Origin of the sequence: Thermogutta sp. (genome assembly GCF_039793925.1) — a bacterium.
In the GTDB taxonomy this organism is placed as follows: Bacteria; Planctomycetota; Planctomycetia; order Pirellulales; family Thermoguttaceae; genus Thermogutta.
In genome coordinates, this window is record NZ_JBAMME010000003.1 from 17846 (window position 1) to 70681 (window position 52836).

Annotated in this window: 33 protein-coding genes and 1 tRNA gene; 25 read left to right on the plus strand and 9 right to left on the minus strand. The window is 56.6% G+C overall.

All coding sequences use genetic code 11. From position 1 onward, the window contains the following. The 4 genes from ABJK56_RS00100 to ABJK56_RS00115 all read left to right on the plus strand — a co-directional run. Positions 1-2085: hypothetical protein (locus ABJK56_RS00100; RefSeq protein WP_347242628.1), on the plus strand; the 2085-nt coding region annotated here is incomplete at its 5' end. Between the two features lie 70 nt (positions 2086-2155). Next, on the plus strand, positions 2156-2710 hold the full coding sequence (aroH, locus tag ABJK56_RS00105) for a chorismate mutase (protein ID WP_347242629.1): 555 nt from the start codon (positions 2156-2158) through the stop codon (positions 2708-2710). A gap of 250 nt (positions 2711-2960) precedes the next feature. Further along, complete coding sequence (locus ABJK56_RS00110) at positions 2961-3452, plus strand: Minf_1886 family protein (protein WP_347242630.1); 492 nt, start codon at positions 2961-2963, stop codon at positions 3450-3452. Next, positions 3449-3652, plus strand: a complete 204-nt coding sequence (locus tag ABJK56_RS00115) for a hypothetical protein (protein ID WP_347242631.1) — start codon at positions 3449-3451, stop codon at positions 3650-3652. The genes ABJK56_RS00110 and ABJK56_RS00115 overlap by 4 nt, the downstream gene beginning before the upstream one ends. A 19-nt stretch (positions 3653-3671) precedes the next feature. On the opposite strand, the gene ABJK56_RS00120 is transcribed toward ABJK56_RS00115, so the two are convergent. Both ABJK56_RS00120 and ABJK56_RS00125 read right to left on the minus strand, forming a co-directional pair. Further along, on the minus strand, positions 3672-4829 hold the full coding sequence (locus ABJK56_RS00120; RefSeq protein ID WP_347242632.1) for a peptidylprolyl isomerase: 1158 nt from the start codon (positions 4827-4829) through the stop codon (positions 3672-3674). A 306-nt stretch (positions 4830-5135) separates the two neighbouring features. Next, entirely contained in the window at positions 5136-7466 is a 2331-nt protein-coding gene (locus tag ABJK56_RS00125; protein WP_347242633.1) for a S1C family serine protease, read from the minus strand. Positions 7467-7898: 432 nt separating this feature from the next. Here ABJK56_RS00125 and ABJK56_RS00130 point away from each other — a divergent pair, with 432 nt between their 5' ends. The 4 genes from ABJK56_RS00130 (at position 7899) to ABJK56_RS00145 (ending at position 14309) form a co-directional block, all read left to right on the plus strand. Beyond that, positions 7899-8537 carry a PH domain-containing protein gene (locus tag ABJK56_RS00130; RefSeq protein WP_347242634.1) on the plus strand — a complete coding sequence of 213 codons (639 nt, stop codon included), beginning with the start codon at positions 7899-7901 and terminating at the stop codon, positions 8535-8537. A 138-nt stretch (positions 8538-8675) separates the two neighbouring features. After that, a complete protein-coding gene (locus ABJK56_RS00135) occupies positions 8676-9569 on the plus strand; it encodes a ThuA domain-containing protein (RefSeq protein WP_347242635.1) in 894 nt (297 codons plus the stop codon). Between the two features lie 833 nt (positions 9570-10402). Continuing rightward, positions 10403-13027: a hypothetical protein gene (locus ABJK56_RS00140; protein WP_347242636.1), complete on the plus strand. Its 2625-nt coding sequence runs from the start codon at positions 10403-10405 to the stop codon at positions 13025-13027. Positions 13028-13646: 619 nt separating this feature from the next. Then, positions 13647-14309: a tetratricopeptide repeat protein gene (locus ABJK56_RS00145; RefSeq protein WP_347242637.1), complete on the plus strand. Its 663-nt coding sequence runs from the start codon at positions 13647-13649 to the stop codon at positions 14307-14309. Positions 14310-14321: 12 nt separating this feature from the next. Here the strand turns inward: ABJK56_RS00145 and ABJK56_RS00150 are convergent, their stop codons facing one another. Next, positions 14322-14858 carry a hypothetical protein gene (locus ABJK56_RS00150; RefSeq protein WP_347242638.1) on the minus strand — a complete coding sequence of 179 codons (537 nt, stop codon included), beginning with the start codon at positions 14856-14858 and terminating at the stop codon, positions 14322-14324. Between the two features lie 498 nt (positions 14859-15356). On the opposite strand from ABJK56_RS00150, the gene ABJK56_RS00155 reads away from it, so the two are divergent. Then, positions 15357-17951 (plus strand): hypothetical protein, encoded by a 2595-nt coding sequence (locus tag ABJK56_RS00155; protein ID WP_347242639.1) that lies wholly within the window; start codon positions 15357-15359, stop codon positions 17949-17951. Between the two features lie 47 nt (positions 17952-17998). Here ABJK56_RS00155 and ABJK56_RS00160 read toward each other — a convergent pair whose 3' ends face one another. Both ABJK56_RS00160 and ABJK56_RS00165 read right to left on the minus strand, forming a co-directional pair. Further along, a complete protein-coding gene (locus ABJK56_RS00160) occupies positions 17999-19192 on the minus strand; it encodes an MraY family glycosyltransferase (protein ID WP_347242640.1) in 1194 nt (397 codons plus the stop codon). Continuing rightward, the gene (locus ABJK56_RS00165; RefSeq protein ID WP_347242641.1) at positions 19171-19737 is read right to left on the minus strand and encodes a DUF4416 family protein; all 567 of its coding nucleotides are present in this window, start codon (positions 19735-19737) and stop codon (positions 19171-19173) included. Before ABJK56_RS00165 ends, ABJK56_RS00160 begins: the two co-directional genes overlap by 22 nt. Positions 19738-19912: 175 nt before the next feature. Here ABJK56_RS00165 and ABJK56_RS00170 point away from each other — a divergent pair, with 175 nt between their 5' ends. From ABJK56_RS00170 to ABJK56_RS00185, 4 genes are all read left to right on the plus strand, one after another. Further along, the gene (locus ABJK56_RS00170) at positions 19913-21097 is read left to right on the plus strand and encodes a DUF4185 domain-containing protein (protein WP_347242642.1); all 1185 of its coding nucleotides are present in this window, start codon (positions 19913-19915) and stop codon (positions 21095-21097) included. A gap of 315 nt (positions 21098-21412) precedes the next feature. After that, positions 21413-22939, plus strand: coding sequence for a lysine--tRNA ligase (gene lysS / locus ABJK56_RS00175; RefSeq protein WP_347242643.1), 1527 nt, complete (start codon positions 21413-21415; stop codon positions 22937-22939). Between the two features lie 33 nt (positions 22940-22972). Next, positions 22973-24499, plus strand: a complete 1527-nt coding sequence (locus ABJK56_RS00180) for an ABC transporter permease (RefSeq protein ID WP_347242644.1) — start codon at positions 22973-22975, stop codon at positions 24497-24499. After that, the gene (locus ABJK56_RS00185; RefSeq protein ID WP_347242645.1) at positions 24492-25382 is read left to right on the plus strand and encodes an ABC transporter ATP-binding protein; all 891 of its coding nucleotides are present in this window, start codon (positions 24492-24494) and stop codon (positions 25380-25382) included. Before ABJK56_RS00180 ends, ABJK56_RS00185 begins: the two co-directional genes overlap by 8 nt. Before the next feature lie 267 nt (positions 25383-25649). Here ABJK56_RS00185 and ABJK56_RS00190 read toward each other — a convergent pair whose 3' ends face one another. From ABJK56_RS00190 to ABJK56_RS00200, 3 genes are all read right to left on the minus strand, one after another. Beyond that, on the minus strand, positions 25650-26189 hold the full coding sequence (locus ABJK56_RS00190) for a 3-hydroxyacyl-ACP dehydratase FabZ family protein (RefSeq protein ID WP_347242646.1): 540 nt from the start codon (positions 26187-26189) through the stop codon (positions 25650-25652). Positions 26190-26681: 492 nt separating this feature from the next. After that, complete coding sequence (locus ABJK56_RS00195; protein ID WP_347242647.1) at positions 26682-28070, minus strand: O-antigen ligase family protein; 1389 nt, start codon at positions 28068-28070, stop codon at positions 26682-26684. Continuing rightward, positions 28060-30018 (minus strand): hypothetical protein, encoded by a 1959-nt coding sequence (locus tag ABJK56_RS00200; protein ID WP_347242648.1) that lies wholly within the window; start codon positions 30016-30018, stop codon positions 28060-28062. Before ABJK56_RS00200 ends, ABJK56_RS00195 begins: the two co-directional genes overlap by 11 nt. Positions 30019-30080: 62 nt before the next feature. Between ABJK56_RS00200 and ABJK56_RS00205 the strand changes: the two genes are divergently transcribed. The 9 genes from ABJK56_RS00205 (at position 30081) to ABJK56_RS00245 (ending at position 46283) form a co-directional block, all read left to right on the plus strand. After that, positions 30081-31343, plus strand: coding sequence for a GNAT family N-acetyltransferase (locus ABJK56_RS00205; RefSeq protein ID WP_347242649.1), 1263 nt, complete (start codon positions 30081-30083; stop codon positions 31341-31343). Positions 31344-31408: 65 nt separating this feature from the next. Continuing rightward, a complete protein-coding gene (locus ABJK56_RS00210; RefSeq protein WP_347242650.1) occupies positions 31409-32440 on the plus strand; it encodes a polysaccharide deacetylase family protein in 1032 nt (343 codons plus the stop codon). A gap of 92 nt (positions 32441-32532) precedes the next feature. Continuing rightward, positions 32533-35466: a glycosyltransferase gene (locus ABJK56_RS00215; RefSeq protein WP_347242651.1), complete on the plus strand. Its 2934-nt coding sequence runs from the start codon at positions 32533-32535 to the stop codon at positions 35464-35466. A gap of 238 nt (positions 35467-35704) precedes the next feature. Further along, positions 35705-37681: a thioredoxin domain-containing protein gene (locus ABJK56_RS00220; RefSeq protein WP_347242652.1), complete on the plus strand. Its 1977-nt coding sequence runs from the start codon at positions 35705-35707 to the stop codon at positions 37679-37681. Between the two features lie 434 nt (positions 37682-38115). After that, positions 38116-38186 (plus strand) — tRNA-Gln (locus ABJK56_RS00225). Positions 38187-39068: 882 nt separating this feature from the next. Then, positions 39069-41048 (plus strand): hypothetical protein, encoded by a 1980-nt coding sequence (locus ABJK56_RS00230; protein WP_347242654.1) that lies wholly within the window; start codon positions 39069-39071, stop codon positions 41046-41048. Further along, positions 41032-42123 carry a hypothetical protein gene (locus ABJK56_RS00235; RefSeq protein WP_347242655.1) on the plus strand — a complete coding sequence of 364 codons (1092 nt, stop codon included), beginning with the start codon at positions 41032-41034 and terminating at the stop codon, positions 42121-42123. The genes ABJK56_RS00230 and ABJK56_RS00235 overlap by 17 nt, the downstream gene beginning before the upstream one ends. 531 nt (positions 42124-42654) lie before the next feature. Next, entirely contained in the window at positions 42655-44802 is a 2148-nt protein-coding gene (locus ABJK56_RS00240) for a hypothetical protein (protein ID WP_347242657.1), read from the plus strand. After that, complete coding sequence (locus ABJK56_RS00245; RefSeq protein ID WP_347242658.1) at positions 44790-46283, plus strand: hypothetical protein; 1494 nt, start codon at positions 44790-44792, stop codon at positions 46281-46283. The genes ABJK56_RS00240 and ABJK56_RS00245 overlap by 13 nt, the downstream gene beginning before the upstream one ends. A 23-nt stretch (positions 46284-46306) precedes the next feature. On the opposite strand, the gene cmr1 is transcribed toward ABJK56_RS00245, so the two are convergent. Further along, entirely contained in the window at positions 46307-46960 is a 654-nt protein-coding gene (gene cmr1 / locus ABJK56_RS00250) for a type III-B CRISPR module RAMP protein Cmr1 (protein ID WP_347242659.1), read from the minus strand. Positions 46961-47580: 620 nt separating this feature from the next. Here cmr1 and ABJK56_RS00255 point away from each other — a divergent pair. The 3 genes from ABJK56_RS00255 (at position 47581) to ABJK56_RS00265 (ending at position 52704) form a co-directional block, all read left to right on the plus strand. After that, the gene (locus tag ABJK56_RS00255; protein WP_347242660.1) at positions 47581-49257 is read left to right on the plus strand and encodes an L-lactate permease; all 1677 of its coding nucleotides are present in this window, start codon (positions 47581-47583) and stop codon (positions 49255-49257) included. 1199 nt (positions 49258-50456) lie between these two features. Further along, positions 50457-52445, plus strand: a complete 1989-nt coding sequence (locus ABJK56_RS00260; RefSeq protein WP_347242661.1) for a hypothetical protein — start codon at positions 50457-50459, stop codon at positions 52443-52445. After that, positions 52438-52704, plus strand: a complete 267-nt coding sequence (locus ABJK56_RS00265) for a hypothetical protein (protein WP_347242662.1) — start codon at positions 52438-52440, stop codon at positions 52702-52704. Before ABJK56_RS00260 ends, ABJK56_RS00265 begins: the two co-directional genes overlap by 8 nt. Positions 52705-52836: the final 132 nt, after the last annotated feature.

Consider the following 52836-nt stretch of genomic DNA (forward strand, 5'->3'; position numbering starts at 1 on the left):
ATCGCTGCAGATCAGAGCCGGGCAGCACGCCAGCAGGTGACCACTTGGCTGGAGCGCGATTCCAATCGGGCATGCCTGTGGGCATACAAGTGCCTTTTGGATAGGGCAGCGGGCTCCATCGAAGAGCATGCAAAATCGGCCGCCGAGTTTGCCCGACTGTTCCCCAACAGCCCGGTAGCCCTGGCAGAGCTGGCCATCGCGCAGGTTTTGGAGAACCGTTTTGAGGAGGCCACCGAAAGCCTTGCGCGCTGTACGGAGCAGTGTGAAGCCCAGGGGTATTTCTATTACCGCACAGTGGCCGCCATGACAACGGTCGGAGAGTGGCTTGCAGAACAAGGACATATCCCAGCAGCCATCGCCTATCTCTGGATTACTTCTACTCGTTATGATTCCCAAAAACAAACCGACACTCATGATCTACTGCGAGAGATCTGTAGTCGCGGCGATGTCCCTCTTGAACTCCGCGTGTTACCCGCAACGGCCCTAACCAAGGACAAAGTCAAAGAGCTCAATTCCAGCGTCTCCCAACATATCTGGCGGTTTCGGTTTTCAGCCGCGGAGCAGGCAGTGGAGCGCTACCTGGAGACCGATCCCGAAGAACCGCAAGCCTGGTACTGCCTGGGGAACTTGCGGCTCTGGCAGATCAATTACCCGGGAGCAGCCGAGGCCTATCTGCGGTGCGCCCAACTGGACCAGTTGGGGCCTTTAGGCGTGCTGGCCCTGCTGCGCGCGACCAAGCTCAAAAAGAGCGGTTGTGGCGATATAGAAGATCTCTACCTGCTCAGGTACGAAGTTCCCGACCCCCAACGGACGAAAGAGGCACTCCTTTCCGATCGTCACCTGAGTCAAGCGTCTCTTAATAATCAGCAACTGGAAGATTTACGAGGTATCCATGGGGAGGTGGCACCAGAGGCCCAATTCTTTCTCTTCCGATACCCCAAGCCGGATGGTTTTCAACAATTTCTCGCCGATTTGGAACTCGTGCGTCCCCTGGTGCCAGGTTTCGTCCTCTACTATGGAAGGCAAACCGATGGGCCAGCGCAAATCGTCGTGACAGGTGTGCTGGAATCGGACCGGCCGTGGGTCGAATCGCGCGTTCGGGAATGGCTCGGCGGCGAGGAACCCAAACTGGTTGAGGCATCGGTTGTCTCCGCCTATTCACGAATCATCAAGATGCTTCGCGATTTGCACCTCATCACTTCCCCCTCGCCGGATGGACAATGGTCTGAAATTGAATCGCGACTTGTGGAAAGCATTCCCAAGTGGCGATTGCCGCCCCTGGAGCCATTGACCCTGGAAGAAGCAGCACGCGATCCACAGAAGAAACAATGGGTGCGAATGTTCCTTTTGGACATCATGCTGCGAGAACCCGAGCCACACGTGACGAGACCAGTGTACGAAGTATGGAAGAAGCTCGAACTGGACTTTTCTTCGGACGAACTGGTTGCGGTCGTCGATGAAATGCGAGACCCGAGTCTCGCCCCTTTACTCGATCCTGCCCGGCTTTCTGACCAGAAACTTCTGGATATGTGCTTTATTCTGGCTTATCACGGCCAGCGGTATCTCCTCGATCGGTTTGTGCCTGAGGTGCTGGATCGCCGGGATCGCCTGAATCCCCAAGTCGTGGGAATGATCTATCAACAACACGCGGCAATTCTTTTGGAAACCAAGTGGCCAGAATGGCTCTCGGTACGTCCCGAAGTCCAGGACATGATCGCTTATTGCGAACAACATGGTTTACCGCACGGCAAACTGCATGAGATGGATCTCCTCGGCCTTCTTGCACTTCTCAACTCCGAGAGTGCGTCGCCAGAAGTCAAGGATCAAGCCCTCTCTTTTTTGCGAGAACTCAGCAAGCATTTGTTCAGTCACCACCTGGATGATGCTGAAATCGGTCCTACCGTTAAACGGTACTGGGAGGGCCTGGCAGAAATCACGCGGGAGCTCAAAGTATCGTCAGCGGCAGGCCAGGATGTCCGTCGGCCTTCTGAACCAAAAATTTGGACGCCGGACGTTGAATCTGCATCGGAACCCCGCCTAGCCCAACCGGAAGCCAAGAAACTCTGGGTGCCCGGCATGGACTAGAATTGATTTGGCAGATATCTCGTGCGGAAATCGCGTGAGAGAAACTGATAATGGAGGAGTGTTTCCCGGCATGGTGTACTGTCGCGGTGTGCGTGGCGCAACAACTGCCGATGCCAATACTCCCGAAGCCATTCTGGAAGCAACTCGGCAGTTGTTAGCCCTAATGATCCGCCAAAATGGGATCAACCCGGATGATATCGCCAGCGCGATTTTCACGACCACGCCCGATTTGAACGCGGAGTTCCCTGCACTGGCTGCGCGTCAGTTGGGATGGATGAATGTGGCCATGCTCTGTGGCCACGAACTGGATGTCCCCGGCGCCTTGCCCCGGTGTATTCGCGTCCTCATCCACTGGAACACAACAAAGAAATCTGACGAAATTATCCATGTTTACATCAAGGGGGCTGAGAAACTCCGGCCGGACCTATCCTCCCTCCCTCCGGTGGACTGGGAAGAGCTCGAGCGATGGATCCAGGCCCATTTGAATCGAGAAGCAAAACCGAGCGGTCGGGCAAATCCGACCTCCACGGCCCCCACCGGGAAGCTGTCCCTGGCAGCGGGAGAGCAACCCGACAGCCTGTCCCCGCGTGCGAGCTCCCCATTTTCCAAGCTTCCCGGGAGGTGAGGTCTCATTCCATTCTGGGCCTCTGTCACATCGTTCCCGAATGCGGTCCATTGACAGGCATGAGCCGAACTTTGCATTGCCCTAAATACCTTTCACCGTGGTAGGCCAGGATTTCACCCGGCTTGCCTTTGCGCCATAATGAGGCGCGAAAGCGAACCCGCTGGGGCGGTCTAAAGTATAGCAAACAAGAGAGCTGAGTTTATCGAGTTATCAGAAAACCCTTGACTTTTAGCATAAAAGTGTGACCACCATGGCGGAACCGGCATATCCCCTTCCTCAGGCCCTGTTGCGCCTTTTGAAAGAGGATCCACGTTACAAACTGGACGCCTATCTGTTTGTCTTTCAGGCGCTGGACTATGCCCGCAAACTGGGCATGGGACGTGAAGCTCCCAGCGAGCCGCTCCCCGAGGATGTGCGTCAGGAGGTGCAACCACTGGGACTGGAAACTTCACTCGAGGAAGAAGAGGAGGCGCGTCACGTCTCCGGCCAGGAACTCTGCGAGGCCGCCCGGCTCTACGCCACAGAGCAGTACGGGTACCTTGCCAAAACGGTGCTCAACAGTTGGGGAATCTACTCTACGAGCGACTTCGGAGAAATCGTGTACAACCTCATTCGCATCGGCCTCATGCGAAAGACACGCGAGGACCGACGTGAGGACTTTGATAACGTTTATGATTTTGAGGAAGTATTCTGCCGGAATTATCAGTTTGCCCGACCTAATAGGACACGGCCGGCTGAATGAACCGCTCAGGTAAAACGCCACATAAGGGCACGGGATCCCAGCTTTCCACCCAAGCACCGGGAAAAGCCGAGCGAGAAGCCCCAAATGACCCACCGCGTCGGCAGCCGGACCACTGGGAAAGGATTCGTCTTGGCCTGATGAGCGTCGTCCTATTCCTCTGGATCGCAGCGCTCGTCGCGCTTGCCGTCCTCACGCCCTAGGAAAGACGCCAAGATGGCTTCAGGAGCCAAGCTTCTGAACGACGTACGGATGGGGACGCTTGCGAACGATAGTGGCAGAAATGATCTTGTCCGGCTCCGGGGGATTCGGTGCCTGAGGATCGCGCGGCTGAAGCTTTTCCACCACATCCATCCCGGAAATCACACGGCCGAAGACCGTGTGCTTGCCATTGAGATGGCTCGTCGGCATATAGGTGATGAAAAACTGTGAGCCGTTGGTGTTGGGTCCCTCATTGGCCATGCTCACACTTCCGCGGAAATGCAATCGCGCGTTGGGGGCATTGCACTCATCGGCGATCTTGTAGCCAGGACCGCCGGTTCCATCACCCTTGGGGCAACCGGCCTGGGCCATAAACCCAGGGATGACGCGATGGAACGTCAATCCATTGTAGAACCCCTGCTCCACCAGGGTGATGAAGTTAGCCACTGTATTCGGTGCTTCATTTTCAAAAAGCTCCAAGAGGATGTCCCCTTTGGTGGTTTTCAGTAGAACTCGCGGCAGGTCGTCGGCCTTGGCCTCGGCTTGGCGCTTCTGCTCCTCGATTGGCTTCTGCTTGGCGTAAAACTCAGCCGCTTCCCGCAAAGCCGTTACCTGATCGTCCTTAATCCCCCGCTCTTCGATCTTCTTGAAGTAGTTCGTCGCCTTTTCGAAATCCTCCAGAGCAAATGCCGCCTTCCCGGCCGCCAGGTACGCCACGGGAGACTCCACGTTGTTCTTCAGGAGTTTTTCGGAAAGGGCCAGGGCCTCCTGGAATTTACCGGAATCACCATCGTCGAGCGCCACTTCCAGGAGGAGATCCACCAGATCCCCCTCGGTTTGCGGATTCTCATCATACGCGGCTTCCGCCGCCGCAATGAGCCCCGGCAACTTCTTTTGCGCCTCATCCACCAGTTTTTCGTACTGCTGGCGAAGCTGAGACATTTCTGCCGGGTTTGCGTTGGGATACTTCATCCGGATTTCCCGAATTTGCGTCAAAAGGTTCACCCATTCCGCGAGAGCCTTACGAAAGGCCTCCGCTTTCGGGCCGGATGGCGCGGACACGCTGGGCGGCGGCGAGGCGGGTTCGGCCAGAGCGGTGAGAGCCTTCAGTCGATAGCCGACCGCGATCACCCCCACGGCCAGCAAAATCGCGACTACAGCAAATCCCAAACGGTTCATAAATACATTCCTTTCTTTCGCCACTAGACGGCAGGAAACTGACACATCTGCCGTCAACCTATCATAGGTTATCTCATTTGAACAGCCCACCCTTTCGAACCGGCAGAATCCTTCCGGCAACCACGTCCCAAAAGATCGAGACTTCCGACAGCTAGGCAACGAGAGAAATCGGCCGAAAAGTGGGCAGAGCATCCCTTCTCAGGGTTCGAAGAGCGCAGAACATCCGTTGCACCGGCGTCATCAAACCAGGATGCTCACGATGCCGCGGGAACGCACGGCTCCGTCCCAGCCGGTCACTTTGGCTGGTCAGGGACGGGGAGGGCCGATTTCCGATTTCAAGCGGGCATTGGCTTCAGCCCGGACAGCGGCACCTGCCACCTCGCGTGCTGCATGTCGAGCGACGATCCGCGCTCGTGCATCCACTGCAAAATCGGCCGCTCGACCTCGCTTGATCGCCCGATCGAACTCGCGAAACACTTCCACCACTTCGGCTCTAATCGCCTTTTCTAACTCCTCGATTTTGCCCAGTTCGTCGACCACGAGGGCAGCGTACTGTCGTACGCGGGCATGCTCCTCTGCCTCGGTCACGGCTGCAACAAGTCTCACGGTAGGTTTTTCTCCATTCCAGGTCACGTAACAGCTCTCCACCATGTTATTGGCCCTCCACGTCTCCACATATCGAGGCCAATAAGGTGGATCGGAATCAAATACGCACACCACGCCCTGCCTGCGCCCGCGGACAAATTCCACAAAAAAGCTGGGGTTGACTTGCTCGTCGAGCACGACAAACGGTCCTTCTCGGGAACCCTGGCGGTAGTTCGCGATCACATAGGGGTCTCCGCCGTGGAACAGCACGAGTGGGCCTTCCAGCAGTCCCTGGTAGAATCCCGCCGCAAATTGCATCCGGTCGTTGTCGTCGTAACACACGTAAAAACCAATTCGGCTTTCAACCTTCAGGTTGATGTTGAAATCCCCTTTCCTGTAAATGATGACGGCCGCATCCTGGATGATCTTCCGCCAGTTGGCCGGCGGCCGAATCTTCCCCGCCTGGAACACGGCCCCCGAAGGAAGCACCACGTCAGGACAGGAATAGCTCTCAAAAGGGTAAAGATCAAACAGGTTCCGATTCCCACCTGGTTGCATGGGCCCAAAGTCCGCGGGCAACCCCGGCCGTGCCGGTGCGAAACCGGCCGGTCCGCCCAAAAGGCGTTGGGGGTCGTTCCTGCCCGCAGGTGGAAAAACGGACAGCATGGCAAGGACGGGCTTGACGAGACGGCTTTTGATCTCAGGGGACGCCAGAGCAAAATTCAGATTCTGGGCCAAACGAGCACTGAATCCCGCGGTGTTCATGCCCACCACGCGCCCTTGCTCGTCGACCAGGGGGCCACCACTGTTCCCCGGCGAAACCGGGGCCGTCGTCTGAATCCACCTGGCTTCCGCCTTTCGCACCAATTTATCAAAGCTTCCATCTGCCACCACCTGCCGAATCTCCTCCGTGGTCCGCACCGCGCTTACGATTCCCTCGGTCAAACTGTTCTGAAGCCCTCGCGGAGCACCGTAGGCAAAAACGCGTTCCCCAACCTCAGGCAGGTCCTCACGAAGCTCCAGTGCATCGGGTAAATTGACACCCCGTATGTCCAGAATGGCTAGGTCGTACTCAGGCAAAAGTTGTCCCATCGTCACGCGAATTTGCTCCCCCGTTGATAATTTCACGCGGATGTCCCCGTTATCCAGGATCACATGGGCATTTGTGACGACGTATTTTTTCCCACGCGGTGTTTGAACGAAAAAGCCACTTCCGAGACCGAATTCTCCCTCCACGAGGACTGTCGCGGCATGGACCTTCTTCAACCATGGAAGTTTGCCAGCTTGGGCAGGAACTAACTGTTCGTCCCCGTCGGGTTTTGCCGGAATGGCATTGTCAACACCCTGCTGGTCCCGCCGATCAAAGGGGGCTTGCTGCTGCACTCCCGGTTCTTGCCGACCAATTCTCTGCGGCACGGGAATCCGCTTGCGGTCCACCTGACCTTCTGCTCCCTGTCGCGGCTTCGCCGGCTCCTGAGGAGCTGCGTGATCCTTCTGTTCCTCCGGGGCGTGCGCCGCTGCCTGGTGTGGCAGTCGCGACCGCTGGGCGAGCGGGCCTTGTTCCTTTCGAGGAGTGAGGGCCATCCAAATGATGAGCCCCACCGCGCACACGAGAGCCACCCCTAGCCCCATCAAAACCGCCAGCGACTGCTGGGACAACTGTTTTTTCTTTCGGAAGGATCGGTAAAATGAGTGTCCCAGTGGCAAGGAAACCGGTTCGTTCGCTGGAAACCCCGCACCGCTGCTCCCGGCCGACATCGGCCCAAATTGTTGTGGCAGGGCCGCATCATAGGCCTGTTTGCGCACCGGATCGAGGAGCGTCAACCGTGCTTGAACGATCTGGTTGATAAGCTGTTCAGCATAGCTTGCATGGGGCCCGGTCGTTTTCGTCCTCAGAAAAGCCAGCCGTTGATCCACAGCCGCTTCGATGACCTGCGGATCGCTTTCAAATGGCTGCAGACCCAGCAACCGGTAATAGCTGATGGGACGCTCGTGAGGAGCAATTCCCAGCCATGCGTGATAGGGATCGAAGCCACCTTGCGGCACTGTCATCCGCACTCCCCTTTCCAAAAATGATTTCCGGATCCAATGCAGCACGCCGAAAACCGGCAACTCTTCGACTATGCCCTTCGTGTCGGGGCTGCCGACTCCATTTTCTCCTTGTGCCTGGACAGAATCTATCCAACCTGCCCGAAGATTCTCGATATTGGAGGCAGCAGCGGCTGCTGCTGGCCCCTCATATAGTTAGGGATGAGCGCTTCCTCGACCTCGAAGAAAACGCCGCGTTTCAAGTTCGCGACACTCGGTTTGGGAGAAGCTGCTCCATCGTCCCATTTGGCGTTATTCGACTGCCCTATCGCTTGAAACGCGTGTCCCTGGCATAATAACAGACGCGAACACTGGGCGATGTTAGTCCAAGCGATATGAAAGACGCACAAGGGTTACTTCATTCCGGCGCCTCGAGACAGCGTTAAGGAGGGACCCATGAAATGCCCCAATTGCGGCTCGGACCTTGATCCGCTCACCGGAGTTTGTCCGCAATGCCAGCGGGTTGAAAATACCGACCAGGCTACCGGGAGAACTCCGGCAAGTGGTGAGGGAACCGAACGGGCACCCAAACGGGGTGATCCTGATGTTGAATTGTGGAAGGCGTCTTATTCGCCCCGGGGAATGATCGGCACGTGGGTCATTCTGGGGGTCATCACAATCGTCCTCATCGTGGTGGACATCCTGCTTATCCAAGGCCCGCTGAAGAGCCATGCTGGGTCTCTATGGGGCATCACTCTTGGACTGGTCGCGCTTGCCTGGTTGATTTTTCTGGTCATTGCCTGGTACCGCAAGGCGACCATCCAGTATCGCTTGACCACTTACCGGTTTTACCATCAAAAAGGTTTTATCTTCCGCACCGTCGATTCAATGGAGGTCATCGACATTGACGATATCGCCATGCACCAGAATCTTTTGGAACGGTTGGTGGGGGTGGGGCGCGTGATCTTGCGTACGAAAGATCCCTCGGACCCTCTTCTGGTTTTGCACGGAGTTGCCGATCCGCTTGAAGCCTTCAAGAAAATTGACAAGGCGCGGCGCGACGAACAAATCCGGCGGAGCATCAAGGTCCAATAGCCGGGACCGGGAACCCACCACAGTGGGCGGGTTGAACCGTCCAAGGGATTGCCTTCGTTTCCCTGATTGCTACACTGAACGCACCCTGGAACCTAAGGAAACGGCAAGTTGTTAATCACTGTTGATGGAGGACACCCCATGAGACGACGCACCTTTTTGACCTACGCCGCCACCATCCTCGCCAGCTTCGTGAGCATCGGAATTGCGGCAAGCGGGGTCGTGGCAGCCCCGTACAAGGCGCTCATTGTCACCGGTCAAAATGCCCACGACTGGAAAGGCACCACGCCCGTTCTGGTCAAACTGCTGGAGGAAACCGGGCTATTTACGGTGGAAGTGGCGCAGTCTCCGGCCAAGGGAGAGGACATGAGCGGCTTCAAACCCGATTTCCAAAAATTCGATGTGGTGGTGCTCAATTACCAGGGGGATCCCTGGCCGGAGCAAACCAAAAAAGCCTTCGTGGATTACGTCAAAAATGGTGGCGGCGTGGTTGTTTATCACTTTGCCTGTGCAGCCTTTCCGGATTGGCCGGAATATAACGAGATTATCGGGCTCGGCGGATGGGGAGGCCGAAACGAAAAATGGGGACCGTATGTCCGCTGGCGGGATGGTCGGTGCGTCTTCGATTACAGTCCGGGTCGCGGCGGCGGTCATGGCCCGATGCAGCCCTTCGCCATTGATGTCCGCTATCCCGAACATCCCATCATGCAGGGCTTACCGCCGCGGTTCATGCATGTCCCCGATGAGCTCTACGGTTGGCTCCGCGGTCCGGCTAAGAACCTCACCGTGCTAGCCACGGCCTTCGCCCCCAAAGACAAAGGCGGCTCCGATGAACATGAGCCGATCTTCTTCACCGTTCAGTATGGCAAGGGACGAGTCTTCTTCAATGCCCTCGGCCACACAGCGGAACAGCTCAAAAGTGTGGCGTTTATCGTGACTTACCAGCGCGGTGCGGAATGGGCGGCGTCCGGTAAAGTGACCCAACCAGTGCCTGCAGATTTCCCCACGGCCGACCAGGCCCGAACCCGAGATTGAAAGCACCGGCTACGAGTGGAAAACTGAGTCGGGGGCAGCCGGCCCGCTGGTAAACAGTGTTGTCCATGGGCAGAGTCAACCGCTGGATTGCTCTGCCCGTTTTGTTTTTTGGCTTTGCTCCCCCGCAGCAGAATTTCGCGGCTCCCTATCGGACTACCGTGGCCGACTGTGTTTCGCGAAACCAACTCAGGTCAGCACGGGCACGACAAGCACGTCCCACCGAGCACCCAGGGGGACCTGGCTGGCCAGTCCGCAATTCTAAACTTTATCGCTCGTCTTTTGGGAAGCCCTTTTTCCGATCCTCGCAGTACGTCCCGTCCCTCGCACCGGACACGCAGAACGCAAAGTAATTCCCGCTCACGGGCGGTCCTTGTGCAAATTATCCTCATCCTGGTATACTCAATTCCGATAATCTGAAGTTTCGTGATAGGGCACGAACAGCGCGTGCCGGTGGTGGTTTCCAAGGTCATTTTTCAGGTTGAGTGGGAGTCGAGCGTGGGGACAAAAAAAACTGGTAAAGGGCGTCGCAAGATCGGTAGCAAAAAGCGGCGGATGCGCTCCAAAATCCGACATCGGAAGAAGTGAATCTGTTGGATCCGCATGCGTCGGGAATTTGGTCACGCGAATTCCCGGCCTCTGTCGATAGGCAGTGTTCCGGCTGCCTTTGTATTAAGTACTTTCTGGACCGTTCACCGCGCCCAAAGTGCGCGCTTTTCTCTGCGCTCCGTCGATACTTGACAAACAAGACTCTTTTCCCTGTAATGTGCTTCGACACCGATCTGGTCAAATCCCAGCTCTAACGAGGCGACTATCCCGCGGGTTGGGGTCGGCGCATGAAGTACGTTGTTTTTGAGGCCATCTGTTTGACTGTGACGGCTTGGAATGCAGTGGTTTTGGCGGAGTCGCCCAAACTTCTGTGGGAGGTCGCCCCTTTTGAAGCGGATATCACCATCCCTATCGGCCATGCTTGCATGGGAGGCGGGGTTGCCAACGCCAGGGAAATTGTCGATCCACTCTATGCCAAAGGTTTTGTGCTGCGGCCGCGCGGAACTGTTCTGCCCAACCAAGAAGAGCCTGGTCCCATTCCTGTAGGCAAGCGGGAGGCATTTCCCATCGTGGTACTGGCCCTTGATTGGTGCCAGCTTAACAACGAGGCGGATTTTCGATTTCGGGAAGCCTTGGCCGAGGCGGCGGGCACCACACGGCAGCGGATCCTTCTAGCGTGCGTTCATCAGCACGATGCCCCGATCTTCGATCTGAGGGCTCAAGTGTTGCTCGATGAGCAGGGGCTCACGGGATGGCTCTGTGATCCCAAGTTTTTCGAGGAAGCGCTCGCCCGGGTCGTCGCAGCCTTGAAAGAAGCTTTGAAGAACCCACGTCCTGTCACACATATCGGATTGGGCCAGGCGAGAGTGGAAAAGATTGCCTCCAATCGCAAAATCATAACCGCCGAGGGACGCATCCACTGGAGTCGCAGCAGTGCCAGTGGAGCCACGTATGGCGATTACCCAGAGGGTGACATCGACCCGTGGTTGAAAACAATCAGCCTGTGGAATAACGATGAGCCCATTGTGGCCTGGAGCAGTTATGCCGTTCACCCCATGAGCTACTACGGGCAGGGACAAGTCTCCGCGGATTTTCCGGGCATGGCCCGGGCCAAACGCCAGGCAGATGATCCCCGGGTCATGCAAATTTATTTCACAGGATGCGCGGGGGACACCACGGCTGGGAAGTATAATACAGGCGATCCGGGCAACCGACCTGTGCTCGCTGACCGGCTCTACCGGGCGATGCTGGAAGCCTGGCAGAGCACGCAGCGCTATCCACTGGAATCGGTGGTTTGCCGGCATGCTGATCTTTATTTGCCGCCGCGAGACGAAGGGGACTTCACCCTAGAGCGAATGCGGGCCATCCTTGGAAACGAAAAGGAAAAACGCTGGCGGCGGATCTCCGCGGCCCTCGGACTGAGCTGGCGCGAGCGTGTGGCAGCGGGCAAACCCATCGAGGTACCTTGTCTGGATTTCAACAATGGTCAGGCGTTTTTTGGTGTTCTTCCCGCCGAAACCTTCGTGGGTTACCAGTTGATGGCCCAGCAATTGCGTCCTGACGCCTTCGTAATGCTGGCCGGTTTTGGTGACGGGGCCCCAGGCTACATCCCAACCGACGCGTGTTGGAAGGAGGGCTACAACGACGATTACTGCTGGGTGGCGCCCATGACGGACGCCCTCTTCCGGGATCTCCTGGCACAAGTCTTGAATTTACCTGAAGGAAGTGGCTGCCCGAAAATCAGCCCAACCGACAAAATGGGCCCAACAAACGCACGCTCATGCCCGTCATGCATTCGCCGGGAAGTCATTTATCAGGAGCTTTCCCCAGATTATTTATGGTTTCATCCGCGCGTGGTGGCTATCCCTGGACTAGGCCGAAATGGAAACCCGCGGCTTGTTCTCACACTCCAGAAGCATTTGCGGGTATCTGATTTTTACTCCGGGCTGTACTACATGGTGTCCGACGATCTTGGCCGATCGTGGCGGGGGCCTATTCAAATTCCTCAGCTCGATTGGAAACCCCAACCCGACGGCAGCACCTTCGCAGTAGCTGACGTCACCCCGGGCTATCACCCGCCGACGGGCAAAGTCTTAGCTCTTGGAGCCTATGTCTACTACGACCAGCAAGGCCATCAGCTCCATGATCGACCGCGATTCTCGCAAACGGCCTATGCGATATACGACCCACAAACAGACGACTGGTCGGGATGGCATCTCCTAGAATTTCCCGATGATAAAAAGTTTAATCTGGCACGGAACGCCTGTTCTCAATGGCTGGTCGAGCCAGATGGAACTTTGCTTATTCCGGTATATTTCGCAGAAAACTACGGAGTCATGGCGACCGCGGTGTTTCGTTGCCAGTTTGACGGCCACAAGTTGCGCATTTTCGAGCAAGGTGACGAATTGCATCTCAACCAGGTCCGTGGTTTGGTGGAACCATCAATCATTCGCTGCGGAAATTGGTATTTTCTAACTCTGAGGAATGACCTCCGTGGATATGTCACCCGTAGCACGGACGGACTTCACTGGGAACCTATTCGCCCCTGGCTATTCGATGATGGACAAGAGCTGGGTAGTTACGACACCCAGCAACATTGGATTAGTCATGGGGACCGGCTTTACCTGATCTATACGCGCCGAGGAGCGATGAATGATCACGTTCCGCGGCACCGTGCGCCGCTCTTCATGGCGGAAGTGGACCAGAACAACCTCTGCGTGCTTCGTGCCACGGAGCGGGTGGTGCTGCCAGAGCGCGGAAGCATGATGGGGAATTTTGGCGCCGCGACCATCACACCGGAAGAGGCCTGGGTCACCGTTGGCGAGTATACTGCGCTCTCGTCTCCCGAGGTTCGCCCCAATCCGAAGGGAGGTGATGGAAGCGTCCTCCTCGGCCGCATCTGTTGGGACTGATTTACCACGCGCCGGCTGAGAAGATTTGGTGAGAACTTGGCGTTTGACCTCCTGTCCCGAATTACCACGACTTTCTCGGAAGAGGAGTGGTCCGCAAAATTGGAGAGCCGGATCAAAACTCCAAGATGAAGGATCGCTAATGCTGCGAACCGAGGACCAGAAAAAAGTAATGCTTCAGGATGCCACTTGGTTTGGATGGAAACGCTGTGGTTGACGAAACGTTCTCATTTCGGCATGCAAGCAAAAATCGTTGGTTCAGGATTTCGTTAGTCCCCTGCGTCTTTCTCCCGCAGAGCGTCCCCCGGCGCAACCGACTCAATCTTCCCAGATCTTTCCGATCAGCTCCGCGAGCGAGAGCAGAATCCCTGAACGGATGCCGCCACGACAGGTCTTTCAATAGGATTCATTTACCCAGCGCCGCCCGCCTGCAGAAAATCGGCGGGGACATCTGTTGAAGGTCTTTTCCGTGGAAAACATTTGAGCCATCCTACCTCCCCCAATTACAATCGAAGTAACCGCGGAACCGGATGGTGGGAGCTTGTCCGAACCATTTGCGGGAAGCGGTTCAGGACCTATTTCTTTAGCGGAAAAATCGGCTGCGAATTTGAGGAGACAGCTCGTGTCCCGCAATGTGCCGCGAACAGCTCTTCTGGGAGCGTTTTACGAGGACTACCTGAAACATCTGGACACTGCCCGATTCGTGGCGGACGTCAACTCGCGCTACATGCAGGGCACGCTCCAGCGATTGCTGGAACATCCGTTGTGTGACCTTCGTCGGGCAGCAGCCCTGGCGCTGGGGTACGTCGGTGATTATGCATCTAACGCAGCTTTGGGACGGGCCCTCAACGATCGCGATCCCACCGTTCGATTGCTGGCTGAAACGAGTATCCGAAAAGTTTGGCTGCGCTACGGAACAGAAGCTCAGCAAAAACAGCTCAGCATCATCATTCGCCTCAACGCAGCGCGGCGTTATCGCGACGCCCTTGCCCGGGCTCATCGCCTATTGGAAGAAATCGATGACTTTGCGGAGGTGTATAACCAGCGGGCGGTGGCGTATTACGGTCTTGGAGAGCATGCCGAGGCCATTCAGGATTGTCGGACCACCCTGGAACTGAATCCCTACCACTTCGCGGCAGCGGCGGGGATGGGCCAGGCGTACCTGGAATTGCGGGATCCGATCGCCGCACTGGAGGCGTTTCGCCGGGCATTACGACTCAATCCCGATCTCCACGCCGTTCGAATCCAGGTGGCCAAGCTGGAACGCCTCATCGAAGATGTGTGATCCCCTGCTGTTTCAAGCGGCACGGCGGCGGACGGCGGCATCCGCCCGGCGCATGGCTTCTTCTTTCGAGACCACGGCCCAGCGGGATCTCTGGCTATCGCTCCACTCCATAAGGACCCTCCCCGATTCACTGAGCATCCGCGGAATATAAAACCAGAGCCGATCGTTCGGCCGCAGCACTTCCGGACGCCACAGGAGGACCACATCGATATCCGCCACGTGATTCGCCCAACGGGGAAGAACCTCGCTCAGGCGCCCTGGGAGCAGCACCACTTCTGTGTCCAATTCGCGGAGCGACCGATAGACCTGCTTGACCGGCGGGCCGCCAGCCTCCTCAAATCTGCTGATTCCCACGTACCTGAACCGGCATTGCGGGACCGCATGGCGAACGACACGAACTAACAATTCAGTTCGCCTAAGATCAAGGCTTCCGACTTCCAGGAGCGATCGCGGCGGCGTTTCGTGAAGCGTTTGGTAGAGCGTGCGAAGATGAACCGGTTGCACAAAATAGAGGAGCCACCACAAGCGAAATTGCGACAGCTCGGCCAAGGGAACCTCCTGTTCCGCCTCAGCACCGACTGGTCAAGTCAATCCTTCTTTTTAGCAAGACCACAAGGCCCTAGAAAAGTGATTCGGACAACCCTGTCACAAAACTCGAAGAAACGCCGAGAAATCTCGTCCGTGTTGAACCACATTTCGAAATACCCGCAAGGAAGTCACGGTGGAGACTCTTCTTGCCGGGTGCCGATAAGAGAACAGGGAGAAAACTTGCCTTTTTGTGTGGTAAGATGCGCAAAAAATAAAGATTTAATCGGCGAGCGCAACTGAGAAAAGTTTTGTCGAGACGGTACGGTGGACCGGGCGAAGACCTGTAATGGTGTCTTGTGTTCGCCAAACAAATCCTGGTCTCCTCGACCCAGGACCTGGAGAAGGCCACCAACCTGGTGGCTCTCGTTGAGGCGAACGGTGATGCCAGGGCAAAGGCTGGGAAGCCGACAGAAGTATCATCATGTAGCACTCTGTTTGCGGACCTAAGGAAGGGACCCCATGACGACTTCGCTCCAGCGAAATGAGCCGACCTGGCCGTTCCTCCTGGTGCTGATCGCGCTTTTTATCCTGAGCGTGACCTCTCCGCGGGCGTGGCGTGTGGTCGAGCGTCCCGATCCGCCAATTCCGGGTGACAATCAGTCGACATTCGCCGAAGCCGATAGACCACCACGAGTAGAAAGGCGACAAAACCTTGCCACCACCTCGCCGGCACTCCCTCCTCCCTTAGCGTCCACTGAATCTCTTCCCGCCGCCCAGCGTTCTTCCCGGAACGAAGGCGCTCTGCAACCAGCCGAGGTTCAACATCAGGTGGCGGCTGATATGGCTCATGGACCGTCTCTCCTCCAGTTTCCTCCCGATCCGGAAAGGGAAGCCCCCTGCCTGGAGTCAATTCCCGATGAACGGCCAATGGCAGGGCTGGCGGAAGAAACACACGTGACAGGGGCACCGAATTCCGAGGACCTTGCCTTGCATGCCGACCCGTCACCGTCTGAACATGGGCACGGCAACACGATGGAAGCACAGGACGGCAGCAGTGATGTGCCGCCTCAGCATGGTCTGTGGACCCCGCCCACTTCTCTTCTCGCCATGCTGGAACCCTTTGCGCAGCGCGAGGAGACACGCGGCTGGGTTAGTGAGGTCCGTGAAAAGATTAATGAACTCGGCCAGGACTTTGAAGCCGGCAAAAACGTTTTACCGGTCCTGCAAGAGATCTATGCCCTGGCCCAGCAGTCATCATCCATTCAGACGCAGCTCGATCCACAGCCCGATTTGGCGGCGGATTTTCGTCAGGTGCGCTATGCCCTCATTCGAAGGCTGAGTTTGTGGAAGGCCATTCAACTTGCCGGGGGTTTACAAGCAGAACTGGCCACTACGCAGAATGGAGACTGGGCGCGTTTAGAGAAAACCCTTAACGCAGTTGAACACCGGCTGGGAACGGGCAGCACCGCTCAGGCCTGGCGCGAGTTCTTGAATATCGAGCCAGTGAAAACCCTCGTGCAATCGGAATCGCCTTCGGAAGCAGAGCGTCAACTTACGGAACTGGCTGCGCGGACGCTGGAGAGGATCGACGATCACACCTTCACCGAAGATCAGCAGGCACTTCTGGACGAGCAACCCCTGGCCGAGTATGTCGCCGAACTCCGCTTCTGGGCTGCCCCCGCTGTGCAGGCAGCCAGTCTTTTACAACGGGTGGAGAACTTCGAATCCAAAGCCACCAATTCGGCAGCGGAACCTCTTGTGAGGGCGTACCATCGGCTGGCACGCTCCTCTCAAGACCGTGCTCGATGGCTGGCACGCTGCCTCGATCTGCTCTACCGAAACGCCAATGTCCGAATCGCCATCACCGAAGAACTTCTCAATCGATTGGCTCCCGAACGACCGGCAGACGAACGGCCGGTGGCCGATGTCATCCTGAATCGGCCGGTCTACGGTTCAAGCTACGCAGAGACCAAGGTCGGATTTCGGCTGATTCCTGACCCTCTGCGAGCCCGTGTCGCATTGACGGTGCGCGGCCATGTGACTTCGCTGACCTATGCGAATGCCGGCCCCGCAACCATCTGGAATGATGGCTGCGCCGAGTATGTGGCGGAAAAGGATGTGGAGATTACGCCGCACGGCCTCGTCGCCTCGCCGGCCGTGATTGACGTGCAGAACTCGGTGCGCATTCGCGACGTTGCCACCACGCTGGATTCCATCCCAGTGCTTGGGTTTCTTACTCAGGAAGTGGCACGGCAGCAAGCTGTCCGGCAGCGTTTGGAAGCCAGTGAAGAAGCGAGGTGGAAGGTGGCGGCCCAGGCTCTGCGGGAGATTGAAAACGAAACGGAAACGCAATTTTCTCGGCTTAACCAGCGATGGCGGGAAGAAGTGCTGGCTCCCCTTCGCCGTTTCCACCTTGCTCCCACATGGCTGGGCGCCCAAACCACTGAAGATCGGATTGTTCTCCGTGTACGACTGGCGGCCCCGTTCCAGCCCGGTGGCCATACGCTCCGACCCTTTGCTCCGGCAGACGCGCTGGCGAGTTGCCAAATCCATCAGTCAGCAATTAACAATTTCCTCCAGCGTCTCGGATTGGAAGGGAAGACCTACACGGTGGCCGAGCTGCAGAGCAAACTGCGAGAAAAACTGCACCTTCCCGAAGACGACAGTCGGGAGGAAAACCCCCATGCCGATGCTCGTATCACCTTTGCTTCCCGAGACGCGGCAAGAGTGGAGTTTGTTCAGGGTAAGCTCATCATCACGCTGGCCGTTGCCGAGTTGAGCAGCCCACCAAATCGCTGGCAGGATTTCCAGGTCCGTGCTTTGTACAGGCCGGAGATTCACAACGATCGCATCCAGTTCATCCGCGAGGGAGTCGTGCAGCTCGTCGGTCCCATGGATATGCGGTCGCAGATTGCCCTGCGAAGCGTCTTCAGCCGGACTTTCTCCAAGGATAAACCGTGGGAAGTTTCGCCGGGTTTCCTGCAACGGCACGAAAATCTTACCGATTTGACGGTGACGCAACTCGTTTTGGAAGATGGTTGGCTGGGGTTTGCCGTTGGTCGCCGACCAGCTATGGCCGCCACGCAGCGGGGCGATGACCACTCGCGACATTGAGGCCCGGCCCCTCCGACCGCCGTGCCTGCGCCGGTGCCAGAGTCCGTTTAATGCGAGAAGCCGGCCAGCGAGTCTTTCTGAGAGTTCTTAGTGCGCCGCTGGGCACGCCGCCCGGTGGTTTCCAGAATGGCTATCAGGCTGACCATACAGCCCACCAGGAGCAGGATGACCATCGCCCCGAATGTATCGACCTGGTGCAAAAGGAGGGCCCCCAAACCACAGCTTGTCGCCATGAGGTAAATCGTGAGAACGGCCTGGGATTTCGTCATCCCCAACTCCACGAGACGGTGAGAGAAATGCCGAGTGTCACCGACAAAGGGACTAGCCCCGGCCCGCAGGCGTATGATCACTACCGTGATCAGGTCATAAAGCGGCACCGTCAAAGCACACAAAGGGGCGAGCACCGCATGACGTGGGGTGTTCTCTCCAGCAAACGTGGCCGTCATCGAAATGACCGCAAGCAAATAACCCACGAAATAGCTTCCGGCATCTCCCATGAAAAGCCGGGCAGGGGGCCGATTGTGCCATAAAAACCCCAGCAGCGACCCCAGCATCACCAGAAAAAAACCGGCCACAAAAAGCTGCGGTTCTCCGGTGAGGGGCTTGGGAGTGAGAAGCATGACCGCCGCGAGCACCGTGCAGGCGATGGCCGCCACGCCCGCCGCCAAACCGTCCATGTTGTCTATCATATTGAAGGCGTTAATGAGCGCTACAATCCACAGGATACTCAATATCCCGGTGAGGAGCGGCACCTCGATAAAAAGAGTCAATCGATAACCTTCGGCAACGGTCACTCCCGCCACTATCAATTCCACCAGCAGCCGAAACCACCAGGGAAGTTTCCATCGATCGTCGGCCAGGCCCAAAATCATCACGAACGTGGCCAGCGTGAGCACGGTCCACAGCCGCCCACTTTGGCCCCAAACACCGGGCAAGTGCCGTGCAACCTCTTCTGGCAACCACTCTCGGGGGAGAAACCCGGCCACCACTTCCGGCGTGACCAACCCCTGCGGCGGTCGAGCATCGAACGTCAACCACAGCACAATCTGAAGGATGGCAAAAGGGACCACCACCCCCAGCCAGATCGCCAATCCTCCTGAAGTTGGCATGGGCCGATCGTGCACCTTGCGTGGCCCCGGTCGGTCCACCAGCCCCCATCGCGGTGCCCACACCCGGAGCGCAAATCCGACGAGCCAGCTCACCACAAAGGAGGGCACTATCACGAAGAAGAGCCACCACACGGCGTGGTTACCTCCCGTAGACGCTCGTGCAGATAGTCCCGGCATCGGTTGAAAAATTCGTGATACTCGGGCTGCCGGTAGTCTGCAAATGTCCACTCATGGTGCTGCCACCGATGGTGCCGATAAAACAGCGTCACCTCTCCATAAATACCCAAGCCAAGATAGATGCGATGGGTAAAGTCCTTCGTTGAGGCCAGCACAAGTTTGCCCAGCGTCAAGTATCCTGGGTCAATGTTGAGCGGACGAGGTTCGGGAAACAATCGCATCTCTGCATATTCGGTCTCCCAGGAATTCGTCTGAATCTTGATCGCGGGCAACCGGCCGGGATCAATCAAATCCGCCGGCGCGAAGAATACCTTTTTCAGGTCCGCACCCATGCTCGCCGTGTAGTAGTCCGTGTGAGAAAACGGGAAAGGAGGGCTCTCCAGGGCGAGTGGGCCCCACTCTTCCACCACCTTCTGTCGCGCCCAGTCGATTGCCGCCGGATGTCGACTGAACACCGCTACCAGCAGCAGCGCCGGATCAGGGGCTTTGGGAACTCCCATTCTTCTTCTCCTTCATCGCGCCGGGAAGAGAGCTTTCTTGCTTACGCCGAACCGTCTCGGCCAGCGTTCTTTTGCTTGATTCTACCACGTGCCTTCATTCTAATGAAAACTCCGCCCACACTACCGGTCAGGTTTCTCGTGGTTTTCCAGACAGCAACCACCTGAGGGGGTCGCTATGTCGTCTTGCCGCGTGTGGATCTTTTTTGCTCTGGCAGTGCTTAGTGCCCAACACAGTTGGACGGCCCAACCAAATACCCTGACGGCAAACCATTTTCGCTTCACGGTCGAAAAGGCACCCGACATCGAAAAGTGGTTCGATCCTACCGACGCCTGGGGCGGGGCCGATGGCGTCTTCTCCATTCCCCTGGATGCCCACCGACTCCTCTTCACATTCGGCGACACCTTCACAACGCGGCAACGGCGCAAAATGGTGAACAATTCCATCGCCATTCTCCGGCTGGAAGGTCGCACGCCTGCGGGTATCGATTTCTTCTTCGGCCAAACTGCCGATGGAGCCGTCCAATCATTTGCGGTGCCGCAGGACAATCGGGGTGTATTTTGGTTGGCAGCGGGGGTGCGCGACGGGTCGCAACTCCATCTTTTCGCCGCGCATATTGAATTGACTTCCCAGGGCGGACCATTCGGTTTTCGGCAAATCGGGGAATCCCTCCTCACAGTGGACAACCCTGACGAATCTCCCCCGCGATGGCAGATCCGGCAGCAGGAAATCCCCTATTTTCGATCCGACAACCAGGGAAGTACAGTCATCGGTTCGGCAACTCTTGATCCAATGGATGGACCATACATTTATCTTTACGGTTTCGACGAGGAAAAAACTCCGCTCTTTCCCATCAAACACGCTATCGCAGCACGCGTGGAAAAAGGCCGTATGGAGAAACTTTCCGAGTGGGAGTTTTATTGTGGCCCCGCCAAGGCGGGCGAGTCCGACTCGCCTGACGCCCTTCTGACAACTGAACGCTTCTGGACCCACGATTTCGCTCGCGCCACGCGATTGGCCCGAGAAGTGGCTTCTGAGTACTCCGTTTCGTATCTGCCGGTGCTCCGGGCATATGTGATGGTGTACACCCGTCTAGGTCTCTCGCAGGAAATCGTAATGCGTTCAGCTCCAACCCCGGTAGGTCCCTGGAGCGCTCCTCTTCTGCTCTATCGCATTCCTGATGTGCCCGAAGACATTAAGGCATTCTTCTACGCGGCAAAGGCTCATCCTGCGCTGGCCGCCGATGACGAGCTGGTTGTTAGCTACGTGGCCAACTCATTTGACTTTGCGCGACTGGTCCGAAATCCCGATATCTACCGCCCACGGTTCATTCGGGTGAACTTCACTCCAACGGCAAAATAGAGGGTTCGAGCATTGCCGTGTCGGTCACTCGCCAGCCGATGCGCAGGCCCCCAGGAATGGGAATATCAAAACCGCTCGCCGATCAGGGATGTTTTTCCGAAAGCTCCTTTCCCTGTAAACTTAAGGAATTGCTTTCAAGGGAGAGACACAGGCACCGAGCGTAGGCCTGCGGAGTCTGAGACCCCACCATTTAGGGGGGATCACTTAGATCGGGCGGTGTACCCGACAGTCAAGCCTCCTTGCAGGTTGCCCCAATTTCCGAGATTACGCAAAGGGATCTAACGCGCTGCTAAAGGCCTAGAGACAATGGATGAAATGAGCCCTTCGACCAGCAAATCGGAAACCCACCGACCGAAGAGTCACCTAGAAGCCGCTCGCCGAGAGAAACTCCGTCGCATTATCGAGCTGGGACTGGACCCCTGGGGTGGGCGATTCGACGGGCATAGTCCCATCGCCGCAATCCGGGCACGCGAGAATGAAATCCGCGTCCTTCCGGCAGGTGAATGTGAGGTCGGCAAACCGCCCGAACTCCAGGGACCGCGGGTCCGCGCGGCCGGTCGCATCATGTTGCTCCGTCGGGCGGGCAAAATCATGTTCATCGACATCCGTGACTGGAGCGGCAAGATTCAGGTGCTTGTGGGCAAGGCGCAGGTCGGCGACAGAAACTGGGAGTTAGCCCAGTGCTTCGATCTCGGTGACATTATCGGTGTCGATGGGGAACTGAAGCGAACTAAGACCGGCGAGCTGACGATTTTCGCCGATGATCTTCACTTCCTCACGAAATGCATCGAGACGCCACCGGAAAAATGGCATGGTCTGAGCGATCCCGAACTGCGGAACCGCATGCGGTATCTTGACCTGACCTACACGGAAGGGGTCATGGAACGGTTCCTCCGCCGAACGCGGATCGTGCAGTCAATCCGCAAAACCCTGGATGAAGAAGGATTCGTGGAAGTCGAGGGGCCCACTCTTCATGTGGTAGCAGGTGGTGCCGCGGCCCGGCCATTCATTACCCACCATAACGCGCTGGATATCGACCTCTACCTTCGAATCGCCCTGGAGCTTCACCTCAAGCGACTCCTCGTGGGGGGGATGGAACGCGTGTACGAACTCGGCCGGGTTTACCGCAACGAAGGGATCAGCCCCCGCCACAACCCCGAGTTCACGATGCTGGAAGCCTACCAGGCTTACGGCGACTACCACACGATGATGGATCTTACGGAAAAGTTGATCGTTCGTGCGATCGAAGCGACGGGCCAAACCCTCCAGCTTCCTTGGGGAGAGAGTGTCATCGACTTTACACCGCCTTTCCAAAGGAAGACTTACGACGAGCTCCTCGCCGAGCACACGGGCGTCAATCCGACCGATCCCTCCTCAATTGCCCAGTTCGCACAATCACATGGGATTGAAGTCACTGGGAAGCATCCTGACGTCGTCAAGAATGAAGTTTTCGAGGAATTTGTTCAACCGAAATTGGCAGGTCCAGTCTTCGTGCTTGATTATCCCGCCTCGATTTGCCCGCTCACCAAGCGGAAACGGGGAAATCCCGCCATTGCCGAGCGATTCGAGCTTTTCGTGGAGGGGATGGAACTTGCCAATGCCTACACGGAGCTTAACGATCCTGACCTCCAAGAAGAACTTTTCTCGCGGCAGCTCGAGGGACTGCCGGAGGAAGAATCCATGGCAAGGATGGACCGGGATTTCATTCGCGCCCTCCGTTACGGCATGCCTCCCGCCGGCGGGCTGGGAATTGGTATTGACCGATTGGTCATGTTATTGACAAACTGTCAGAGCATTCGCGAGGTTATTCTGTTCCCACTCTATCGGCCGGAAACGGAATAAACCGCGCTCGGCCGTCACGGAGGACATTCTTTCATGTATCGCTGGCTGTTGTGTTGGCGGTATCTCCGAACGCGCTACATCGCGCTGGCCTCCATCATCAGTGTCACGCTGGGCGTGGCCACGATGATCGTGGTCAATAGCGTGATGATGGGATTCACCCACGAGATGGAGAACCGTCTCCACGGCATTCTGTCTGACATCATCTTCCAGTCGCGAAGTTTGGAGGGCTTCCCCGATCCCGATTGGCACATGGAGCAGATCCGTCGGGTGGCCGGAGACGAGATTGAGGCCATGACCCCAACCGTCGTGGTGCCGGGAATGCTCAACTATCAAGTGGGCGACACCTGGATGACCCGACCGGTTCAGATCATCGGCATCGATGAAAAAACTCAGGGATTGGTGAGCGATTTCAGCAAGTATCTCCAGCATCCAGAGAACCGCCGGCAACTTAGTTTCCAACTCCGCGAAGGCGGGTACGACGTGATTGATCACCAGGCTGACGGACCGGCTTTGCCCCGGGAAGAGATGAGCCTGGCAGGATGGGAACACCGCCGCCGCATGGCTCGCATGAAAAAAATGCTTCTCGAAATCGAGCGGTCTGAGAAGGCCGCGTCGCAGCAGAGCACAGGACTTCCCACCGATTTGCAAGATCCTTTTGCCCGGGCAGCTCCTCAGGAACCTGCACTACAATTTGATCCCGAAAAGGCGCAATACACCGGGGTTATTCTGGGCATTGGGCTGGTGAGCTTTCGTCGCGACGGGCAAGATCACTTCCTCCTATTGCCGGGCGACGATGTGAAACTGACGCTTCCCACAGTGGGAACACCTCCCAAAATCGTCAGCGACACGTTCACCATTGTGGACATCTACGAAAGCAAGATGAGCGAATACGATTCCAACTTTGCGTTTGTGCCCATTCGCGCCCTTCAGCAATTACGGGGCATGGTCGATCCATCCACGGGCAAGGGTTACGTCAACGCGATCAGCATCAAACTGAAACCGGGCTCCGACATGAATAAGGTACGTGATAAGCTTCGCGCTGCGTTTGCGCCGCAGTATTACGCCATCGATACCTGGCGCGACAATCAGGGGCCGCTGCTGGCCGCCGTCAGCATGGAGACAGCTATTCTCAACGTCCTCCTATTTCTCATCATCTGTGTGGCCGGGTTCGGGATCCTCGCCATCTTTTTCATGATTGTCGTCGAAAAGACCCGCGATATCGGGATTCTTAAGGCGCTGGGTGCTTCTTCCGGCGGAGTGATGAGCATTTTTCTAGGCTATGGCCTTCTTTTGGGAATGGTGGGTGCGGGTGTGGGCCTGATCCTGGGGTTGATCTTCATCAGGCACATTAACGAGATCGCGGATTTGCTGGGTCGGATCACCGGTCACCGGGTTTTCGATCCCGACATCTACTACTTCTACAAGATTCCCACCATTGTCGATCCATGGACGGTCTGCTGGATTATCTCGGGAGCCATGTTCATTGCCATCCTCGCCAGTATTCTGCCGGCGCTGCGGGCAGCGCGCTTGCATCCTGTGGAGGCGCTCCGATATGAGTAAGACATTTTCCCTGTTCCGCGCGCGACAAAATCCAACCCGGCGGGTTTCTCCCGAAGAGAAGGCTCCGGCCTCGGCAAACGGTCACATGGAGCTAGCTGGCCCCCACTTCGTTTCGTCTCACAGCAACAGCAGCCCCTACCCGGCTGGCCGAACAACCGATCACACCTCCACTCTTTCAGGGATTCTCTCGGCTTGTGGAATCACCAAGACGTATCGAAAAGCGGCTGTGGAGATTCCCGTCCTCAAAGGGGTGAACCTGTCTGTCCAGGCGGGAGAGTTCCTTGCAATTGTCGGGCAAAGCGGCTCCGGCAAGAGCACGCTTCTCCATCTGCTGGGACTGCTCGATCGACCTGACGAGGGGACCATCAGCCTGGAAGGCCAACGGATCGATAACTTGCCCGCCTTCGCCCGCGACCAGCTTCGCAACCGCACTTTCGGCATGGTTTTCCAGTTCTATCATCTTCTGCCGGAACTCTCCACGCTCGAAAATGTCATGATTCCTCTGATGATCGGCCAGAGTGTCTGGCAGTACTGGCGGCACCGCCGAGAGAACATCCGCCGCGCGAAAGAAATCCTCGAACTCGTGGGTCTTAGCCATCGATTGAAACACCGACCGCGGGAGCTGTCGGGTGGAGAACTTCAGCGGGCGGCCATTGCCCGAGCACTGGTCAATCAGCCGCGAATTCTGCTGGCCGACGAACCCACCGGTAATCTGGACCCCGCTACTGGCCGGGAAATTCTCCGTCTGATCCAAAACCTCAACCGCCAGGTGGGACTGACGATTATCATGGTGACTCACGATCACACCGTGGCGGAGATGGCCGACCGGGTCGTCTCTCTGGTGGATGGCCGGATCACTCATCAAGATTGTCCCGGTGCCTGACCCGTAAGGGCCCCTATCTCCTGTCATTGAGCGCTGCATACGGTGGCACCTCCTCCAGCGCGGGAGCAATCAGCTCCGACTCTCGGCAACACCTCCCCTGAGCATCGGTTCTGGCGTTCGAAAAGCGGAGGCAATCAGCCCGCACCTCATGGGCCAGTTCCTGAAGGTTAAAATTGTCGAGATTAGGATGTCGCTTTCGGGCCGGTTAGCCCAAGCGTTCCTTCGGCCTTGAAATGCCGGGAAACGGGCTGTCCTTTTAGAGAAGCGTCAGGAAGATTCGGATTGAGATGAGGATTCGGCGTCAGAGTCGGCGCGGATGGCCTCGGGAGAGAGCGGGACGCCAAGGATGACGCCTTCGCACACCAGGTTTTGCCGAACAAAGCACTGAAATTCACAGGTCATCATCGTGCTGCGGACTTTGAGAAGTCGGGCCACGATGACAAAGCGCTCCCCCGGCCGGACCACCCCCCGAAAGCGCACGTCCTGAAGTCCTCCAAATCCCACCATGGGAGACTTCATGAGCTTATATTTCATGGTGTAATAACTGGCGAGCTGGGCGGCTGCCTCGCACATGATGACGCCGGGCATAATCGGCATCCCGGGGAAGTGCCCACGGATCCAAAACTCGTCCGGACCGAGGTCTTTGTACCCCACACAGATCGCCCGTTCCGGGTCCTCGTAACAGATCGCCGTCAACTGTTCCATCTCATACCGCTGGGGATTGTATTTGCGGATTTCTTCGATGTCGGCGATGACCCGACTGGTGTCGATCTCTGCAGGGTCAAGAATCAACGGTTTCTTGGGCACAGTCAGCTCCTTAACGCCTTGCGCACCGAAACTGTTCCGCCGAGCGTTCCTTCATCGCACCCCTATCGCTGGAAAATGTGAGCGGAGACCGATTGAGCCTCGCGGTCTGCCCGGCGTCCACAAGTGCCCGGACGTGATCTTATCGGAAATCACGGCCGGACACCGACCGAGCGATCACGTTCGGACAACCCAGCGTTTTGCCCGACGCGCCTTCGAGTTGGCAGGCCGCCGACCGTGGTTCGCCTTCTTGATCTGACGATGCGGTTTTGCCATAGGAGTATCCTCTTTATCAGTGAAAAATTGACAACCCCATCCGCCGATTCGAACTGGAAAATGAAAAACCCTCTGGTTTTTTATCACAAATTACGGAAGTCACGGTAGAACACGGTAGAAACAGTCATCCAACGGGGTGGCTACCACCGGCCCGAAACTGGGCCCGGCAGGCAATCGCGGAGCACCACCACCTGGAACCTTTAGTTTAGCCGACTCTCTCTATTCTGTGAAGGCAACAGGCGAGCGAAGCCGGGCATTCTGGGGAATGTCGGCAACGTCGCGTGACGACTCGCGAACTGCCAGGCCAATCATCAGAAAGAGCACGGCGTTCACATCCAGAATGATGGAAACATCGTGGAAAAGCCCATTGACCACGTAGGCGACAACGGCCACCAGTGCCAGGAAGCTCATCGGTCGAGCAGGATTTCCCCAGTGTCGCCGAAGCACTTCTGCTGACGCGGCGAGAAAACATCCAAACAACCCCAGGCCGATGAGACCCGTCTCCACCAGAAGGGACAGAAACACGTTGTGCTGAGTGTATGGCTTGGCCTGTCGCAAAGGCAGGGGGGCGGTGGGATCTTCCAGGTAGGCGAGTTTTGCCTGATCATACTGGGCCAGGCCGAATCCAAAAACGGGTCGGTCCTGAAACATCCGCCACGCTGCTGTAGCCAGCAGCGGCCGAAGCTGGACAGAACGGGCTGCTTCACCGGCCGAAAGATGGCGGTCGCGTTTCATCTCGCGAAAATAGACGCCCGCCACCAATCCCGCTCCCATGAGCATGAGCAGAGCGGTCGTCACCCAAGCGGCACGGAAGCGTGAGGGCGTGATCCACGCACCAACCACCACCGCGCACCCTGCGGCAGAAAGCCACACACTCCGCGTGAGGGTGCAGGCGACGCCCGCGGCGAACAATCCATGCCCCACAAGAAACATCGCCCGCCGGAGAGGCGGTGCCTGCACCGTGAAGACCGTCCAGGCCGTCCACCCGAGGAGGATGAGGAAGCCATTTGCCACTGGATTGAGCAGGGGGCCCCGGGCTCGCCCAAAAAACTCATCCGTGATCGATGTGTCCGCAATATACCGGGGAAACACCAGGGCATTCCAACCGAATACTTCCGCCAAACCGGTCAGCGAGAGATAAACACCGAGCACACTGAAGACAACAAGTGTCGCACGTTCATTCCAGGGGGTGATTTCGCAGCGCCTTGCCGCCACGTACAAGGTCGCGGGAAAGGCATAGAAGAAAAGCCAGCGGGAAAGCCCACTCGTCCCCCCTGTTAGCAGCAATACACCCACGGCTGAGATGAGCAAATAAATCACCAGGAGCCCTGCGAAAAGATCAGCGCGAGTGAGACACGACAAATCGGTCCTTCGGCGGAGGAAATCCGCCCCCAGCGCCACAATGAGTATACCCCACAGAATGCGGTCCAGGCTGAGAGGGAACGGCTTCTCCACATGCCAGAAGAAATAACCCAGGCAGATGGAAGTGAGGACCGTGAGGAGAGTCAGTCCATAAAGACCTGTTTTTCGCCACAACACGGCCAACCAGGAGCCGGCGGCGAGCGCGCCCAGTCCGATCAGCGTCACTGTGCCCAGTTCAGCGGTCACGGATAGCCTCTTCTGTCACGGATAATTGGGCCGTCCCGATCAACGCCCGGTGCAGGAGTGACGGTTCGTCGCAAATCGTCAGGGGTAGGTCCGGGAAAACTGGCAGCATGTCGATCTGCTGCTTCCCTTCCCTCGGACTGTGTTGGCGGGGGGCCTTCCTCGCTCCCTGTTCTTGTGGAACCGGAGTAGGCCCAGGAGCCGGGGCCTCCACGCGCTTTTTCTGGGAAGTGCTCTGAGCTGTCGGAACGAGCCACAAAAAGACGGCCAACCCAACCATCAGTCCACAAGCCAGGCCTCCGGCGATGATGGTCGTGCGACCTGGTCCCGCAGGGTGTGCCCCCGTCTGCACGGGTTCCACCGGCACCACGAATCGCGAACTTGCCACAGCAGCTTGGGTGGCTCGGGCTTGATTGAGCTGCTGGCGGATGGTCTCTAAAGCCTGACTTTCAGATCGAACGCGTGCGGCAATCGTCCGGTACTCCGGCAATAGGGCTATGAGCTTCTCAACCCGGGCCGATTCCTCCCGCCGCTGATTGCGCAGGTACTCCAACTGGGAACTGATCAATGCCCGCTCGTGCTGGATGGCTTCGATGGCGGCAGGCGTTTCGTCGGCAATTCGCCGGCGTAATTGGTTCAGGGATAGTTTCGCTGCAATGACCGCCGGATGTTCCTCGGCGTACTGTCCTTCCAGAGTAATGAGATGCACCTCAGCTTCGGTGAGGGCTTCCTGGAGTCGCCGGAGAGTGGGATGGGCATCCAAAAGGGCGGCTGGAACCGCCCCAAGTTGCGAGGGGGTCTCCCGGACCTGCACCAACACTTCCAGCATCTTTTCATAGGTGAGCTGACGGCTCTCCAGCTCCTCGATTTGCCTGTCGAATGCTTCGAGCGCCGATCGCAGTCCGCTGGTATCCGGTTTCTCTTCCAACAGCCGCAAGGTGATCCCGTCCGCGCCCAGATCGGCTTCCATCTTTTCGAGTCGCTCTCGATCAGCCTCCAGAGCAGTTTCCGTCGCGCGTTGGGCCCGGGCGAGTTCCTCCGTCGTCTCTGCCGTTCTTTGCGCCTGCAACCTTTGGAGGGCTTGGTCGGCGTGGCGGACCAGGGCCTCCGTCAGTCGGATCGCGCGAGCTCGATTCTTATCGCGAACCCGGACTGACACGACGTCACTGGTTCCAAATTCATCTCCCGCCACGGGGACGATTTTCACAGCTTCTCGCAGAGCATCAATATCCTTCAGCGTCGGGAAAGAAGAATGCTTGTTCCGATCGGAGGGCCCCACTTCTTTCAAGGCCCCTTCCAGGACAGCCCGGCTTTGAAGAACGGTCACAAAAGTATTCTGGAGGTCCCTTCGCTTTTGATCTGCAGGAGCATCCTGCAGACCACCGACGAAGACTTCCGCCCGAATGACGACGGATTGACGGCCTTCCCAAACGGTGGGCTTCAACACCGCAACGAGAACCGCCAATACCGCCACACAAAATGCACATCCCATGGAGACGTACAGGGGGTATTTCCACCAAGCGGGCGAGGTTGTGCACTCTGTGGGCAAGACCCCGGGCTGGGATTCCGAAGGAGGAAGTTTGTCCCCTCGTGAATATGGGGGATCGTTCTCAGAGGTTGGATTCGGCGTGTCCTTCTCAACTTTCGGCAAGCGATCAGTCATTGGGACGGTTCTCCGAAACTTATCACGAACCACCACGCTTCGCTCTTTCCCAAAATATGACAGAAACGACGACCATCTGGTGAAAACGCTTCTCAAACGAATGAGCCGATTCTCATCCAAGAATGCTCCCAGAGGAGTATAGGTCGTGCTGTGGGATTCGTACTCCGAGTATCCGAAAGCAACTTCTGTAACGGTTCTGACAAAAGGATAAAGGATGCCGAAGACCGCTTTTTTGCCAGTCGGCGTTGACTGTTCCCGGGCCATATTCCACATTTTTTCAGCGGCCATCCTGCGCACTGCTGCTCCCGGTGGTTGCGTCCACCTTTGGAAAAGATCATTGGTTCATAAACATGTTCGACCAGCACGAGTGGTCCGTCCGCATTCACGAAGACTTCCGTGAGCTGGAACAGCTCGAAGGCCAGTGGAATCACTGGGCCGAAGGTCAACCATTCCGTCGGTACGACTGGCAGCGGACATGGTGGGAGGTTTACGGCTCCGCTTCGCGATCCCAAAAGCGCTCCCGGCTCTGCGTTCTGGAAGTCAGACATGGCGAGGAGCTCGTTGGGTTTGTCCCCCTTTATTGCCAGTGGCACCCCCTGTGGGGCTGGGTTCTCCGCTGGCTGGGATCTGGGGAAGTGTGCAGTGACTACTTGGGGCCGATCGCTCCTGCTGGTTATCAGGAGCATGTCGGTCGAGTGGCGCTCATTGCCCTCCACGCGATGGCGACAGGAAAGAATCGCTTTCAGGATGTGTCGGTTGAGCGGTTCAGCGCTCGTTGGCTGACTTTCCATCGCATTGACTGGGATGGAATGAAAGCCGACGACCCAGTCCTCAGGGGTGTGCAAACTCAGGCCGAAGCGCTGAAATGGGCCCTCGACCTCCGTCCTACAGAGAGTGCCTGGCAAATCGCGCTTCCCCGCACCTGGGAAGAGTATCTCGACAGCCTGCAGCCCCGCTCGGTACGGCGGCGCTATCGCAAGCTGTCACGTGTATATCTCGACAATCCTGACCTTGCTCTCCATGTAGTGGGTAAACAGGAGGTGATTGGAACCCCATGTGACGAGACCTGGCGATCTGCGTGGAATATTTTGGTGCAACTCCATCAGGCGCGCAGAAAGCAACTGGGTGATAAAGGCTGCTTCGCGTCGACACAATTTGAGACTTTCCACAGGCGCATTCTCGCAGGGTATTTGCCGGCCGGACGGGCCGCTTTGGTCTGGTTGCAATGGCAGGGCCAGCCCATCGCGGCGGAATATCTTTTTATATCGGGCAGAACACTGATGGCGTACCAATCCGGGATCAACCCCGATTTTCTCACCCTCTCGCCAGGTCACCTCATGAGTCTTTCTCTGATTCGCAAGGCAATTCACTGGGGATTTGAGATATTTGACCTGCTTCGAGGGGATGAGCCGTACAAACGCAAATTCGGCGCCAGACCGACTCCCCTCGTTCGCATTCGGGCAGCACCACCCCGGGCCGATGCTCGCTGGCGATTTACTCTGTGGAACTGGGGACGTCGCTCCCGGGAATTCCTGCGAGGCATGAAAGCGGGGCGTACCGATTCCGCAGGCGCTGCATTGCTGGAGGGCCTATCTGCCGCCGTGGAAAGTTGATGATCGACTTTCTCAAGACGAGTGGGAGAGAGTACATGCCCCGATCAGGTGAGCGCGGCAGACTTATGAGTGCCTTAAAACAGGGACTGTTGCCGGTGTACTATTTTTCGACGCTGCCACTCCGCAAACGGTTGCGCCGGCGCCTGGCGGAAAGGGGGCGAGTTCCTATTTCCGTTCTGATGTACCACCATGTCACTCGGGACTGCCCCGCCTCCTGGTGTACGTCTCTTGCCGCGTTTCGTCGCCATATCGGGTGGCTGCAGCAACATTGCACCATTCTTTCACTGGCCCAGGTTCAAGAAAATCTTCTGTACGGAAAATGGACCAGCCGTCCGGCAGCCGCCATCACGTTCGACGATGGTTACGCCGACAATCTTCGCGCCCTCGCGGACCTCCTGGAAGCGGGAATGCCCTGCACATATTTTGTGACTGTCGAAAACATCCGGACGGGGACGCCATTTGAGCACGATCTTGCCCATGGCTATCGCTTTCGGCCGAACACACCTGCAGAGATCAGAGCACTCGCCGAAGCAGGCGTGGAAATCGGCTCACACGGGTGGAAGCATGTGGACTTTCACCGGCTCGCGCCGTCTGAACTCTATCGTCAAATGGAATTGAGCAAGAAATGGCTAGAAGATTTGACCGGGCAACCGGTCAGGGCGGTCTCTGTACCGTTCGGTCGTCGGGAACACATGGCTCCTTGGGTGATTTGCGCCGCCCGCCGGGCCGGTTACCAACTCGTCTGCTCGGCATACGGAGGGTACAATCTTCCTTTCCGTCAAAGATTTCATATCCTCCGATTTGCCGGCGATGACTGCCTGTGGCGACTCCGTAATCGGGTGACAATTGATCCCCGGTTATTGCGCCGAACGCTCGCTGAATACATCCCCATTGATGCAAAATGGGATCTCAAGACAGGTAGCCAATCTTATCCCCGAGAGTTAACCCAGGGATACGAAAAATCGTTTTCGCCACGTACTTTGCCGATCGTCGCGCCCTGTGAAAATTGCCAGATTTCCTCCTGCTGGCTTGACATGGATGACGCAGCACCAACCTCACTTGTTCCGATTGAAAGAAGCTCGGGAAGCCACGTATGACGATTAACAACGTGTGTCCCTTTCAATTTGAAGCCACCTGTTACTCGGACGACCAATCTGTCGTATCAACGTCGGTCTCTCTTAGAGCGTCGATGTCTTCGCTCATGACGGGCATGGCCCTTTTACTAGCCGCTTCTGTGCTGCAGCGACTGGTAGGCTTTGTTCGCGCCACACTCTTCTGTCGCTGGCTGGACGCCTCCCAATTGGGCCTGTGGGATATGGCGTTCGGATTCCTCATGACAGCCACTCCTCTTGTCATCCTTGCCTTGCCGGGCTGTCTGGGACGATATGTGGAGTATTACAGGCAACGCGGGATGCTCCGCCTGTTTTTAAAAAGGACAGCGATTGTCAGCGGGTTCCTCGCGATCTCCGGGGCAGCAGCTGTAACGGTAGGGGCTGGGCCTCTTGCTGAGCTCGTCTTCGGCAACGCATCCTACCGCCCTCTTGTTTACTATCTCGCTTTTGCTCTGGTGGCTGTGGCTGCCTTTAACTACCTCTACGAACTGGCTATGGCGCTCCGGCTCAACCGCTGGATCAGTCTTATTCAGCTTCTTAACAGCATTCTCTTTGCCGGGCTGGGCCTGGGACTGCTTGTCCTGTGGCGCAATGATGCTCAAACCGTCATCATCGCCTACGGGCTGGCTTGTGCTATCACCGCGAGCATCGCTTTCTTTGGCCTGAAACCCTGGCGACTTGCGGCAAATGAGGAATACCCCCTATCCATCGGGGAATCGTTTTGGCCCAAGATTCTCCAATACTCTCTTTGGGTATGGGCGGCAGGCGCCATCAGCAATCTGTTTGCTGTCGTGGATCGTTACATGGTCCTTCACTGGCTACCGCCAACCCACGGCGACCCCCTTGCCCTCTTGGGTGATTACCACGCCTCCCGCCTGGTGCCAATGTTGTTCGTCTCTCTCGCAGGACTTTTGGCAGCGATGAGCACACCTCATCTCAGCCATCTGTGGGAAACCGGCCAATCGGGCCACGCCGCCAAGCAACTCAATTTACTGACCAAGCTGCTTTCGCTCGGCCTCCTCGTGGGGTCCTCAGCCGTCTTATTGGCCGGACCTCTTCTGTTCAATACGCTCCTCGCCGGAAAATATCCCGCGGGCCTTGATATCCTCCCCGTGACTCTGGCGTATTGCTCGTGTTTTTCGCTCTTTCTTCTTCTCCAGAATTACGTCCTCTGCTGTGAGAAAGCCTATTTCGCTGGACTGGCACTCGCCTGCGGACTGCTTGTAAATATTGGCCTTAACCTCGCCTGGTTGCCTGTGTGGGGACTCACCGGAGCCGTCTGCGCCACACTGGCAGCCAATGGAGTGGCCCTGCTTGTGCTCCTTGTGATTAATCACCGATTGGGCCAGCCGATTGACGTGGGGCTGGTCCTGGCCCTAATCGCCCCCCTGGGTATTGCCCTTGGAACCGACTGCACCTTGGCTATCACCGCTGCTGCGCTCTTCTTTTCGCGCCGCACCGTTCTATTCATCAACGCTGAGGAAAAACGAGAACTTGGCGCCCTCGTTCGACAATTACTGTCACGAAAAGGACACCCGGGCGACTTAGCATCGTCACCAACGTCCTTCTCTTCAATCACATCCTCGGCCACTCCTCAGTTGACGACTCCATGCAAGCTCGATCCCTCCCTCAAAAGTTCGCTCATAACCGCCGAGAATGTGCCCGTGCTCCCTCGAGAACTCCCGGCCAAAGAATCGGACCAAGTTCTTCCTCCCGGGCGGGCATGCTTCAACCCGTTCTTTCGTCTCCGCGAGCATCCTCCCTTGGGCCATCGGGGCCCTCTGCGCGTGATGTTCGTCATTACCTGCATGCCGGTGGGTGGCGCTGAAAGGCTGCTCGTGGACCTCGTCCGCCGCTTGGACCGGAGACTGTTCGCCCCGGAGTTATGCTGCCTCAAATATCTGGGCCCTTTGGGAGAAGTCCTCGCTCAAGAAATTCCCGCTTTCACCGGACTTCTCAAGCACAAATACGATTTCCGGGTCCTGCCGCGGTTGTACCGACTGCTCCGCGACCGGCGCGTTGATGCGGTTGTTACTGTGGGAACCGGGGGAGACAAGATGTTCTGGGGACGACTGGCCGCTTACCTGGCCGGTGTCCCCGTCATCGCATCGGCTCTGCATTCCACAGGTCTGCCGGACCGGGTGGAATTACTGAATCGGTTGCTCACGCCGCTGACAGACGCCTTCATTGCCGTCTCGCCGCCGCATGCCCAGTACATCATCAAGCACGAAGGATGCCCGGCAAATCGCACGTGGATCGTCCCAAACGGCATCGACACCGATCGGTTCTCTCCTCGGCCGGCGGACCCTCGCCTTCGGGCCGCCCTCGGAGTGCAGCCGCAGCACCGCGTTGTGGCCGTGGTGGCAGCGTTGCGGCCGGAAAAAAATCACGAACTTCTCCTCCAAGCCGCCCCGATCATCCTGGCTGAATTGCCCCAAACCCGGTTTCTTATCGTCGGAGATGGTCCAAGACGTGAAGAACTGCAGCAGCTCGCCCGACGCTCCGGCGTGGACCAGGCCGTGATCTTCACGGGCAATCGAAACGACGTTCCCGATGTTCTGGCGTGCGCGGACGTGGCCGTCCTCTGCTCCCATATGGAAGCCAATCCGCTTGCCGTGCTGGAAGCCCTCGCGTGCGAAAAGCCCGTCGTTGCTACGGCAGTGGGCTCCGTACCGTTGCACGTTCTGGAGGGTGAAACGGGATTCCTTGTTCCCCCTGGAGATGCCCAGGCACTGGCCGCAAAATGCCTTATCCTTCTGCGTGATCCCGATCTGGCACGCAGGATGGGCCGCGCCGGCCGCCGACACGTCTTAAAGTACGGAGCACTGGAAAGAACGGTGGCCGGATACCAGCGGTTAATCGCAACAATTTACGCCAGAAAATGTGGAGGCCTTTCCTCCGAGGCTCATCATTCTTCGCCAACATCGCCGTCCGCGTATCCTTCACCAATTCCCTGCCTTTCAGTTGGGGATGCAATTTCGCCCCCTGCGGAAACCGCCTCGAGCGGCTAAACGGAATGACTTCCGTGGCTGAGGGGAAACAGACAATCTCTCCGTCTTGTTCACCCACTCCGAAGGATGCAGCACAACCGCCATCTCCGGTTCTTTCAAAAAAATTCTTCTTTTGCTCAAATTCGTCACAGTTTCCCGAAATGTTGGGCCCCACAGCGTCCGATACAAAAAGGGGCAGACCCGGCGTGCAGTCGGGTCAGGCATTGTTGACGTTGCCGTTTTCTTGGGAGTGTGTCCCATGCGAAAAATCGGCCTCTGGGCGTCGGTTTCCCTGGTGGCGATCCTCTGGTGGGGGACGGCGGTCCGCGCCCAAAATCCGCAGGGTATTTGGTTCGAGGACCTGAACGCGGCGCGCCGGGTCGCAGCCGAAACGAATCGGTTGGTTCTCATCCATTTTTGGGCGGAGTGGTGTCGGCCGTGCCGGCAGATGGAAGCCGAGGTCTTTTCCCGGCCGGAGGTGCTTTCTGCCATCGCTACTTCCTACGTGGCGGTGAAGGTGAATTTCGATCAGAACCCCATTCTTGCCCGCCAGCTCAACGTGGAATCCATTCCCACCGATGTCATCATCACCCCGCAAGGTGAGATCCTTGCCAAATCGGTGGGTGGAGTGTCTGCACCGCGGTACATCGAACGACTCAATCAGGTCGCCACTCAATGGCAGCAGCGACAGGCCCTGGTCGCGCGAATGGGAGCACCACCCCCCGGGGCTTTTGGACCCAGCAATCAGCCGAGCGACGCTGGGGGAACACTTCCCGTACGGCCTCCCATAGCCGGTCCGGCGTCTGCCTGGCCTTCTGCTAGTGCCTTTGCGGCACCGGGGACGGCCCAGTCGGTTGGACCTCAGCCGGGCCTGGAAAACCGGACGCCCGTCAGCGCCCGATATAACCCGCTACTGCCTGCCCAAGCTGCACCGACTTTCACGCAGCAGCCTCCCCCGCTCGGGAATCCATCGCCGCAGGTTGCTGCCGCGGCTAACTCGCCTGCAAATGAGGCTACCAACGCTTTGGCGGCTGAAAATCCGCCCGGCACTGTTTCACCCTGGGCTTCGTCACCACCAGTGGCCGGAGTAGCCGCCCCATCGTTGAACGGGGGGCCCGTCAACCCATATTACTCGGCCAATTCGCCTTACTTTCCGGCAATCGGAGCCCCCTCCTACGGTTCCCAATCGCCCGTGACATCCAAGACTGGCGATCTCCCTTCGCCTGAAGCTTCTGTGTCAAATCCTCCCACGTTGAATAACTTCGCGGGACCGAATGGGGGCTCGTCGTTCGCGGCCCCGCCTTCCACGGGTGCTCCAGGCGTCCCGTCGGAGCCCTCTTTAGTTGCCGGGCAACCTTCCCGAAATGACAGCCCTCAAACGGACATCGAATCTGCTGGTTCGCCGTCCTCACCGGTGGTCATACCGCCGGGTAATCCACCGCTCGCGCTGGATGGATATTGCCCTGTCAGCCTCACCGACAAACACCGGTGGGTTCTTGGGAACCGTCGGTGGGGCGCACGGCACGAGGGGAGAACGTACCTCTTTGCCGGCCCCGAAGAACAGCAGAAGTTCCTTGCCAATCCTGACCGCTACGCGCCGGTCCTTTCCGGGTACGACGTGGTGAAACTTGTGGAGGGCACACAACTTATTGAAGGTCGTCGCGAGCACGGGGCCTGGTTCGGTGGCCGCGTGTATCTGTTTAGCGATGAGGATTCCTTCCAGAAATTCAGCGCCGACCCCTACCGCTATATTAATGCACTCCCCCAGGCGGTAGCACGACTCTCTCAGAAGGCAGGAACTGGGGCTTCGGGGGGTGGTTTCGTCCCCTCGGCTGCCCCAGGTTCGTCAGGCCAAATTTCACACCCGTTCGGCAATCCATCCCCAACGGTGACGGGGTCTCCGCAGCCCGAGAGCCAACAGGGGATCCCCCCTGGCACGGGTTCCACGGGTAACCTGAGAACGACGTCGGGGCCGCTGCTCCCCTCCTCCCAGCCCCAGAAAGCTCCAAGTACTTATTCGCAGCTTCTGCCAGGTTCGGGCCTGCCCTCGACCTCGTCGGGACAGCCGGGTCCCCAAATCCAAATAGGAATCCCGGATAGGGTGATGAACAACCTCCCCAACCGAGTGGTGGGTCCGGCGAATCAGCTTTATCCCCCCATTGCGACCCGACCCAGCGTGGAATCTCAAACGCCTGGCTTTGGCACGTCCCATTACAGCATGCCAAGCCGGTACTGATACCACATGGTCCCGGCCGATCGGTCCGACAAGGCACGCTTGGCGGAACCCACCTCGGCTGGCGGTGATCCCGCCTCCGGTACGCCATCTCTCAATGGCTGCTGCCGGAATCCGCGCGACGTAGGTAATCCCTTTGGAGGAACGGCGGGCTCTTCTTGCCACGCGCAATCGGAAACCGTTCCCTGGCGGGTTCGGTAAACGTGATTCGGGAAAGCCGTGCCGCGGCGATAAACAGGCCCTTCCGGCCAACCGCCCAACTCGACACCAGGCTTCGGACACAGGCCGAGCCGTGCGTCCCCGACGGAGCCTCGGCTTGCCTCCTTACCAAGCGAGCGTTAAAAATGAAATAGACTGGCCAATAAGGGGAGAGAAGACTGACAGCCCGTGCATCGCGTGATGTCGGTCCGGTTTTGAGATCTGCCCAGCAAACACACTACCCGGTGGTGTAACGGTAACACAAGGGACTTTGGCTCCCTAATTCCAGGTTCGAATCCTGGCCGGGTAGCTGGAAACTGCCGCGGGGATTGTCTGGTAGCGCAAGTAATGGTCAGCTTATCATCGGTATAAGGCTCTCAGAATCATCTCGAAAGTCCAGCTGGACTTGCCAGTGGCCGCACCTCGCCAGATCGTGTGTGTGGCCAATCCATTCGAAAACGGCGGCGGGTGGAAACCGCGCGAGGAGGTCCATTTCCGCCGAAGATCGTAGATTCTGCCAAGGCTTGGGCCAAGGGCGAAGGCCTGCCCGAACAATGAGTCTCTCAAGCTGGGTGCGTAGGTTCACTGCCCGCCACGTGCTGTGTCGGTCCGAGGTCAGGGAAGACCTCTGTCGCAAGCGGTCAAAAATGAAGAGCGTCCCGGGTGAGGTAGCTTCCCAAAGGGCTTCGAGGTACGGCCGAAGCGGCGGAAAGAGGGGCACGAGCCGGAAGGGGCGGCCCTGTTTTACTGTTTTTGGTGAGGGGGCGCGGATGACTTGCTTTTCCCAGTCCACGCAATCCCGGGTCATACTGAAAGGTTCGGAGGGAACCCGGACACCCAAGAATCGGGCCATTGCCAGCAGAAGCTTCCACTCCAGAGAGGGAGCGAGCTACACGAGCTGCTCGATCACTTCCACGGGCATGTCCTTCGTACCCGGTTAATCTGGCTGCCTTTGGGGAGGGAGTCAAAAGGATTTCGGGTGGTGACTTCTCTTTGTGTGCCGCTTCGCGACGAGCCAACGGTGATCTGCGGTTTAAGCAGCTTGCAAGATTGAGTTGGGTGAATATACTTTGCTTTGCATTGCATGTGCTGACGCAGATTTTTCGCTGCGCTGTGGGGCAGCGAAAGCTAGCGACCTATTTAATGCCTCGTTTAGCAGCAATTCTCGGGGCCTATCGGATGGGGTTGAACCATGAAGCGTGCGAATGCCCCTCTTTGGAGATCATCGCCCATTGCGGATTCGTGCGGCTCTTCATCATCGGGCGGCGGGGCAGCAACAGGGGCGAGACGACGCACTCACGGTGTAGCCATCTTCCTGTCGCTTTTCGTCTTCATCGGATCTAGCTGCGGATCGCCCAGTGAGTCGTCGAACCTGAACCCTAGTCGAGAAGAGCCCTTAACAAATGCCAAACAACTGCTGGAAAGTGCCTCTCTTTCTGGCGAACTCGCAGAAAAGCTGGTAACAACTAATGCTCGTCTCTTGACCTTCCTGTATGAAGAGGATCCTCAGTCATATCACGAGGTGCTGGTCCTATGGGCAAGACTCGGCTCGCACCCTGAGCTCCATCCCCAGCTTTCTATCTATCCGGAAGCGGCGAGCCTCGCTGCTGGCGTTTTAGACGTCGATCCGTTAGGCGCTGCAAAGATTGTTGAAAGTTTACCTACCGATGAGAGGCAGCGCGATGTCGTGTATTCCATGTATACCTTTTTCCCCGAACCCCAGGGTGCGCTGCTCATTGCCCAGAGGCTCCGGCATTCTGGGAGTATTATGGTTGACCTGTGGTTAGAAGGCCAAGTTTACATCCTTCCCTATTTAATTCGATTTTCGGGTCCTGAAGCGGAGGCTGCCGAAGAAGTATATCTCCAATGGGTGGATAGCGTCTTCTCACACGCTCTTCGGTCGTCTCAATCGGAGCGGTCGCGAAATCTCGATAACAGCCTGGCACTCGTGGTATGTCACAGCGATGCGATAAAGCGCACTCTCCTTTCGGAAGTTCAATTTCGGGAAGCATTTCTTACCAAATATTGGCCGCGTTTTCAGGCTCTTTTGATGCGAAAGCTCGCGAGTGCAACAAATTCCGATCAACGGGAACTTATTTGGGCCGAATACACAGGGCATCCAAGTGTCTGGCAATTTATTCACGAATTTGCGAGCAAGACTTCGGAAGACGCTGCCTTTCAAACGTTCGAAAGATACGGTTGTGTAGCCGTTGATCTATGGTTCACACCAGAATTCAGAGAGAATGCAGTTCGAGAAAAACTCATCGAAGTCTTGAAGGCAGCGGATGATCAAGTTCTGGGGGCCTTAGCCGCTTCCACTCTGCGTTCTGAACCACTCTTTTTTCAATTGATTAAAAGAAACCTCCCATCTGGAACGTTAGGCACGGCGCTAGCCGTACTCGGGTCAAATGCCGATAACCCGCGCGAAATCCAAAGATTGCTGGACTATTGGTCGCGACTGTCAGATCAAGCCTTAGTTGAGGAACTTGGCTCTGAGCCGGGCGGGCCGGTCACTTGGATTCCCGGTTATCAAGTCTACTACGTTCTCCACAAGCAAGCTCAGGGACGAGAAATATCCGCGTTCGACATGATCGCGGCGGTGCTAGATGCAGCGAGCTTTGTGCCAATCGGAGCAGGATCCTCAAAACTCATCACAATTTCTGGCAACAGGGCGAGAGCGGCTGTGGTCGAGGGCGTTGCTAACGCCACTCTGAAAAAGGCGATCATGGAGACTGCGGAACAAACAGCTGAAAAAGAAGTCACCAGAGCCCTTCCCACGGCAATTATGAGAGAAACTTTTTCAGTTGCTCGGAGTGACATCACTAGTGGGGTTCGTCTTGCCTTCCAAACGTTCAAGCGCCTCGGGGTCGGACGGGAAATGTTTCGCGAATTAACTGGCCTGGAGCCCCGAATCTTTATGCGGCGCGATCGGTATGTGTTTCTGAATTATGGCGCTATCGTAGATCCTCACTCGCCTTTTGGCAGGTTTCTCCACGAAACTGCGATGAATGCAGGCGCCGACATCGCGCTTTCCACTCCGGCCGGTCAAACCGCTATGAAAGAGATTACTCAGCACGCTCGCGATGCGTGGCGCCAATACCTTTCAGCAACATGGTTGGCAGTTGGGCTGAGGAAAAATGTTGAAGAGGGTAATCATGGCGAACACCGGTGAAAACTTCAAAAACCGCGCTCGCTGTTTTCAAATCTCGTCTCGAAAATTGAGACGACTATCCTCGTTCTTGTCTATAGGTATGGGAATTGTGCTAGCAGCGAGTATTTCGCCAGAGGCTTGGGGTGATAGCTGGCGAACGATATCTCGAATTGTTCGTGAAGCAGCGGAAGTGGGAGATGAGATCCCTCTCCGCCAGCTGGATGAACTGAAGCCGTTATCGAGACGGGGCCGTTTTGTCGAGGAAACCCTAGAACGGAAAGTGGGCAAGAAGATCGTGGGGAGCGTGGATGAGGCCCGGCATTTGGAGACCCTCTGGGGAGAGCTGCTCGGGCCGGGGCAAAAACAACTCTTTCGGGAAATTAAATCGCTGCCAATACCAGAACAACGTTTGGCATATCTGTTGTCAGTTGGAGGGAGGGAAGTAAAACAAGCCATCCCCGACGTTGGTATGCGAGCAAACCTGATCCGCCGAGGAGGACCGGATACCTTGCTGACTCTCGGACGTTACCCCGATTTGGCAGAAGATGCCCTGCGATTTGATCTGGCGGTGAAGAATGGACGTATTGTGCCACCACCGGGTACTCCGGCAGTTGAAATGGCTGATTTTGGCCGTTTTTTCGTGCAAACTGGTGAGCGCGGGCATTATTTCTGGAATAAGTACGTTCGGCCGCACTGGAAACTGTGGGTCGGGGGCTGTGCTCTGGCCGCCATCATGCTCGCTCCAGACGAGTACTTGGACGAGATAGGCAATCTGACCAAAGCTGGCTTCGCCAAGTTAACGAGGTTTGCAAGCAAGAGTCTTCTCCAAGCGATCGAGGGGGCCACTCAGGGAACAATTCAGGGCACCGGCGAGGGACTGAAAGGAGTCATCGAGTCCGCGTGGCGCAGCTTTGCAGGCACTTTTTTAACCGGGTGGTCGGGACCAGTGGCCCTACTGTGTGTGGTTGCAGCCGTCATCCTGTTTGTGAAGCCTCTGCGATACCTGATCGTGCATTTGCCTGGGAAAGTGTATCGCTTGTTTTTTGCCAAGAACAAAGCAAGACTAGGTGACCTTGGCGCGAAGAGGGAGGATTAGGCTGTGGCTCGAGATCACCGCAAGCTCTATCGTTTTGCCCTTTATGGACGATCGGGTTCTGGTAAGTCGTGTTTATTAGGGGCACTCGCCATAGCGGGAGAGAGTATCGGCGTTAATGGTCAACTTTACACATGCGAGCGTCTCCCGTACGAAGGCCCAGGGAGTAATGACGGGGCATTCTCCAGTTCCGGGTCCCAAGCAACTCAGGAGGATAGGTCACTTGAAAATGGAAAGCGATGGATGGACGAGGTGATTGGGGCGCTGGAACAAAACCGGCTTCCCCCTGGCACGCCTCCGACTCTTGATCCACCGCCCGCTGTGGACTTCCGCATCGGGGATCCGGAATCCGGCGAACTCCTTGCGAGGATAATCGACTACTCCGGAGAACTCATCAATCCCGATGCCGAGTCAGATCCGGAGTCTTTTACTGTTAGGCTCAAAAAAATACTCGCTGAATGTGACGGCCTTCTTATCATCGCAGAGGCCCCGCGACAAAATGAGCCAGGGACTCTTACCAAGGAGTTACGACTTTTGCGGGAGGCTTTCCATTCGCTGCGTCAGGTTATCAAGGATCCAATCACAACCCCGGTCGGCGTTCTCATCACGAAATGGGACCGGTATTCAGCAATCGATTTCGACAGCCCTCAGAACGAATGTGAGCAACTCGAGAAGTTCCTCCGCGAGAAACGAGAGTACTCTTCTTTAGTTCACTCCGTTCGATCTACAATTGTTTTCGAGCAAGAGGGGGTGGAAGACGGCGATTCTCCTGCCGCTACCGATAGCGGAACGGAGAATCTCCGTGGTCTTGCCGAGAACATTGCTGTACCCCATGGGGTACGGCCAAATTACATACTTCCGAGCAGTGGTCAGGTAGAACCAATAGAACATTTTCTGGTCGCTCCGGTTAGTGCTTTCGGTCAGTCAACGAGCGCAAATGGAAAAGACTTGCCGGCAGGAAGCCTTCGCCCGTTTAACGCTCTTCAGCCCCTTGTGTGGCTCGCAAAGCGCCGTGACGAGCTCGATCTTCGTGCGTTTGAAAAACAGTGGACTCGACTGAAAAATTGGTTTTGGCTGCCCGGGTGGTTTGTTTGGCCCGGTGTCCGAAAATTTCGTGACAAAGTACAGCGACTTGGATTGCGTATGGCAAAAGGTTCGCCATTCCGCAGACAATACTCAGGATTGCGACGCGGTGTGGCGCTGCTCATCAGCCTCTCGGCCGTGCTCTCGCTGGTGTATTTGACGGTTGTCGGAGATGGAATCGTCTCCGCCTGGCATGTGCGAGAGTTTTGGCTTGCCAAACAATCACTTGACAATGCGACGAGCACTGTTGAGGCACTCTTCGCTCACCGCGAACGTTTGAACTCCTGGCCGAAACGCCTTTACACGGGATTTTTAACACAATTTTTTGTTACTGAAGAATCTCGCCAGGAAACCGTTGAAAATCTTGACAAGCAAATGGATAACATTCTCTACACGCAATTCCAGCCGGCTCCAGGGGAAGTTGAAAAGATCAAATTAGCGAAAGACTATCTCAAGTACCTCCCAAATGGTCCGCATGCCGAAGAAATCCGAAACTTTATCGACAGGATCAACTGGGAAAATCGCGTGCGAGAGAATGAGGAGGCATTGGCTAAACTTATAAGAGAGTGGCCTAAAAATGCAATCGGCGACAAAGTCAAAGAATACAAAAAAAGTGTTGATGGATTTCAATGGCCTCATTCAGACGCTGCACCCCGTGAGCTACAAGAAAAGTTAGCTAACTTTCGAGCAGAAGTGGAGAAGTGGTATTGGACGCAGACTTTCACTGAATTGAGAAAGAACGTCGGGGACCTCGTGGAGGCCGGTCAATTTTCTCAGGCTGTCCACGAGCTGTTCGCTATTTCGCCGGAACATCGGTCGAACGAGTGGGCGAACATTGCGGAGAAAGTGGCTAGTGAGATACCGACAGCTCTTGAGAATATCATTCGTAGTCTGGTTTCCAAAGGAAGTTATGGGGAAGCTCTGAAACACTCTCACAGCGCCGAGCAAGCCCTCAAGGACCTGGAAAATGCAACGCGTGTCAATCAAAAGTCAGTGGCGGAAAAAGCTCTGGCGGGCGTCCAAAAGATCACCCGCATACGTGATTACATCAATGAAGACTACGACAAAGTTCTTTACCGTATCGTTCAAGAAAGTCGAACGCGCAAAGCCTGTGAAGATTACTTGCAATACGCACCGCTCAAGACGATGGCACAGCACGTGCAGGCCTATCTGGATTATCTCCAAAAGATCGAGATGCCGATGTCACTGACTGTCGGTGTCGCAATCATTTGGGACCCAGATTATAAACCAGACGACGTGGCTATTCCGGGAGAAAATTATATCACGGTCATCGTAAATGAGGACAAAGTTCTGCGCAAAGGCCCCTATGGAGAAAACGAAGGTACATCTAAAATTGGAACTTTTTCATTGCAGGCCGATAAAGGGGCTGAAACGTCGTGGCACTTCGTCATCTCTATATTAGAGGTGGACGTGTTCTTTGACGATTTCGGGGGTCATGGAGAAAAGGATATTTCGGCCAGAGAACTGAGCACTGGGGTGGAAATTCCCCTGCGCGGCGCAGGATTTGAAAATAAAGCACATCTTAAAATTCTTGAAGGTTGGCCACCCGAACCGGAGTTACCGCAGTGGATTCGCTGAAGTGTGTTTTGTTCGGTTTGACTCCCCGTGGCGGGCCGAAGAACCACGTCTTTATCTTTCCTGCGGGCCTGCAAAAGGAGGCGAGTGCTCTCGCTCAGCGCAGATCCGGGGAAGTGGAAAGACTTCTTTCAGAACGGCCCGAGCATGAGTGGCGCGGTGGAGTCATCGAGGGTGACCTGGCCGTCGTGGCGGACGTTGTCGTGCAACCGAGTACTGGTCGCCCTGGAAAGGAATGGCTCTGCCTGATTTCGCCCGGACTCGACCGAGCGAGTGACGGGGAAAAAGACAATATCCTTAAGTGGCTGCGTCAAAAATTCGTTGACATGCAACACCTCGTGCAGAACTACGAGTGGAATACCATCAGAGGTGAAAGTATCGCGTTGCCCGACCTGAAAAAATGGCAGGGTGAAGCTCAGAAGTTCTTCCCTGGAGACGTCGTTCTGGAATTTGCTTCGGCAAAAGATACCTCACGGCGGCGAGTTTGTGGGAGAGTACTCATGTTGGCTGTGGGTTTCGGTGTCGCTGTGCTCCTTGCTTTTCAATTTGGACCAGGAAGGCATGTTTGGCATCCCTGGGCACCAGGGCCTCTAGTGGAACCGCAACCACGATTCCAGAAGCTTATTCAAACGCTCGGATTGCCCCAGGCGGCTGAACCTAAGGACATCGCAGAGAAGCTTTCGCCTGTACTCGTGACGGAGAGACAGGATGACCGGAGCCCCGAAGACAGGATCCGAGAGGTCTTGCAGCTGATCGATGAGAAGGTCAATAAGAGCCCGGCCGGTGTAAGGAATTCTTCTGTTGACGAACTGGCAGGGTATCCTTCCATTCTCAGTCCACTAGGGGATCTCTTTCCCGCGAGTAACGGGCACAACTTTGATCCTCTGGGCCTCATTCGTTCGGGAGATAAGAAGCTTCGTGATCTCGCGAGATGGGCAGAGGGGACCGATTATCAGCAGCTTAATCAGTTTTTGCGGGCACTGAGCAATTTACAAGACATTCCTTCCGATGAAAAGACACAAGTCACTAATGATTTGAGGTTATACCCACCGCAGGGTTTTCGTCAATCGGACATGGAACGATTGTCCGACCTATTTCAACTCGTTGATAACCCGAAACTTCGCTCACTATGTCAAGACGATTCACGACGGCGTTTTTTTGTTCGTGAAGACTTGGAAGGGCTGAGCCTGGCTCAGCAGGCCACCGCTTTGCTTGCAGACCTTTGCCAGCTTGGTGAGACAAAATCTTTTCGAGAATTTCAAGCCTCCTGGCTGAGGGCCTCCAACGGTCCAATCCGGAATCTGGTACAAGTCGCCAAAGATCTAGCGACTCGTGCCAGTCATCCCAAATTAGGCGAGGCATGGAGCCGATTGGGAAACTTTTTCCAAGAGATCACATCCGTTTGCAACAATCAGGCGCAAGGCAAAACGTTTCAGTCAGGCATCCTACTACGGAGTACGAAGGTATTTCCAGTTGAAAAATGAAACGCCACTCCTTGGCCGAATCATTAAGCTCGCGTAACCCAGATCCCCTGCGATGCCTGCCGTGAGCGCCGCAGCTGTGAAGCGATTGTGGCCGTGAAAGTCTTTGGTGAAGCGCTTGTGCACATAGCGGAGCTGTCGCAGTCCACCGCCAGCGCTGTGAAGCGAGCGACGTCCGCAAGCCCCGATTTCAAAGCTTTCATCCAGTATTTGTCGACGCGCGCTTCGGTGCCGCAAGAGCCGTCGACACTTTTAATCATTTCAGCGAAGTAGAATTTGCGTTTGTAGCCCTGTTTCTCCTGACACCTTTGGAGCACGGCGTTGAGCTCATCGAGATGGTCTTTGCGAACGAACAACAGACCGGTCGAGAGCCAGCGTTTGTTTGCGTCGCTTTCGTCATGGAAGACAGAATATTCAGTTGTTCGTTCCACTGGTCTGCGCCAGAGATCTCGTTGCATGCCCAACGCTCCGCGGAACGCCTCATGCAGAACGCACGCCTTCCGGCCGAGACCGCGCACCAACACCTCAAACCACCAGCGCAGCGAGCCCATGATGCCGGTAGGAATGACCCGTCCACCCTGTTGTTCTACATCGCCCGTCCATACACGGGTGATAGCTTTGAGTTTCCACTCTCTCGGGTTTATACCCCATTCTCCTTTCATGGCTTCACCCCTCGTCACCCCGCCTCCCGGGGCACTGCCCAACACGACGTATTTCTCTCCGACGAGTCCTCTTCCCACAAGAGACCACACCCCCGAAGCAACGGCACACCCACTATTAATTCAGAAGAAATTCTCGAAGCAATAAGGCTTCCGCGACCCCAAACCCTGTCCCCTGTAGCATTCCCACGCCTCGCCAATCTTGCGATACAACGCCTTTTGCTCCTCGCTGAGCGCCTTTCGACCCCGTTTCTGGCGACTTCGAGCCCGTGCCCAGGGTGATAGTTGAAATCCCAATACTCCCGGACACGGTGCCGACAGCATGCCGGTGGCACCAGGATAGTTTCATGAGACAAGCAACAGGCTGCGAGATGTCTACCGTCGCTCGTGGGCACTGGATCGGTAGACGGGATTTTGCAGAAAACTTTGGAGGCAGAAAAGAATCGGGCCTGAATGACTCGAAAATGTCGGGCAACTGCCCGATGTTCACCACAACGAACCGACACGACGAACCGGAATTCGCCTGACTACCTTGTTGAGCAAGGCCCCATCCTTTGGGTACGATGGCATCTCTTGCAGCAACACTGGGGGATTTCTGATCCCGCACAATCGCAGACCTTTCTCAAGGAAAGGGAGTACAGATGTCGGCTGCGCTTCTGGCAATGTTCCCATTGTTGCTGGTGTTCGTTCTTCTCGTGGGCTGGCAATGGCCCGCACGGCGGACCATGCCGCTGTGTTACCTTACCACTTTGTTGATTGGACTACTTTATTGGCAGATGACCTGGTCACGGATCCTTGCGGCGACAGTGGAGGGGCTGATCATCGCGGTGATGCTTCTGTACATCATTTTTGGGGCGCTGCTTCTCTTGGCGATGTTGAAGCATTCGGGGGCGGTTTCGGCGATTCGTGACGGCTTTTACAAGATTTCACCGGATCGTCGCATTCAGGCGTTGATCGTCGGTTGGGCCTTCGGCAGCTTCATCGAGGGTGCTGCGGGATTTGGAACTCCGGCGGCTGTTGCCGGCCCGCTCCTGGTCATTCTGGGATTTCCACCGCTTGCGGCAGCGACCGCCTCGGTGACGATCCAGAGCACCCCCGTTTCCTTTGGCGCAGTGGGAACGCCCATTTTGGTCGGCGTCAATAAGGGACTTCAGGACCAACCGGCGGTGCTCAAGTATCTAGCGGACCACGCCTTGACAAGCGGTTTGACTGAAGCGGCGGCCTACGAACAGCTACTCTTCGAGATCGGCCGTCGCGCCGCGGTGCTTCATGGGGTGATCGGCCTGGTCATGCCGTTTTTCGTCGTTTGCCTGTTGACTCGCTTTTTTGGCGCTCGGCGATCATGGTGGGAAGGCCTCGGCGTGTGGAAGTTCTGCCTATTCTCGGGCCTTGCCTTCTGCGTTCCTTACGTGATCTTTGCCTGGACGCTGGGACCCAAATTTCCCTCACTTCTCGGCGGTCCTGTGGCCCTGATCTTGACGACATTGGCCGCCCGCGCCGGCTGGTTTCAACCGAAGACCCCTTGGGACTTTGCCGAGACGGTCTCTCCCAATCCGGGACATGCCACAGCAGAGGAAGCGGCGATGCCTTCCTGGACACTGGGCATCCGCATGGCCTGGCTTCCTTACGCCGTTGTTGCGGGCCTGCTCGTCCTCGAACAATGGAGTCCCATCAAGAACTTTTTGACGCAGGCAAACTGGGAATGGACCATCAGCTCGGCCGAGGTGGCCAGTCAGGCAATTGTCGCACGCTGGAATGTCCTCACATCACCAGGGACGGCTTTTCTCCTGGCCGCCTTGTTCACAGTCGTGGTATTCGCGATCCCGCGTCAGCGAATCCAAGACGCATGTTTTGAAGCATGGCAAAAGACGCTGGCCGCGGCTCTGGCCCTCATTTTTGCCGTCCCCGCTGTGCGGATTTTCATTCAATCCAACGTCAACGAGGCTGGCCTGGCCGGTATGCCGCAGGAGCTTGCCCAGGCCGTCTCGCAGTGTGTTGGGCAGGTCTGGCCCGCCTTTGCCGCGGGAATCGGCGCCCTGGGGGCATTCATCGCCGGGAGCAACACCATCAGCAACATGACGTTCGCCCTGTTTCAATTTGAAGTCGCCCTCAAGACGGCCCTGGACCCGCTCTGGACCGTTGCTCTCCAGGTGGTCGGTGGCGCAGCAGGAAACATGGTGTGTGTCCACAATGTCGTCGCTGCCGCGGCAACCGTGGGCCTCGTCGGCCAGGAGGGAAACATCATCCGCAAGACGGTCGTCCCAACGGTCTATTACCTCCTTGCCGCAGGCTTGCTGGGCCTTGCGCTCTGCCACTAAAAATTTGGCCCCCCGCGATGAGATGTCACGTTCTTAGGGTAAATGCTCCTGCCGCCCCCAAACAGAACTTGCGATCCCACAGCACCCCCCGGCGGCGCAAAATTTGGCATACCGGACGACGAAACACAATGGCTGCCGTCATCGTGTGACCACCGCTGGGACGGAAAACCGGCCCCATCTGCAACTACGAACCGGTCATCCGCAACGAAGAATCCCTCAACCGCCTTCGCGAATATATGACCGCCAATCCCGGTCGGGGCAATCCATAGCGGATGGTCCGTGGGGCGATTCATGAATCGCCCGGAGTGATGGTGTTCTGCGTACTACGTGGAATCCCGCTAGAAGCGACTCATAGAAGGCCCCTACCATTGCTTATGATTCTCACATGCCCTAGCACCGGAGGGATGGGGTATTTGACGCGGCCGGAGGGACCTGCTTGTCAGGTCCGATAACGAACAATGAATCCTCCCTCACCGAAGAACAAGCCCTTGGAGACTGAGCTAGGAATAAAGCCACCACACAAAGTGTGTGAACGCGGCGAGTGCCAAGCTGACGCAGATTATGAGAAATGCAAGCGGGACACAGCATCCCAGCGCCCTACCAACTTTCCGCTGTCGCCCTGATCGCGTGAGGGGTATGCCCAGTTTCCGCGAAATCCGGGCCTTCATGCCGGAAATTCCCAAAGCCCGTTTCCAAGAGAAAGAAAGGCCCGGGATGCCCTTTCTGCGGCGTGCCATGATATAAGCCCTCCTATTCCCATGCCTTGTAAGACAGCCCCGCTATTAATCTGTGTTCGCTGACTTAGTGTAGCAAGTAAACCGATTATTCACAAGCTGCAAACCGATGGACTCTCCCAGCCTCGGTATTATCGTTATGCCGGTTCAGTAACGCCCAATTTTTTCGCAAGTTCGACCCTCGGCGGGGTTTCGGTGCTACTTATGTGACAAGGGTTCGCCCATTTCTCCCAATTCGCCCGGCACTGGATAGTCGGCCCAAGAAGTTTGGCCGCCCATAACATTCCGCCCAGTAAGTGAATCATTTAAATCGACCGCCTTCTTGACGGAGTGATTCTGTGTAAGCTAAAAGCACCTTGACAACCGGTCTTCCGAACATAATCTAAAGACCGCAGAAAGAATATTGACGTCTTGAAGTGCCAGCAAGGCGTGCCGGTTGCGCTTCAGCCAAGTGAGGAATTTTCAATGAGAGTACCGCTTCTGATCATCAACTTCGTCGTTATGGGGTTGATCCTAAGAGTCGCTGAGGCCCGCCAGGGAACACTCGCTGACACAACCCGGGACGGCCCCGAGAGAGAGCTCGGTATCAGACCATGGCCAGTTGAAGACAGGTTCAAGAATCCTTGGCCTGAGGATTGGGAGAACGACTGGCGAGCCCGTGCACGCTTTATTCTTACTTCTCAAGCCGCTATAAAAATAGATCGGATCAACACTTTTTTCGAGAACGAAAAGCGTACCTATGGCTACTTAATGGCGCAGGTTCTCGCGGGCAACGCCGACGCTCTCAAACTGCTTCAGCAAGAGGATGTTCAGGCCAAAACGTGGCACCAGCATACCGCTGGGATCGATTATTTTGCATGCTTCACATTAAAGCACCAGATACGAAAATACTTCTATTTCGGCCATTTACTTGACCCAACGTATAAAAAACGGATGTTCGATGGGGCAAAACTGTGGACGGAGCAAGATCCGATGCACCGTCCGCACCCAGCGTTCAAGGGTCCCGGACCAGGCTACACGCCGGAGGTCGTCAACAGTTGGGTCGATACCCGAAACACTGAAAACCTATTTCTGATGCGGGAAACCTCAGTCTATCTGATGGCCGAAGAAACAGGGAATTACGAGACACGACAGCTGTACAAAGACCATCTTCTCACTTATGCCAAATCACTCTACCGGGTAGGAATGGGTGAGTGGGATTCGGAGAACTATCTCGGCCACTCAATCGCGCCGCTGCTCAACTTGTACGACTTTGCAAAGGATCCGGAAGTGAAAATGGCGGCCAAGCTGGCTCTAGACTATATAATGACGGCTGGCGCTCTCAAGTACTACCGTGGGGCGTTCAACGGCCCAAGCAAGAGAGACTATAACCATCCTCAGCCATTTGGTGGCAGTGCCGCGGCAATGCTGTGGGTTTATTTCGGCGACACCCCAACAATGAACACACGTTGGGAGTCAGATGAGGTGCATATCCTTACGAGTAGCTATCGACCACCGGCTGCAGTAGTGAAACTAGCCCGTAAACAATTCGACAGGCCGACGGAGGTGTTTGCCTCGAAAGCCGCCTATCACGCTCCGCAGAGAGGAGATTGGAAAACGCCACCCGAGAATCTGGAAACGCTCTACTTCGGTCATACCTTCCAAGTCGGATCGCTGGTGGGAGGAACACAAGAACCTGACGTGAACGGTTTCAAGGTGTTGGTATGGGACGAAGAGCGAGGGGCAGTGGCGCTTCAATGCGTGCCCGGCCCTGACCCACAGTTCGTGGGTTCCCCTCAGTACCAACCTGGAAAACTAGCCGGGCCCAACCGGGTGGCCCAAAACAGAAATCTCCTCGTTTGGTTGGTCAACAGGGGGGATGCACCTTGGCTGTGGGTAATCCCCCAAGCGATCAAAGTGGAGACAAGCGGAGGGGTGACATTCTTTCGGGCACGGCGGACATGGATCGCCATACATCCTCTCAACCTTGAGCCATTCACCCCAAGCCAGGAGATGACATTGCGGCTCACGGCGCCTCCGGCCGATAAATCACTGTGGGCAGGACATCAGGTCGTTACGGCCACCGGCAAGGGTGGAAACTATTGTGGCTTTGCCTTAGAGATCGGAGAAGAGCAGACCCATGGGAACTACGAGGCGTTCAAAAGGGCGATCCTCTCGAAAGCCAAAGTGAGTGTCGCTGAACTCAACGACGGCGTGGCGGGCTACACCGGCTCGGATGGGCATACGGTGCAGTTGGCATTCGGGCTGACCCCGGCCGACACGAAAATCTGGCGCGACGGAACCTTGCATGACCTGGCTGAACACGCCCAGTTCGTTGATCGAGAGGCGGGAAAAGGAGAGGACGGGCTGGTGTATCTGCGGTGGGGAGGTGGAACACTGCACGTGAACGCTGGAGGGGCTCGGTTCGTCGCGACCATTGACGAAACTGGAAAAGCGAGCTTCCGAAATGAATGATCCGGTTCGCATCCTTCCGCATTTGACTCACCCGGCCGAGGATGCGATATTGCCTGAGAGACTACACAACAACCGCGAGCGGCAAAGTCTTATCCGATGGCCTCGCGAAGAAGACAGATTCGTCGCCAGCAAAAGTCAGCCGATTATTCTCCAAATTTCAGAACAGGCAGCATTGTCCGCAGCGGTATCGCCGGCGGCTCATTCTACCTCCCTGGCCGACACGGGTAGCGAACCTGATGAGCTCGGCGAGAAGAAATAAATGATCCATCACCGTAAAGCGGACCTGACAAGCTGCTCCCTTCGAAGATACGAACCCGACAAGCACGTCTCTTCAAGTGACGTTTCGGAGTGGCATGCTCGTTGCGCCCGCTCAACCTGGTTGTGTCTGCTG

Excerpts from the sequence above, each read along its gene's own strand:
- aroH (WP_347242629.1), top strand. The coding sequence starts at position 2,156 with ATGGTGTACTGTCGCGGTGTGCGTGGCGCAACAACTGCCGATGCCAAT.
- ABJK56_RS00110 (WP_347242630.1), top strand. The coding sequence starts at position 2,961 with ATGGCGGAACCGGCATATCCCCTTCCTCAGGCCCTGTTGCGCCTTTTG.
- ABJK56_RS00115 (WP_347242631.1), top strand. The coding sequence starts at position 3,449 with ATGAACCGCTCAGGTAAAACGCCACATAAGGGCACGGGATCCCAGCTT.
- ABJK56_RS00120 (WP_347242632.1), bottom strand. The coding sequence starts at position 4,829 with ATGAACCGTTTGGGATTTGCTGTAGTCGCGATTTTGCTGGCCGTGGGG.
- ABJK56_RS00125 (WP_347242633.1), bottom strand. The coding sequence starts at position 7,466 with ATGACAGTGCCGCAAGGTGGCTTCGATCCCTATCACGCATGGCTGGGA.
- ABJK56_RS00130 (WP_347242634.1), top strand. The coding sequence starts at position 7,899 with ATGAAATGCCCCAATTGCGGCTCGGACCTTGATCCGCTCACCGGAGTT.
- ABJK56_RS00135 (WP_347242635.1), top strand. The coding sequence starts at position 8,676 with ATGAGACGACGCACCTTTTTGACCTACGCCGCCACCATCCTCGCCAGC.
- ABJK56_RS00140 (WP_347242636.1), top strand. The coding sequence starts at position 10,403 with ATGAAGTACGTTGTTTTTGAGGCCATCTGTTTGACTGTGACGGCTTGG.
- ABJK56_RS00155 (WP_347242639.1), top strand. The coding sequence starts at position 15,357 with ATGACGACTTCGCTCCAGCGAAATGAGCCGACCTGGCCGTTCCTCCTG.
- ABJK56_RS00165 (WP_347242641.1), bottom strand. The coding sequence starts at position 19,737 with ATGGGAGTTCCCAAAGCCCCTGATCCGGCGCTGCTGCTGGTAGCGGTG.
- ABJK56_RS00170 (WP_347242642.1), top strand. The coding sequence starts at position 19,913 with ATGTCGTCTTGCCGCGTGTGGATCTTTTTTGCTCTGGCAGTGCTTAGT.
- lysS (WP_347242643.1), top strand. The coding sequence starts at position 21,413 with ATGAGCCCTTCGACCAGCAAATCGGAAACCCACCGACCGAAGAGTCAC.
- ABJK56_RS00180 (WP_347242644.1), top strand. The coding sequence starts at position 22,973 with ATGTATCGCTGGCTGTTGTGTTGGCGGTATCTCCGAACGCGCTACATC.
- ABJK56_RS00185 (WP_347242645.1), top strand. The coding sequence starts at position 24,492 with ATGAGTAAGACATTTTCCCTGTTCCGCGCGCGACAAAATCCAACCCGG.
- ABJK56_RS00200 (WP_347242648.1), bottom strand. The coding sequence starts at position 30,018 with ATGGCCGCTGAAAAAATGTGGAATATGGCCCGGGAACAGTCAACGCCG.
- ABJK56_RS00205 (WP_347242649.1), top strand. The coding sequence starts at position 30,081 with ATGTTCGACCAGCACGAGTGGTCCGTCCGCATTCACGAAGACTTCCGT.
- ABJK56_RS00210 (WP_347242650.1), top strand. The coding sequence starts at position 31,409 with ATGAGTGCCTTAAAACAGGGACTGTTGCCGGTGTACTATTTTTCGACG.
- ABJK56_RS00215 (WP_347242651.1), top strand. The coding sequence starts at position 32,533 with ATGTCTTCGCTCATGACGGGCATGGCCCTTTTACTAGCCGCTTCTGTG.
- ABJK56_RS00220 (WP_347242652.1), top strand. The coding sequence starts at position 35,705 with ATGCGAAAAATCGGCCTCTGGGCGTCGGTTTCCCTGGTGGCGATCCTC.
- ABJK56_RS00230 (WP_347242654.1), top strand. The coding sequence starts at position 39,069 with ATGAAGCGTGCGAATGCCCCTCTTTGGAGATCATCGCCCATTGCGGAT.
- ABJK56_RS00235 (WP_347242655.1), top strand. The coding sequence starts at position 41,032 with ATGGCGAACACCGGTGAAAACTTCAAAAACCGCGCTCGCTGTTTTCAA.
- ABJK56_RS00255 (WP_347242660.1), top strand. The coding sequence starts at position 47,581 with ATGTCGGCTGCGCTTCTGGCAATGTTCCCATTGTTGCTGGTGTTCGTT.
- ABJK56_RS00260 (WP_347242661.1), top strand. The coding sequence starts at position 50,457 with ATGAGAGTACCGCTTCTGATCATCAACTTCGTCGTTATGGGGTTGATC.
- ABJK56_RS00265 (WP_347242662.1), top strand. The coding sequence starts at position 52,438 with ATGAATGATCCGGTTCGCATCCTTCCGCATTTGACTCACCCGGCCGAG.